57 protein-coding genes (2 of these 57 cut by a window edge) are annotated in these 57,671 nt (G+C 44.9%); 29 read left to right on the top strand and 28 right to left on the bottom strand.

Annotation, left to right across the window (positions count from 1 at the left end; all coding sequences use genetic code 11):
• From AC1DFM_RS14470 to pyrH, 7 genes are all read left to right on the top strand, one after another.
• On the top strand, positions 1 to 1,161 hold the final stretch of the coding sequence (locus AC1DFM_RS14470; protein WP_477077441.1) for a SusC/RagA family TonB-linked outer membrane protein. It extends 1,911 nt beyond the left edge of the window; only the last 1,161 of its 3,072 coding nucleotides appear in the window; its start codon lies off the left edge, out of view; it ends in the stop codon at positions 1,159 to 1,161.
• A 17-nt stretch (positions 1,162 to 1,178) separates the two neighbouring features.
• The gene (locus AC1DFM_RS14465; RefSeq protein WP_477077440.1) at positions 1,179 to 2,555 is read left to right on the top strand and encodes a RagB/SusD family nutrient uptake outer membrane protein; all 1,377 of its coding nucleotides are present in this window, start codon (positions 1,179 to 1,181) and stop codon (positions 2,553 to 2,555) included.
• Positions 2,556 to 2,816: 261 nt separating this feature from the next.
• The gene (rplM, locus tag AC1DFM_RS14460; protein WP_291925722.1) at positions 2,817 to 3,260 is read left to right on the top strand and encodes a 50S ribosomal protein L13; all 444 of its coding nucleotides are present in this window, start codon (positions 2,817 to 2,819) and stop codon (positions 3,258 to 3,260) included.
• Between the two features lie 14 nt (positions 3,261 to 3,274).
• On the top strand, positions 3,275 to 3,664 hold the full coding sequence (gene rpsI / locus AC1DFM_RS14455; protein ID WP_477077439.1) for a 30S ribosomal protein S9: 390 nt from the start codon (positions 3,275 to 3,277) through the stop codon (positions 3,662 to 3,664).
• Positions 3,665 to 3,756: 92 nt separating this feature from the next.
• Complete coding sequence (gene rpsB, locus AC1DFM_RS14450; protein WP_477077438.1) at positions 3,757 to 4,770, top strand: 30S ribosomal protein S2; 1,014 nt, start codon at positions 3,757 to 3,759, stop codon at positions 4,768 to 4,770.
• 139 nt (positions 4,771 to 4,909) lie between these two features.
• Positions 4,910 to 5,734 carry a translation elongation factor Ts gene (tsf, locus tag AC1DFM_RS14445; protein ID WP_477077437.1) on the top strand — a complete coding sequence of 275 codons (825 nt, stop codon included), beginning with the start codon at positions 4,910 to 4,912 and terminating at the stop codon, positions 5,732 to 5,734.
• A gap of 201 nt (positions 5,735 to 5,935) precedes the next feature.
• Positions 5,936 to 6,649 (top strand): UMP kinase, encoded by a 714-nt coding sequence (gene pyrH / locus AC1DFM_RS14440; RefSeq protein WP_089890113.1) that lies wholly within the window; start codon positions 5,936 to 5,938, stop codon positions 6,647 to 6,649.
• 110 nt (positions 6,650 to 6,759) lie between these two features.
• On the opposite strand, the gene AC1DFM_RS14435 is transcribed toward pyrH, so the two are convergent.
• The gene (locus AC1DFM_RS14435; RefSeq protein ID WP_477077436.1) at positions 6,760 to 7,878 is read right to left on the bottom strand and encodes a DUF3298 and DUF4163 domain-containing protein; all 1,119 of its coding nucleotides are present in this window, start codon (positions 7,876 to 7,878) and stop codon (positions 6,760 to 6,762) included.
• 86 nt (positions 7,879 to 7,964) lie between these two features.
• Between AC1DFM_RS14435 and pdxH the strand changes: the two genes are divergently transcribed.
• Complete coding sequence (gene pdxH, locus AC1DFM_RS14430; protein WP_477077435.1) at positions 7,965 to 8,612, top strand: pyridoxamine 5'-phosphate oxidase; 648 nt, start codon at positions 7,965 to 7,967, stop codon at positions 8,610 to 8,612.
• A 125-nt stretch (positions 8,613 to 8,737) separates the two neighbouring features.
• On the opposite strand, the gene AC1DFM_RS14425 is transcribed toward pdxH, so the two are convergent.
• From AC1DFM_RS14425 to AC1DFM_RS14400, 6 genes are all read right to left on the bottom strand, one after another.
• Entirely contained in the window at positions 8,738 to 8,857 is a 120-nt protein-coding gene (locus AC1DFM_RS14425) for a 30S ribosomal protein THX (RefSeq protein WP_477077434.1), read from the bottom strand.
• 153 nt (positions 8,858 to 9,010) lie between these two features.
• On the bottom strand, positions 9,011 to 9,280 hold the full coding sequence (locus AC1DFM_RS14420; RefSeq protein ID WP_029465307.1) for an HU family DNA-binding protein: 270 nt from the start codon (positions 9,278 to 9,280) through the stop codon (positions 9,011 to 9,013).
• A gap of 316 nt (positions 9,281 to 9,596) precedes the next feature.
• Entirely contained in the window at positions 9,597 to 9,899 is a 303-nt protein-coding gene (locus AC1DFM_RS14415) for a DUF4286 family protein (RefSeq protein ID WP_477077433.1), read from the bottom strand.
• Positions 9,900 to 9,911: 12 nt separating this feature from the next.
• Entirely contained in the window at positions 9,912 to 10,676 is a 765-nt protein-coding gene (locus AC1DFM_RS14410; protein ID WP_477077432.1) for an exodeoxyribonuclease III, read from the bottom strand.
• 155 nt (positions 10,677 to 10,831) lie between these two features.
• Positions 10,832 to 13,597, bottom strand: coding sequence for a methionine synthase (gene metH / locus AC1DFM_RS14405; protein WP_477077431.1), 2,766 nt, complete (start codon positions 13,595 to 13,597; stop codon positions 10,832 to 10,834).
• Positions 13,598 to 13,641: 44 nt separating this feature from the next.
• Entirely contained in the window at positions 13,642 to 14,658 is a 1,017-nt protein-coding gene (locus AC1DFM_RS14400; protein ID WP_477077430.1) for a homocysteine S-methyltransferase family protein, read from the bottom strand.
• A 423-nt stretch (positions 14,659 to 15,081) separates the two neighbouring features.
• Here AC1DFM_RS14400 and AC1DFM_RS14395 point away from each other — a divergent pair, with 423 nt between their 5' ends.
• Positions 15,082 to 15,300: a hypothetical protein gene (locus tag AC1DFM_RS14395; protein WP_291925688.1), complete on the top strand. Its 219-nt coding sequence runs from the start codon at positions 15,082 to 15,084 to the stop codon at positions 15,298 to 15,300.
• A gap of 138 nt (positions 15,301 to 15,438) precedes the next feature.
• Here AC1DFM_RS14395 and recR read toward each other — a convergent pair whose 3' ends face one another.
• Together recR and AC1DFM_RS14385 are read right to left on the bottom strand one after the other, a co-directional pair.
• Positions 15,439 to 16,059 carry a recombination mediator RecR gene (gene recR, locus AC1DFM_RS14390; protein WP_477077429.1) on the bottom strand — a complete coding sequence of 207 codons (621 nt, stop codon included), beginning with the start codon at positions 16,057 to 16,059 and terminating at the stop codon, positions 15,439 to 15,441.
• Positions 16,060 to 16,117: 58 nt separating this feature from the next.
• Positions 16,118 to 17,575 carry an Ig-like domain-containing protein gene (locus AC1DFM_RS14385; protein WP_477077428.1) on the bottom strand — a complete coding sequence of 486 codons (1,458 nt, stop codon included), beginning with the start codon at positions 17,573 to 17,575 and terminating at the stop codon, positions 16,118 to 16,120.
• A gap of 140 nt (positions 17,576 to 17,715) precedes the next feature.
• On the opposite strand from AC1DFM_RS14385, the gene AC1DFM_RS14380 reads away from it, so the two are divergent.
• Positions 17,716 to 18,195 (top strand): SRPBCC family protein, encoded by a 480-nt coding sequence (locus AC1DFM_RS14380; RefSeq protein WP_477077427.1) that lies wholly within the window; start codon positions 17,716 to 17,718, stop codon positions 18,193 to 18,195.
• Here the strand turns inward: AC1DFM_RS14380 and AC1DFM_RS14375 are convergent.
• Genes AC1DFM_RS14375 through AC1DFM_RS14365 form a run of 3 tightly spaced genes read right to left on the bottom strand, consistent with a single transcriptional unit; the run spans position 18,179 to position 21,053 of the window.
• On the bottom strand, positions 18,179 to 18,721 hold the full coding sequence (locus AC1DFM_RS14375) for a hypothetical protein (protein WP_477077426.1): 543 nt from the start codon (positions 18,719 to 18,721) through the stop codon (positions 18,179 to 18,181). The genes AC1DFM_RS14380 and AC1DFM_RS14375 overlap by 17 nt on opposite strands.
• 26 nt (positions 18,722 to 18,747) lie before the next feature.
• Positions 18,748 to 19,755 (bottom strand): lipid A-modifier LpxR family protein, encoded by a 1,008-nt coding sequence (locus AC1DFM_RS14370; protein ID WP_477077425.1) that lies wholly within the window; start codon positions 19,753 to 19,755, stop codon positions 18,748 to 18,750.
• Between the two features lie 26 nt (positions 19,756 to 19,781).
• A complete protein-coding gene (locus AC1DFM_RS14365; RefSeq protein WP_477077424.1) occupies positions 19,782 to 21,053 on the bottom strand; it encodes an acetyl-CoA hydrolase/transferase family protein in 1,272 nt (423 codons plus the stop codon).
• A 141-nt stretch (positions 21,054 to 21,194) separates the two neighbouring features.
• Here AC1DFM_RS14365 and AC1DFM_RS14360 point away from each other — a divergent pair, with 141 nt between their 5' ends.
• The 7 genes from AC1DFM_RS14360 to AC1DFM_RS14330 all read left to right on the top strand — a co-directional run bounded on the left by AC1DFM_RS14360 (position 21,195) and on the right by AC1DFM_RS14330 (position 25,479).
• Positions 21,195 to 21,713: a GNAT family N-acetyltransferase gene (locus AC1DFM_RS14360; protein ID WP_477077423.1), complete on the top strand. Its 519-nt coding sequence runs from the start codon at positions 21,195 to 21,197 to the stop codon at positions 21,711 to 21,713.
• Positions 21,714 to 21,818: 105 nt separating this feature from the next.
• Positions 21,819 to 22,319 (top strand): RNA polymerase sigma factor, encoded by a 501-nt coding sequence (locus tag AC1DFM_RS14355; protein ID WP_477077422.1) that lies wholly within the window; start codon positions 21,819 to 21,821, stop codon positions 22,317 to 22,319.
• Complete coding sequence (locus AC1DFM_RS14350; RefSeq protein WP_477077421.1) at positions 22,310 to 22,780, top strand: hypothetical protein; 471 nt, start codon at positions 22,310 to 22,312, stop codon at positions 22,778 to 22,780. Before AC1DFM_RS14355 ends, AC1DFM_RS14350 begins: the two co-directional genes overlap by 10 nt.
• Positions 22,781 to 22,912: 132 nt before the next feature.
• Complete coding sequence (locus AC1DFM_RS14345; RefSeq protein ID WP_477077420.1) at positions 22,913 to 23,401, top strand: hypothetical protein; 489 nt, start codon at positions 22,913 to 22,915, stop codon at positions 23,399 to 23,401.
• 127 nt (positions 23,402 to 23,528) lie between these two features.
• Complete coding sequence (locus AC1DFM_RS14340; RefSeq protein WP_477077419.1) at positions 23,529 to 24,020, top strand: hypothetical protein; 492 nt, start codon at positions 23,529 to 23,531, stop codon at positions 24,018 to 24,020.
• A 167-nt stretch (positions 24,021 to 24,187) separates the two neighbouring features.
• Positions 24,188 to 24,940, top strand: coding sequence for a metal-dependent hydrolase (locus tag AC1DFM_RS14335; protein WP_477077418.1), 753 nt, complete (start codon positions 24,188 to 24,190; stop codon positions 24,938 to 24,940).
• Between the two features lie 32 nt (positions 24,941 to 24,972).
• The gene (locus tag AC1DFM_RS14330; protein ID WP_477077417.1) at positions 24,973 to 25,479 is read left to right on the top strand and encodes a GNAT family N-acetyltransferase; all 507 of its coding nucleotides are present in this window, start codon (positions 24,973 to 24,975) and stop codon (positions 25,477 to 25,479) included.
• 16 nt (positions 25,480 to 25,495) lie between these two features.
• Here AC1DFM_RS14330 and AC1DFM_RS14325 read toward each other — a convergent pair whose 3' ends face one another.
• From AC1DFM_RS14325 to ispG, 6 genes are all read right to left on the bottom strand, one after another.
• Positions 25,496 to 26,389 (bottom strand): LysR substrate-binding domain-containing protein, encoded by an 894-nt coding sequence (locus AC1DFM_RS14325; protein ID WP_477077416.1) that lies wholly within the window; start codon positions 26,387 to 26,389, stop codon positions 25,496 to 25,498.
• A gap of 22 nt (positions 26,390 to 26,411) precedes the next feature.
• Complete coding sequence (locus AC1DFM_RS14320; protein ID WP_477077415.1) at positions 26,412 to 27,329, bottom strand: molybdate ABC transporter substrate-binding protein; 918 nt, start codon at positions 27,327 to 27,329, stop codon at positions 26,412 to 26,414.
• A gap of 11 nt (positions 27,330 to 27,340) precedes the next feature.
• Entirely contained in the window at positions 27,341 to 27,760 is a 420-nt protein-coding gene (locus AC1DFM_RS14315; protein ID WP_477077414.1) for a DsrE family protein, read from the bottom strand.
• 21 nt (positions 27,761 to 27,781) lie between these two features.
• Complete coding sequence (locus AC1DFM_RS14310; RefSeq protein WP_477077413.1) at positions 27,782 to 28,687, bottom strand: c-type cytochrome; 906 nt, start codon at positions 28,685 to 28,687, stop codon at positions 27,782 to 27,784.
• A gap of 371 nt (positions 28,688 to 29,058) precedes the next feature.
• Positions 29,059 to 29,427, bottom strand: coding sequence for a hypothetical protein (locus AC1DFM_RS14305; protein WP_477077412.1), 369 nt, complete (start codon positions 29,425 to 29,427; stop codon positions 29,059 to 29,061).
• A gap of 81 nt (positions 29,428 to 29,508) precedes the next feature.
• Entirely contained in the window at positions 29,509 to 31,473 is a 1,965-nt protein-coding gene (gene ispG, locus AC1DFM_RS14300) for a (E)-4-hydroxy-3-methylbut-2-enyl-diphosphate synthase (protein ID WP_477077411.1), read from the bottom strand.
• A gap of 164 nt (positions 31,474 to 31,637) precedes the next feature.
• On the opposite strand from ispG, the gene AC1DFM_RS14295 reads away from it, so the two are divergent.
• The 4 genes from AC1DFM_RS14295 to AC1DFM_RS14280 all read left to right on the top strand — a co-directional run bounded on the left by AC1DFM_RS14295 (position 31,638) and on the right by AC1DFM_RS14280 (position 38,497).
• Positions 31,638 to 32,501, top strand: a complete 864-nt coding sequence (locus AC1DFM_RS14295) for a helix-turn-helix domain-containing protein (protein ID WP_477077410.1) — start codon at positions 31,638 to 31,640, stop codon at positions 32,499 to 32,501.
• A gap of 112 nt (positions 32,502 to 32,613) precedes the next feature.
• Positions 32,614 to 34,029: a TolC family protein gene (locus AC1DFM_RS14290; protein ID WP_477077409.1), complete on the top strand. Its 1,416-nt coding sequence runs from the start codon at positions 32,614 to 32,616 to the stop codon at positions 34,027 to 34,029.
• A 52-nt stretch (positions 34,030 to 34,081) separates the two neighbouring features.
• A complete protein-coding gene (locus AC1DFM_RS14285; protein WP_477077408.1) occupies positions 34,082 to 37,324 on the top strand; it encodes an efflux RND transporter permease subunit in 3,243 nt (1,080 codons plus the stop codon).
• A 48-nt stretch (positions 37,325 to 37,372) separates the two neighbouring features.
• The gene (locus tag AC1DFM_RS14280) at positions 37,373 to 38,497 is read left to right on the top strand and encodes an efflux RND transporter periplasmic adaptor subunit (protein ID WP_477077407.1); all 1,125 of its coding nucleotides are present in this window, start codon (positions 37,373 to 37,375) and stop codon (positions 38,495 to 38,497) included.
• 290 nt (positions 38,498 to 38,787) lie between these two features.
• Here the strand turns inward: AC1DFM_RS14280 and def are convergent, their stop codons facing one another.
• On the bottom strand, positions 38,788 to 39,309 hold the full coding sequence (gene def, locus AC1DFM_RS14275) for a peptide deformylase (RefSeq protein WP_477077406.1): 522 nt from the start codon (positions 39,307 to 39,309) through the stop codon (positions 38,788 to 38,790).
• Positions 39,310 to 39,408: 99 nt separating this feature from the next.
• On the opposite strand from def, the gene AC1DFM_RS14270 reads away from it, so the two are divergent.
• On the top strand, positions 39,409 to 40,203 hold the full coding sequence (locus AC1DFM_RS14270) for a helix-turn-helix domain-containing protein (protein ID WP_477077405.1): 795 nt from the start codon (positions 39,409 to 39,411) through the stop codon (positions 40,201 to 40,203).
• Between the two features lie 60 nt (positions 40,204 to 40,263).
• Here the strand turns inward: AC1DFM_RS14270 and AC1DFM_RS14265 are convergent, their stop codons facing one another.
• The 4 genes from AC1DFM_RS14265 to kbl all read right to left on the bottom strand — a co-directional run bounded on the left by AC1DFM_RS14265 (position 40,264) and on the right by kbl (position 44,509).
• On the bottom strand, positions 40,264 to 41,058 hold the full coding sequence (locus tag AC1DFM_RS14265) for a tetratricopeptide repeat protein (RefSeq protein WP_477077404.1): 795 nt from the start codon (positions 41,056 to 41,058) through the stop codon (positions 40,264 to 40,266).
• An 11-nt stretch (positions 41,059 to 41,069) separates the two neighbouring features.
• Positions 41,070 to 42,089: a VWA domain-containing protein gene (locus AC1DFM_RS14260; RefSeq protein ID WP_477077403.1), complete on the bottom strand. Its 1,020-nt coding sequence runs from the start codon at positions 42,087 to 42,089 to the stop codon at positions 41,070 to 41,072.
• Between the two features lie 283 nt (positions 42,090 to 42,372).
• Positions 42,373 to 43,176 carry a class D beta-lactamase gene (blaOXA, locus tag AC1DFM_RS14255; RefSeq protein WP_477077402.1) on the bottom strand — a complete coding sequence of 268 codons (804 nt, stop codon included), beginning with the start codon at positions 43,174 to 43,176 and terminating at the stop codon, positions 42,373 to 42,375.
• A 145-nt stretch (positions 43,177 to 43,321) separates the two neighbouring features.
• Positions 43,322 to 44,509, bottom strand: a complete 1,188-nt coding sequence (gene kbl / locus AC1DFM_RS14250) for a glycine C-acetyltransferase (RefSeq protein WP_477077401.1) — start codon at positions 44,507 to 44,509, stop codon at positions 43,322 to 43,324.
• A 381-nt stretch (positions 44,510 to 44,890) separates the two neighbouring features.
• Between kbl and AC1DFM_RS14245 the strand changes: the two genes are divergently transcribed.
• The 6 genes from AC1DFM_RS14245 to AC1DFM_RS14220 all read left to right on the top strand — a co-directional run bounded on the left by AC1DFM_RS14245 (position 44,891) and on the right by AC1DFM_RS14220 (position 51,593).
• Entirely contained in the window at positions 44,891 to 45,376 is a 486-nt protein-coding gene (locus AC1DFM_RS14245; RefSeq protein ID WP_477077400.1) for an RNA polymerase sigma factor, read from the top strand.
• Positions 45,377 to 45,417: 41 nt separating this feature from the next.
• Positions 45,418 to 46,479 (top strand): anti-sigma factor family protein, encoded by a 1,062-nt coding sequence (locus AC1DFM_RS14240; RefSeq protein WP_477077399.1) that lies wholly within the window; start codon positions 45,418 to 45,420, stop codon positions 46,477 to 46,479.
• Between the two features lie 19 nt (positions 46,480 to 46,498).
• Positions 46,499 to 47,446, top strand: a complete 948-nt coding sequence (locus AC1DFM_RS14235) for an outer membrane beta-barrel protein (protein ID WP_477077398.1) — start codon at positions 46,499 to 46,501, stop codon at positions 47,444 to 47,446.
• Positions 47,447 to 47,474: 28 nt separating this feature from the next.
• Positions 47,475 to 47,801, top strand: coding sequence for a hypothetical protein (locus AC1DFM_RS14230; protein WP_477077397.1), 327 nt, complete (start codon positions 47,475 to 47,477; stop codon positions 47,799 to 47,801).
• A gap of 154 nt (positions 47,802 to 47,955) precedes the next feature.
• Complete coding sequence (locus AC1DFM_RS14225) at positions 47,956 to 50,895, top strand: M16 family metallopeptidase (protein WP_477077396.1); 2,940 nt, start codon at positions 47,956 to 47,958, stop codon at positions 50,893 to 50,895.
• 131 nt (positions 50,896 to 51,026) lie between these two features.
• The gene (locus AC1DFM_RS14220) at positions 51,027 to 51,593 is read left to right on the top strand and encodes a L,D-transpeptidase family protein (RefSeq protein ID WP_477077395.1); all 567 of its coding nucleotides are present in this window, start codon (positions 51,027 to 51,029) and stop codon (positions 51,591 to 51,593) included.
• Between the two features lie 175 nt (positions 51,594 to 51,768).
• On the opposite strand, the gene AC1DFM_RS14215 is transcribed toward AC1DFM_RS14220, so the two are convergent.
• From AC1DFM_RS14215 to AC1DFM_RS14200, 4 genes are all read right to left on the bottom strand, one after another.
• Entirely contained in the window at positions 51,769 to 52,710 is a 942-nt protein-coding gene (locus AC1DFM_RS14215; protein ID WP_477077394.1) for an alpha/beta hydrolase, read from the bottom strand.
• Positions 52,711 to 52,785: 75 nt separating this feature from the next.
• Positions 52,786 to 54,699, bottom strand: coding sequence for an acetate--CoA ligase (acs, locus tag AC1DFM_RS14210; protein WP_477077393.1), 1,914 nt, complete (start codon positions 54,697 to 54,699; stop codon positions 52,786 to 52,788).
• 112 nt (positions 54,700 to 54,811) lie between these two features.
• Positions 54,812 to 55,957, bottom strand: a complete 1,146-nt coding sequence (locus tag AC1DFM_RS14205) for a tetratricopeptide repeat protein (RefSeq protein WP_477077392.1) — start codon at positions 55,955 to 55,957, stop codon at positions 54,812 to 54,814.
• Between the two features lie 194 nt (positions 55,958 to 56,151).
• Positions 56,152 to 56,424 carry a hypothetical protein gene (locus AC1DFM_RS14200; RefSeq protein WP_477077391.1) on the bottom strand — a complete coding sequence of 91 codons (273 nt, stop codon included), beginning with the start codon at positions 56,422 to 56,424 and terminating at the stop codon, positions 56,152 to 56,154.
• A 503-nt stretch (positions 56,425 to 56,927) separates the two neighbouring features.
• Here AC1DFM_RS14200 and AC1DFM_RS14195 point away from each other — a divergent pair.
• Positions 56,928 to 57,533: a helix-turn-helix domain-containing protein gene (locus tag AC1DFM_RS14195; RefSeq protein WP_477077390.1), complete on the top strand. Its 606-nt coding sequence runs from the start codon at positions 56,928 to 56,930 to the stop codon at positions 57,531 to 57,533.
• 115 nt (positions 57,534 to 57,648) lie between these two features.
• Here AC1DFM_RS14195 and AC1DFM_RS14190 read toward each other — a convergent pair whose 3' ends face one another.
• Positions 57,649 to 57,671: the 3' end of a 5' nucleotidase, NT5C type gene (locus tag AC1DFM_RS14190; RefSeq protein WP_477077389.1), read on the bottom strand. It continues 514 nt past the right edge of the window; only the last 23 of its 537 coding nucleotides appear in the window; the start codon falls outside the window, past its right edge; the stop codon is at positions 57,649 to 57,651.

The raw sequence follows: 57,671 nt of genomic DNA, 5'->3' as shown, positions 1-57,671 counted from the left end.
GTTGCATCTCAGGAAGATTTTCTTAAAGGCAATAAAACATTGAACTTCCTGAAGCTTCGTGTGAGCTATGGTACAACAGGTAATGCTGAGATTGACGAAAATAGATTCTTAACATTACTGCAACCAACTTCTTATCCTCAGTTGCCCGGATATCGTCCATACCAAATGGGTAACCCGGATCTGAAATGGGAGAAGACAAAGCAATTCGATGTTGGGCTGGAATTCGGTTTGTTTGATAACCGTTTGAGTGGAGAAGTGGATTACTACAATAAGCAAACATCTGATTTGTTGTTGAAGGCCAACCTTCCATATAGCACTGGTTATGACTTCCAATACCTGAATATTGGTAATATGGAAAATAAGGGTGTGGAAATACTGCTGAATAGTATCAATATCAACAGCCGTAATTTCAAATGGAATACCTCACTGAATGTGTCGTATAATAAAAACCGTGTAAAGGATATCAGAGGACAAATCATTGAGTCAGATAATAAAGAACAAAGAGCCGTAGAAGGACAGCCTATTGGTGTGTTCTATATGCCAAAATTTGCAGGAGTAGACCCTAAAACGGGAGATGCTTTATATCTTGATGCTGACGGCAAAACTACTTCAGACTTCTCTAAGGCACAAAGAATGGTGGTTGGTAAATCTAATCCGGATTGGACAGGTGGTTTAACAAATACAATCACCGCTTACGGATTTGACCTGAGTGCATTTTTCTCATTTGTACAAGGCAACAGTATCTTTAACCGCGCAGGTGTTTACCAGGATAACGGATTTGCAGGTGGCTTTGATAACCAATTATCAGATGTTTTACACAGATGGCAGAAACCTGGTGATATTACTAATGTTCCACGCTTATCTTATTATTATTCTGATGGTGGTTCAGGAGTTGCTAACAGCCGTTGGATATATGATGGATCATACATTCGCCTGAAATCATTGACACTTGGTTACACATTGCCAAAGAAAGTTGTCAATACACTGAAAATCTCAAGTTTACGTGTATACGTGGCCGGTTATAATCTGTGGACAAAAACCAAATACTTTGGTGATCCTGAAATTAACTCCGATGTGCTGGGCAATATTGCTGGTGGTATTGACTATTACACTATACCACAAGCCAAACAGGTTACAGTGGGATTAAATGTTAAGTTTTAATTTTAAATAGGTAAATGATGAAATCATATAAAAGATATATAGCTCCCGTTTTGTTGGTGGTTTCTATTGCAGGATTTTCCGCCTGTAATAAAAAGCTGGACGTGGTGCCAGGGTCTTACATTACTCCGGATCAGGTAAAGAATGAAAGCGATGTAATTGCAGAGCTCTTAGGTGCTTATGCTAATTTACAGCATTATGATGCGTATGGTGAAAGAGCGATTTTAATACCTGATTTGTTGGCCAATGAAGGAGAGTTATCCTTTGTCGGAACCTTTCTTCCTTATCGGCAAGTGGAAGCAAAAACTCAGCTGAAAACCAATGCCATTGCCGACGGTATTTGGCAGCGTGGTTACAAAATCATTAACACCGTAAATATTGTTATTGGAAATATAAAGCTTGTTTCTGCGGATAATAAGCCAATGATAGAAGGAGAAGCCAGGTTTATACGTGCGTTAATGTACTTCCATATGTGTAATTTATATGGGAGGCCGTATTCTGCAGGAAGCGTTACTGCCAATCCTGCGGTGCCGTTGATTCTTGATCCTATTGTAGCTCAGGCAGATCTTGAAAAGGGAAATCAGCCAAGAGCAACTGTAGATGCCATTCACAAACAGGTATTGGCAGATTTGAAATTTGCGGTTGAGCATCTTCCGGAAGGAAATACCAATGGGAGGGCTGATAAATTTTCTGCATATGCAATTCTTTCAAGAGTGTACATGTCAGAAGGTTTGTATAAAGAAGCTGCAGTCGCAGCAGATTCTGTTATCGAATTAGGATCATTTGTACTGGCATCTTCTTATGATAAAGCCTTCAATAATGGGTTGAACTCATCTGAGGACATTTTTGCTATTCAACAAACCAACCAGAGCAATGCAGGAACGTCCGACAATGGATTACAGACATTCTATGCTCCCCGGGCAAAAGGGGGCAGAGGAGATATCCTTGTTGATTCAAGCAAGTTTTCTTTTGAACCCCAGGATGATCGTAAAGGGTTTCTTTATGCGGGCCGTGGAATTACCGGAGTAAGCGGATTGTATACAACAAAATGGAAAGAGCGGTACAAGGTTTATACAGTAGCACGTTTATCAGAGATGTATCTGACGAGAGCAGAATCCAATCTGCGTGCGGGTACCAGCGTAGGCGCTACTCCATTGGAGGATGTGAATAAGATAAGAGTAAGAGCCAATGCTACTCCGTTGGCAACTGTTACTGCAGATATCGTAGTTCAGGAGCGTGTAAGAGAGCTTGCTTTCGAAGGGGATAAACTGTGGACATATAAGCGCCTGAAGAAGAATGTTGGCACCCTGACTTATACGGATGATAAGCTGGTACTTCCCATTCCTCAGCGTGAAACTGATGCGAATAGCAAGCTCACCCAGAATCCGGGATACTAATATTTCATAATATAATGAGTCTTTTGCGGGCTTCCCATTACCGGGAAGCCCGCTTTCATTCATGAAATATTAATAATATCAACAGCTTTTCGTTTTCTGTTAATAACTTTTATACAAATTTTTTATTGAAAATCAATCAATTACAAAGGTGCTGTGTAAAAAAGTGTCCAAATTGTATGGTTATTAAGATTGTGCAATGTACCTTTGCACTCCTCATAATGGGGAATTGTTTACAAGACGTAATTTTTATCGTATACAACAATGAATACATTAAGTTTTAGAACTAAATCGGCTAACGACGCTTACGTAAAGCGTGACTGGCATATAGTAGATGCTACCAACCTGACACTGGGTAGAGTAGCAGCTAAAATGGCGGCAATCTTAAGAGGTAAAAACAAGCCTTATTATACGCCTCACACTGATTGTGGTGATTATATCATCGTAATCAACGCTGAAAAAATTGCTTTAACCGGCAATAAAATGGCGGAGAAAGAATACATGCACTACACTGGTTTCCCAGGTGGTCAGAGAATCGAATTAGCAAAGGACCTGGTTCGTCGCCGTCCTGAAGTACTGATCGAAAAGGCTGTTAAAGGCATGCTGCCTAAAAACCGTCTGGGCCGTGCGATGTACAAAAAATTATTTGTATATGCTGGTGCTGAACATCCGCATGCAGCGCAGAAACCACAACCTTTAACTTTCTAATTTTTCTCTGATACATGGAAAAGCAAAAAAATACAATAGGTCGTCGTAAGGAAGCTGTTGCCCGTGTTTATATCAACAAGGGTACCGGTAACATTACAGTTAACGACAAAGATTATAAAAACTACTTTTCTTTGATCTACCTGCAGAATCAGGTAGAGCTGCCTTTMAAAACTATCGATGCACTCGATAAATTTGATGTGAAAATCAATGCACAAGGTGGTGGTATCAAAGGTCAGGCAGAAGCTATTAAGCTGGGTATTGCCCGTGCACTGTGCGAAGTGAACATTGAGTTCCGTCCCGCACTGAAAGCAGCAGGCCTCCTGAAACGTGATCCACGTGGAGTTGAACGTAAGAAACCAGGTAAAGCGAAAGCAAGAAGAAGCTTCCAGTTCTCTAAACGCTAATATTTTTGAGCTATTGGCTGTTAGCTACTGGCTAATTCGCCAGCCGCTAAAAGCTAAACATTATTTGATCCTTTTAATTGAGCAATATAAACATGGAAAATAATACCTCATTGCAGCAGCAGTTACTGGAGGCAGGTGTTCACTTCGGTCACCTGAAGAAAAAGTGGAATCCCAAGATGCTGCCTTATATTTTCGCAGAAAAGAAAGGTATTCATATCATTGATCTGAACAAGACCGTAGAAGGATTACAGGAAGCAGCAGCTGCCCTGAAATCTATCGCTAAAAGCKGTAAAAAGATCATGTTCGTTGCTACTAAAAAGCAAGCGAAAGAAATCGTAGCAGATGCTGCGCGTAACATCAACATGCCTTTCGTTACTGAAAGATGGTTAGGTGGTATGCTCACCAACTTCTCTACAATCCGTAAGAGTGTTAAGAAAATGCAGAGCATTGAAAAAATGCTGCAGGACGGTACATTCGACAACATCACTAAGAAAGAACGTCTGACTTTAAGCCGCGATAAAGAGAAAATGGAGAAAGTGCTGGGTGGTATCGCGCAACTGGCACGTGTACCAGCTGCACTGTTCATGGTAGATATCAGCCACGAACACATCGCTCTGGCAGAAGCTAAACGTCTGGGCATCTCTACTTTCGGTATGGTAGATACTAACTCTGACCCTACTAAAGTTGACTTCGCAATCCCTGCGAACGATGACGCTACTAAATCAATCGCTATTATTACCAGCTATATCTGCGCAGCAATCGCTGAAGGTCTGTCTGAAAGAGCTACAGAGAAATCTGAAGAAGTAGAGGAAGAAGAAGAAGCAGACGATAAGGCACGCAAATTCGACGTTGAAGGCGGTGAAGATCGCGAAAGAGGTCGTAAAACTGGCGCTCAAGGTGGTGGCAGTGGACGTGGTCAGGGCGGTCAAGGTGGCGGCGCTAATCGCGGTGGTCAAGGCGGCGGTCGTGGTCCAGGTGGCCAGGGCGGCGGTGCTAACCGTGGTGGTGGAGCTAACCGTGGTGGCGGTGCACCAGGTGGTGGACAACGTCGTCCGTCTGGCGCTGGCAACAACAACGGTCCTAGAAAACCAGGTGGCGGAAGATAATTATTACGCTTTAAGCTATTAGCCTTTAGCTTTTAGTAAATGCACCAGCAATTGTTTTTGCCTGCATTTATTAAGACCTAAAGGCTAATAGGTAAAGGCTGATCATAAATTTTTACAACAATTAAACTATTTATAGCTCATGGCAACAATTACAGCAGCTGATGTAAATAAACTGCGTCAGCAAACTGGTGCTGGTATGATGGATTGCAGAAAGGCACTGGTAGAAAGTGATGGTGATTTTGAACAAGCAGTAGACTACCTGCGTAAGAAAGGTCAGAAAGTGGCCGCTTTACGTTCCGATCGTGAAACCAAAGAAGGCGTTATCATCGCTAAAACATCAGCTGATGGTAAATCCGGTGTTATCGTAGGTCTGGGTTGTGAAACTGACTTCGTTGCTAAAAACGAAGATTTCGTAAAATTTGCTCAGTCTATCGTTGATCTGGCGCTGGCTAACGGTATCAAAACCGTAGAAGACCTGAACGCAGCTTCTCTGGATGGCGCTACCATTGCTGATAAAGTAAACGATCAGGTAGCTAAAATCGGTGAAAAAATCACCCTGAATAAATTTGAATTCGTTGAAGCTGGTGCAGTAACTTCTTACATCCATGGTAACTACCGTATGGGCGTTCTGGTTGCTTTCTCTAAACCTGTTTCTGAAGAAGTAGGTAAAGACATCGCTATGCAAATCGCAGCAATGAGCCCTATCGCAGTTGATGCGGATGGCGTTCCTGCTGAATTAATTGCACGCGAAAAAGAAATCGCTGTTGAACAAGTGAAAGCAGAAGGTAAACCTGCTGAAATGGCGGAAAAAATTGCTGCCGGTAAAGTAAATAAATTCTTCAAAGAAAGCACCCTGCTGCAACAGGCTTTCGTTAAGGACAACAACAAGTCCGTAGCGGATTACCTGAAGTCTGTAGATGCTGACCTGAAAGTGGTTAGCTTTAAGCGAATCGCTTTAGGTTAATATCATCATATTGAAAAAAAGGAGAGAATTTCGTTTCTCTCCTTTTTTTTGTGCATAACTAATCATACACTTCAATCCATCAGAAAATAAGAAGTCACCAAGGCATTTTTTCCTTCATTTCCTCCTTTCTGCATTTAAGTTGTATATTAGAATACCGTAAACCGGATTAGGAATCACAATCTCACAATATTTTATAGCGTCATGTTGCCAAAGTATAAGCGTATTTTGCTCAAATTGAGCGGTGAAGCCCTCATGGGGGATGCAAATTATGGTATTGATCCGAAGGTGATAACACAATACGCCTATGATATTAAGGCGGTTACCGACCTAGGGGTACAGGTAGCCATCGTCATAGGTGGAGGAAATATCTACCGCGGTATGAATGAAGCCGAAACAGGCATCGAAAGAGCACAAGGCGATTATATGGGAATGCTCGCCACTGTTATCAACGGCATGGCCCTGCAAAGTGGACTGGAAAAAGTAGGCCTCTACACCCGCCTCCAGTCTGCCATCAAAATGGAACAAATTGCTGAACCTTATATCCGCCGCCGCGCTATCCGCCACGTGGAAAAAGGTCGTGTCGTAATATTCGGCGGAGGTACCGGCAACCCGTACTTTACTACGGATACTGCCGCTTCCCTGCGCGCTATCGAAATTCAGGCAGATGTTATCCTGAAAGGAACCCGGGTAGATGGTATCTACACAGCCGATCCTGAAAAAGATAAAACTGCTACCCGCTACGAAACCATTACTTTCTCAGAAGTATACCAGAAATCCCTCAACGTGATGGATATGACAGCATTTACCCTTTGCCAGGAAAATAAGCTGCCTATTATCGTGTTTGATATGAATCGTCAGGGTAACCTCCTGAACGTGATCATGGGTAAAAATGTAGGTACTTTGGTGAAAGGATAATTTTAGCTGTTAGCCTTTAGCTATTAGCTTTTAGCAAAAATGCAGCGAAGAACATATCATATGTTCTTCGCTGCATTTTTGCTAAAAGCTAATAGCTAAAGGCTGATGGCTCACTTCAGCACTCCCTTCAGCGCACTCATKGGAATAAACAACGTTACCTGCCCTAAAGCATAAGGTCCTATCTCGTAAGGCACATAACTGAATGCTACGCCCTTGTTAGTAACAATCATATTATTATTGGGTGGGATACTTTTTACCAACAGGTTCTGATCCAACGCTTCTTCTTCACTCATATGAAACCTGTCTTTGAAAGCCTTATCCAGCAATGCACTTACGGTTTCTTTATAACCAGGTTTGAAAATATCATCTGGCGTAAGCACTTTGCGCTTAGATRAATCCAATGTTTTATAGGTAGCCCCCCAGTTGCCATGCGCCCCGCCAGTAAAGTCGTACGCATACTTCTCCACTACCAGTAACGGCCAGGTATTATATACTACTTTCATATCGTTGTCAGTAGTCCAGTTCCACGACAAGGCAGTGGAAGCGTCGCTGAATTCACTGCTGTCGGCATCTTTGGCGGATACGCGGTAGCTGAGAATGAAAGAGTCGATACCCCTTTTTAAGTACTGCTGCGGCGTTTTGAAATAATTGCTACCTGTGATCTGCTGAACAATGAAGTGGGCAATGGTAGAATCTACCGTTGAATCGGGCCATATCATACTGTTGGAAACAGTGCCTATCGGCGATTTCGGGAAGGTGGGTATTAGTTTTGCCGAGTCAATCAGGTAAAATACCTGCAACGGTACGGCTTTCTGCAGGTCAGTATGAAACTCAAAATGATAAGACGTGCCATTGCCATGCCATACGCCCTTAAATTTCCCGTCGTCAGAAAGATAACCGCTGAACAACCGGTCTTCCGAGCTGTTATTGGTTTCTTCGTAGATGTTTACCAGGTTGGAATCCAGGGTACCCCATAACGAAACAGGGCGACCGGTGCTATCATCGCTATAGTAGCCGCGAAACAGATTGGGAGCGGTTTTTAGCAATTGCATGGTAATTTCTTTATCGCCTAATTTTCCTTTGAGTTGTGTATAAAACAGGGGAGTAGACACCAGTGGTACAATGGTGTTGGCGGTATTACCGGCGGCAGCGCTGTCTTTCTCGCTGCGCGTATGGCACGACAGTAAAACTATCGCCAGCAGTAATACCAATAATGAAGCTCTTTTCATAGTATGATTTATATCAGATCCATCAAAATTACTATTATCCTTCCATACCTTTGAGGACCCATTTGAACCAATAAAATTAACAGACCATGTTGAACCAGAAAATAGCTGATTTACGGAAAGATTATAAGCTGGCTTCCCTGGATGAAAGTGACATTGCACCTTATCCCCTGGCGCAGTTTGGGAAATGGTGGCAAGAGGCAATTGATAGTGAAATAGACGAAAGCAATGCCATGACCCTGGCTACCAGTACGCCGGACGGACGTCCTTCTGCACGCATTGTACTGCTGAAAAGCTTCGATGAAGAGGGTTTCTTATTTTTCACCAACTATGAAAGCCGCAAGGGACAGGAGTTGGCGCAAAACCCACATGTTACCTTGTTGTTCTTCTGGCGGGAGCTGGAAAGACAGGTACGCATAGAAGGCACCGTTAGTAAGGCGCCGGTAGGCATCAGTAATGAATATTATAACAGTCGTCCTTTGGGTAGCAGGATAGGAGCCATCGCTTCGCCTCAAAGCAAGGTGATTCCCGGCCGATCTTTCCTGAATGAACAGGTAGATCAGGTAGCCGCAAAATATGAACATACGGCGCCTCAAAGACCCGATTACTGGGGAGGATATATCGTAAAGCCTCAGGCAATAGAATTCTGGCAGGGTAGAAGCAGTCGCTTGCACGACCGCATTTTGTATTCGCTGGCACCGGATGGTAGCTGGACAACGGCACGGCTGGCACCGTGAGTGCAGGATGCTAAAAGCCTAAAGCAAAAAGCTAGTAAAGCGAATGATAGCAGCGATATTGAATTATTCAATGGCTCTTATCATTCGCTTTACTAGCTTTTTGCTTTAGGCTTTTAGCTGTAAGCTTATGCTTTAGGCGCTGCTGGTTTAGCGGCGGTATTTTTCCTTGTTTTAGCAGATCTTACTTTACCGAAGGATCCACTGAAGATCTTGCCTTTTTTGGTTTTGATATCTCCTCTACCCATAACGAATAATTTGAAGTTTGTTGTTTATTAAATATGATGTTATCAGGCTGCAAATTACTGTAATTCGATGAAATTGTATAGTGCCGGCCGTTTGATATAAAAAAAAAGCAAGAAACATAATTGTTCCTTGCTTGAATAAGTTGTGCTAACTGATTAGAGCTTGTCGGATAAAGCTTTACCAGCTTTGAACTTAGCAACTTTCTTAGCTTTGATCTTGATGATCTGACCGGTTTGTGGGTTTCTACCGTTACGTGCAGCACGTTTAGAAACGGAGAAAGTACCGAAACCAACCAAAGTTACTTTGCCACCTTTTTTCAGGGTATCAGCAACAGCTTTGGTGAAAGAATCCAGAGCTTCGTTAGCTTGGGTTTTKGTAATAGCTGCATCTTTAGCAAGCTTGTCGATTAATTCGGCTTTGTTCATAGTTAGTAAGATTTAACTAGTGAAAAAATGTTTGATGTGAGCAAATATAGCGCGTTTTATCAGATTACCAAATTTTTTACAACTTTTTTATAGAAAATTTTATCGGCTGAAAAACGCTACTGGTAACGGTTACAGCTGATTAGTGGCAACCATGCTAAAGTAACGACCTTTAGCAGAATTGCGTAAAACACTGTGCTGTAGCATGTTTGCCGGTTTTTTTACCATTAATAGGGCCTAAAACCAAGTATTGTACCAAAGTCTGGAGGCCTTGAAAATAGTGGATTTCCTGTGGATAAGTTTAGTCAAGATCCCTTACTTAAATCACCTCCATAATGGTATTAAAGGCAATAAAACGATCCCCGAAAATGCTATGTGCACGCTCCCGAAGGCCTTGTTGGTACCGCTCTGAGAAGGTATTGTACTGTTCCAGGCTATCCGCAAAATACTGTACTACATAAGTAGGCCCTTCACTATCATCCTGCTCTAATAACCGGCTCATACGGTAGTCGCTGAATAACCCCGTATCCATAACAGCCGGAATCTGTGATTCCTTCATCCACTGAAGCCATTGGAATGTCGCATCTGTGGCCACTTTGGTGGTTACATTGTATATGATCATATTACTTTTTGCTTATACAGTCAGCTCTACAAATACCGGACAATGATCCGAATGCTTCACCTGCTGGTAAATAGTAGCGTGCTTTAACTGCTCCTTCAGTGGAGTAGTGACGTTGATATAGTCTATACGCCAGCCCTTGTTATTGTTCCTGGCATTGGCCCGGAAGCTCCACCAGCTATATTGATGAGGGTCTGTATTAAAATGACGGAAACTGTCTACGAAGCCGCTCTCAAAGAAACGGTCCATCCAGGCCCGTTCTTCAGGCAAAAAGCCGGTAGAGTTTTTATTGCTTACCGGATCATGGATATCTATCGGCTTATGACAAATGTTGTAATCCCCACATACCACCAGCTTTGGGCGGGTTTTCCTCAATTCAGCCAGGTAAGCGAAAAATTCATCCAGCCACTGGTATTTATAAGTTTGCCTGATATCCCCACTGGTGCCGGAAGGGAAGTAGGTATTGATCAGGGTAATATCGCCGAAATCCAGGCGGATGAAGCGCCCTTCTGTATCGCTTTGCTCATGCCCGTTACCATATTGTACAAAGTCAGGTTTGATACGGGTCAGCACGGCTACACCACTGTAGCCTTTCTTCTGGGCAGGATACCAGTAATGTTCATACCCCAGCTTTTCAAACTGTTGGAAGTCGATGTTTTCCTGGTGAGCTTTAATTTCCTGGAGGCAGATAACATCTGCAGGATCGGACTGTAACCATTCGGTGAACCCTTTGGTCATGGCGGACCTCAGGCCGTTTACATTATAAGATATGATACGCATATGTAGCTTTTGGCGGTTGGCCATTAGCTTTTAGTAAGATGGAACAAATTTGTCTTCACCTCACTAAAAACCAATGGCCATTCTATCTGAAATATCAAGGGTTAACTGTTTAACCATCCGTTTCGTTCTAACGGCTTATGGCTAAAAGCTAACTGCTAAAGATCGTATTCAAGGTTGGGGCGAAGCCACTGTTCTACTTCTTCTATAGTCCAGCCTTTACGGGTGGCATATTCCGCTACCTGGTCTTTCTCTATTTTACCCAATCCAAAATATTTACTTTCAGGATTTGCAAAATACCAGCCACTCACGCTGGATGCAGGATACATCGCTAGGGATTCAGTGAGCGTTATACCGGTGTTTTCGGTAGCGTTCAACAAATCAAACAATTTATATTTTTCGGTATGGTCAGGGCAGGCGGGATAACCCGGCGCCGGACGGATACCAGCATATTCTTCTTTAATCAATTGATCATTGCTGAGATGCTCTTCTGTGGCGTACCCCCAGAATTCTTTACGCACACGCTCGTGCATCAATTCCGCGAAAGCCTCCGCCAGTCTGTCGGCYAGGGCTTTCAGCATAATGCTGTTATAGTCGTCGTGTTCCGCTTTGAATTTATCCAGCCACTTTTCAATACCAACACCTGTAGTCACTGCAAACCCGCCAATATAGTCGGTTTTGCCATTTTCAACAGGAGCAATGAAATCGGCCAGTGAGAAATTAGGTTGTCCCGGCGCCTTTTTCACCTGCTGACGCAGGAACTCCAGCTGTGCCGGAGCTATGTCGGCTTGCTCAGGCGTTACCTTTACGGAGTCTGCCGCTACGCGGTTTGCCGGATAAAGGCCTATCACCGCATTGGCGCCCAGCCATTTCTCGTCGATTATTTTCTTCAGTAATTCCTGTGCATCGTTGAACAGACGGGTGGCTTCTACACCTACAATCTCATCGCTGAGAATTTGCGGGAACTTGCCGTGCAACTCCCAGGCAATGAAAAACGGTTGCCAGTCTATATATGCTGCAATTTCTTTCAGATCGTAGTTCTCAAATTTCATTACCCCGGTCTTTTTAGGTTTTACCGGCGTAAAGCTATTCCAGTCGATCGGGGCTTTGTTTTGCTGCGCCTGCGCGATGGAAAGGAACTGTTTGGTCTGTTTTTTATTCTTGAATGCCTCGTTCAGCTTATGATATTCTTGCTGGATACCAGCCAGGAAATCAGGCTTCAGGGCCTTATTCAGGAGGCTGCCGGTAACGGTTACGCTACGGGAAGCATCCAGTACGTGTACTACCCCATGGCCATATTCCTGGGCTATTTTAACCGCCGTATGGGTGCGACTGGTAGTAGCGCCGCCAATGATCAGGGGAATATCAAATTCCTGCCTTTTCAGTTCACGGGCCACGTGTACCATTTCGTCGAGGCTAGGGGTAATCAAACCACTTAACCCGATGATATCAACTTTCTCCTGACGCGCGGTCTGCAAAATCTTCTCTGCAGGTACCATTACGCCGAGGTCAATAATTTCATAGCCATTACAAGCCAGTACTACGCCTACGATGTTTTTACCGATATCGTGTACATCTCCTTTTACGGTGGCCAGCAAAATTTTCCCGGCGGCTTTGATCTCTCCTCCGAATTTTTCCTGCATACGCAGTTTTTCTTCTTCAATATAAGGAGTCAGAATTGCCACCGATTTTTTCATCACACGGGCACTCTTTACCACCTGGGGTAAGAACATTTTACCACTGCCAAACAGGTCACCTACGATGTTCATACCAGCCATCAGCGGGCCTTCAATCACATCCAGCGGACGTGGATATTTGACACGGGCTTCTTCCGTATCTCCATCAATATAATCGGTGATACCGTTTACGAGGGCATGACTTAACCGCTCTTCCACTGTTCCCAGTCTCCAGGTTTCATCTTTCTCTACAACTTTACCCTTGGCCTTAACGGTTTCCGCAAATTGTATGAGCCTTTCGGTGGCATCATCCCGTCTATTTAATATGGCATCCTCACAAAGTTCCCGCAGCTGTGGTTCAATGTCGTCATAGATCTGAAGCATACCGGCATTCACAATACCCATATCCATACCCGCTCTGATGGTGTGGAACAGGAATACGGAGTGCATGGCTTCACGCACCGTTTCGTTACCCCGGAAAGAGAACGATACGTTACTCACCCCACCGCTCACTTTAGCCAATGGCATCAGTTCCTTAATACGACGGGTGGCGTTAATGAATTCTACTGCATAGTTATTGTGTTCTTCAATACCAGTGGCAATAGCAAATATATTGGGGTCGAAGATGATGTCTTGCGGTGCAAAACCTACTACTTCGGTTAATATTTTATAAGCGCGGTGGCTGAAGCTGACACGTTTTTCTTCGGTGTCTGCCTGTCCGTGTTCATCGAAGGCCATTACCACTACGGCAGCGCCGTAGCTTTTGCAAATATGTGCTTGCTCAATAAATTTGGCTTCTCCTTCTTTTAAGCTGATGGAGTTGACAATACATTTACCTTGTACGCATTTCAAACCGGCTTCAATCACAGAAAACTTACTGGAGTCAATCATCACCGGGATACGGGAGATGTCTGGTTCTGCCGCAAGGAGGTTCAGGAAGGTAGACATTGCCACTTCGCCATCCAGGAGGGCATCGTCCATGTTCACGTCCAGGATCTGGGCGCCGCTTTCTACCTGTTGACGGGCAACAGATAGCGCTTCTTCATAATGGCCTTCCCTGATCAGGCGGGCAAATTTCTTTGATCCGGTAACGTTGGTACGTTCCCCAACGTTAATGAAATTGGTTTCTGGTCTTACTACCAGTGGTTCCAGTCCGCTCAGGCGCATGAAGGGTTGAATGACCCTGCGTTCTTCGCTTACAATTGATTCACTGACAATATCTGTATTATGTATAATAGTTTCGCTCATTGTTGCTGTTACTGGGTGTTAAATAGAAAACCTGCTGTGATAGATTAAGCCAGTGAGTCGGCTAATACTGGTTTCAGCCGTGGTTTGATATGTTTCACATGTTCTGCAATATGGCGTATATGGTCTGGTGTGGTACCACAGCAACCGCCTACTACGTTCACAAAGCCGGAGCTKGCAAAGTCTTCTATGATACATGCGGTGTCTTCTGGTTCCTCATCGTATTCACCAAAGGCATTGGGCAAGCCGGCGTTAGGGTAGCAGCTTACGTAGCAGCTGGCAATGTTGGACAATTCTTCCACATAAGGACGCATCTGTTGTCCGCCCAGGGCGCAGTTCAAGCCAATAGAAAACGGATTGGCGTGCATTACCGAAATATAAAACGCTTCCAGGGTTTGACCGCTAAGGGTTCTGCCGGAAGCATCGGTGATGGTACCGGAAATCATGACAGGAATTTCTGGTTTGCCGGATTCACGGAAGTATTTCTTGATCGCATAAATAGCGGCTTTGCAGTTCAGCGTATCAAAGATGGTTTCTATCAGGAGTATATCCACGCCACCATCGGAGAGGCCACGCACCTGTTCTTCATAGGCTGCGGCTACTTCATCGAAGTATACGGAGCGGAAGCCGGGATTGTTTACATCCGGTGATAACGACAATGTTTTATTCATGGGACCAATTGCACCAGCCACGAAGCGTGGTTTATCTGGTGTTAGGGCATTGTAGGCGGCTGTTGCTTTTTTGGCAATAGTAGCAGCAGCTACATTCAGCTCATAGGCCAGTTCCTGCATATCATAGTCGGCCATGGCAATAGAGGTGCTGCTGAATGTATTGGTTTCAATAATATCAGCACCAGCTTCCAGGTATTCCCGGTGGATGGCTTCAATGATCTGTGGCTGGGTGAGGTTCAGGAGGTCGTTATTGCCTTTAAGATCGCTGGGATAGTTGGCAAAGCGGGTGCCTCTGTAGTCAGATTCCTGGAGTTGATAGCGTTGTATCATGGTGCCCATTGCACCATCAATGATGAGTATACGCTCGTTGGCGCAGTCTTGCAAAGATTTCATAATTGTCAAGGCGTTTATTAGTTGCTGTTGAGAAATGAAAACAGGGTCGAACAATAAACAAATCCACCCTGAAAAATCCACACAAATATAACCTTTTCCCAACTAATATTTTGTTTTGTGAATTTGCGTTTCCTAAGATGTGACCGGAGTTTTAGCCGCCTTTTGCTTCCATCTATATCAAACGTTGTGAATATAGATTTTGTTTATATTCGAAAAATTAATTTGGCAGTAGTCTATAAAGTCTACTATATTTGTAGGGTAATAGAAAGACACCATGCAACAAAATGATAGAAATATAGTGATTTACCCGGCCATGGCCACCCACCAGTCCTCCGCCCACACTCCCTATAATTGCTGTTGCAATTAACAGATTCATCATTAGGTCTACTTTAACATTTTATTACAACAAAATTAGTGTCAGTCATGACGATATCAGAACATATCCATACCCTGCATAAACACCTGGCCAGCCTGGGTTTACAGCCAGTGCCGCAGTCAACAGACGACCGGCAACCGGAAGTGTTTAAGGTATGCTTCTTAAATAAATATGAAATGCAGCGGTGGAAAGAGCTGCAGGCTACAAAAGAATCAGAAACCAATCATACCATATTTCAGAACGATTCCTTAAAGGACGCGGTCTGACAAACTTTTCATAACGTGGAATTACAGGTTAAACGAAGACGGGTGCTATTGAGCACCCGTATTTTTTTTATAACATCGTGAATGTGTTTGGAAAATAGTAGCCGTATCGCGATTCCCTTCTCCCGAAAAACTAATTACTTACTTATTCTGTACATAGCTTTCCAGCGGCAACCGGTTGCTGATAGAACGTGCCAGTGTCATCTCATCGGCATATTCTAACTCGCCCCCAAAGGCAATACCACGGGCAATAGTGGTGATTTTTACCGGAAATTCTTTTAATTTTTTAGAGAGATAATAAATGGTAGTATCCCCTTCAATAGTAGGACTTACCGCCATAATCACTTCTTCTACTCCCTGAAACCGCACTCTTTCCACCAGGGAATGTACATTCAACTGATCCGGACCAATGCCATCAATAGGAGAGATGATACCCCCCAACACATGATATAACCCATTGAATTGCTGGGTGTTTTCAATGGCCATCACATCCCGGATGCTTTCTACCACACATACTACCTGCTTTTGCCGGGAATGGCTGCTGCAAATACTACATATTTCTGCATCAGATACATTATGACACACATCGCAAAACCGGATCTGCTGCCGCATACGGGCAATCACATCTCCAAACTGTTCCACCTGGGCCGTTTCCTGCTTCAGCAGATGCAATACCAGGCGGAGAGCGGTTTTCTTACCAATCCCCGGCAGTTTTGCAAATTCATTTACCGCGTTTTCTATCAGAGCAGACGAAAATATCATAGTGCAAAGTTAGGAATATTGCAGCGGCGGGAGCTCATCTGCTCCCGCCGCATTTTTTTTAAATACTTATTTTCTTAGGTAGGGTCCAGTTGGCTTTGAGATTGATTTTTTCAATAACAATCACCCGCTCCGGCTGCTTCCGGGGATGGGTATAGTATTTACCCCGATCCCATTTGCCGTTGCCATTGGCATCCAGCAATAGCCTTACCTCATACTCACCCGGCGTAATGAAGCGCTGGCTCCATTTCCCATTCACTACAGTCCCGGAATATTTAACCGTTTTGTCCTGTACCAGCTGCACTACATAGTGCATGGTGCTATCGTTGATGGCGGATTTGGTACTATCACTGATATTCAGCTCCGTCAGCGCAAAAATGGAATAGTCAGATACTTTCTTGCTCCTGAACCGGAGGGTATCAGCCCGGGCCAAATGTTGCCCGGCGGTATCTGTTGGGCCATCATTGGGAATAATCAGCCGGTACGGTGTTCCTTCTTTCCAGGTATATCCAATGGTCCATTGGGTTTTAGTGGAATCCATGGTATTGGTAAAGGTCACCGGATTGTACGCGCTGTCTTCTCCCAAAATCACCCGATTACTGTCCAGATTTCTGAGTGGCAGCGAAAACGTGATCTTTAATGGTTTAGGCAATTCCTGCAAACCACCCTCGAGAGAAGCGGTAGCCGTTAATTTAGGCAACTTCTTCTTTTTCTTCTCGTCCTCTTCCTGCTGAAGGTCGGTAGAGTCAATTGGCTCTGGTGGCGGTTTTATGGTGCTGTCTGTTTCCATGAACAGCAGCATGTTTACATCCGATATATTGTTCTCTTTCAATACCAGCGGCTCTTCCACAAAGGCAATCTGTTCTGTAGGTTGGTTATATTGGAGGTCGCGGTCTTCTTCTTTCAGTGCAAAGATTTTATAGGCGCCCGGCGCAATGTTTTTAAAGCGGAAAGATCCATCTGCCCTGGTTTTGGCGTAGTATACCGGTTTCTCCTTGGAAACAATGGAGTCCGTGAGGTCGCGGTACAACATCACCGCAACGTTACTATCTACCTTACCATTCTCGGCATCTATCAGGTGACCGGTTACCTGTAAGCTATCCAGGTAATCGCCGGTAGACACCACATATTGAAAGTCCTGTACAATATTCCGTTCATTAATATCCCGGATGGCATCCGCAAAGTTGAAGGTATACGTGGTATTGGCTACCAGGGTATCCTTGATTTCCAGCGTAACGGTATGCAGCTTGGCAGTTACAATAGGCGGCCGTTTCAAGGTGGGTGACACAATCAGCTTGTCGTTCACATTGTCTAGTTCCACATATTCATCAAATATGAAGTATACCTTTTTACTATGAAAGTGAAGGGTGGAGTCGCGGGGCGTTACCTGCAGCAATACCGGAGGTAAACTATCCCTTGGCCCGCCACTGGGCGGTACAATGTTGGCGCATCGCGTAAATGAAATAGAAACGATAATAAACATCAGCCAGAAAACCCAGCTCCGGAAGAATTGATTCATATGACGAAGATAAAGCAGAAAGCAGAAAGCAAAAAGCAGAAAGCTACCAAAGCGAAGATAGGAGCATTTCCGTTATTTATAATTTATCCGCTTGTATCTTCGCTTTGGTAGCTTTCTGCTTTTTGCTTTAACCTTTTTCCATGGCCAGTATTTATTCATTGCGGCATACACAGATCATCCCCGCTTCCCCGGAGGACGTGTGGAATTATTTTTCATCTCCCGCTAACCTGTCTCATATTACGCCGGCTAACATGCGCTTTCGGGAAACCTCCGCTCCGCATACCGGCCAGGTGTATCCCGGACAGGTGATTACTTATACAGTGGCGCCCATAGCGGGTATCCCGCTGGAGTGGATGACAGAAATTACCCATGTAGCCTATCTTGATTATTTTGTAGATGAACAACGGGTAGGGCCCTACCGCCTGTGGCATCATGAACATCATTTTCAACCAGTACCCGGTGGCGTACAAATGACAGATATCGTGCATTACAAACTTCCTTTCGGCTGGCTGGGAAAGCTTGCTCACTGGCTGTTTGTAAAAAAACAGCTGGATGATCTGTTTGCCTACAGGCACCAGGTAATTGAAAAAATCTTTGGGCAGCCTACTGTTGCTCCGTAATAGTGCTGGTTAAATGATCTCCCGTAAATAACTTAAAAGTGCTTTTACCTGTTTTCGGAACTGCGCCAAGCCACAAAGGCATAATAGAAGAGGAGCCCTTATCCGGGTTGCTCACCGCTACAAAGTGCAGGGACGCGTTGTTGTTGGTATTGTCCGAAGTGGCGGCAGCCAACTGTATTTGAGTACCATAATAGGTAGGCGGCATAGTTGCAGCTACTACTACCTGGGTGCCGAAGTCGGGTCGGTCAATGGTATTATTCATGGTTTTAGCCACCCCAAATAAGCTATCAAAAGATGCCTGATTATCGATAACCCAGAACGTAAGACTATCCTTTACTGCAATGGTGTTTTTCACAAAGTAACCAGACAACGGTTTCACCTCCAGCTGACTTTCTGCCGAAGCCTGTACATCCAACGTGGTATCGTTGTCATTGTCCGTAGAGTCGGTGTCTGTTTTTTTTCCGTTGTTCACACAGGAAACAACCGCCAGGGTGCAAATAGAAAGTACAAATAATTTGATGTGCATGGGAGTATTTTTTTGGGTAAATAACGCTATTTGTCAATAATAGTTTTGCGGGAGATAGGAATCAACAGGGTGATGTTACCCACCGAATGTTTGCCAGTGCCGCTCATCCACTCTGTACGTGTTTTCTGCGTATAGAGAAGACTCATTCGATTAATTACAATACCGATACCATAATCCATGCCAATGGACCAGCGCCGCATATGCGTTTGCTGGCCACCTTGCAGCTGCTCAAAGTTAGTGTCTGTCGACTTAAATATGCCGCCTTGCAGCAATGCATTATAGGCAGTGAAGGTAAATTGCGGTCGTGCCATCAGATATAGCTGAAACCTTCTGGCAGAGGCGACAGCCAGGTCTCGATTACCGAAGTAAGGATTAAAAAGACCATAACGGATATAAGATAAGGCGCTGAAAGCGGTAGCCATAGTGCCTATTTTTCCGTCAACGCTACCTAATATTTCCAGGCTTTTTATGGGATTCCACAGCATGGCTTCATAGGTGAAATTGTAGTTAAGCAGCGGCGCATTGGGTACCTGGTATTCCCAGCCCCGGGGTGGTTGATACCCAATTAAATGATGGAAGAAGGTCTGTGATTCTTTGGCCAGTGCCCAGGGGCCCAACACGCCAAATACCAGTTCTGAACGAAAGCTGTATTTCTTTTCCGGGCTATACGAGGTAAGGCCATGTGTGGCAAACAGTGCACCGGCATAGTAAAAGTCGGACGGAATGAAGCTGCTGTCGGCAATCTGGTTAGGCGTGATCATCACCTGCATCAAATCCCATTCAAACACATTGATGGCATTAGCACCGGCTGTGGGAAGTATCCATTTATCCAGGAAAACCGATGGCTTTTTTTTCATGTAGAGATAACCTACCTGAGAGCCATTACTATAACCACGATCAGTACCCCGTCCCCACACATTGAAGAAGTCATCATCTTCGTATATCCTTAATTGTTTGGTAGCATCCTGGGTAATTTGCCCGGATGCTACGACTGTAGCGGCACAAAGGAGTATAAAGAGTAATAATTTCTTCATGCAGCAACTATTTAAGCATGCCGGAATCAGAAGACTTTGAATATTTCAAAAGCATCTTTTTCTAATTGTTCGCGGTGATCCGGGTGCGCAATGTTGATCAGGGCCTGTGCACGCTGCTTAAGGTTTTTCCCCAGCAGATGGGCAATACCATATTCTGTAACCACATAATGCACATGCGCCCTGGTAGTAACCACGCTGGCGCCGGGTTGCAGCCTGGATACAATACGGGAAATCCCTTTGCCGGTAGCAGATGGTATGGCTATAATCGGCTTCCCATCCTGCGAAAGCGCAGCTCCCCGCATAAAGTCCATTTGCCCGCCTACACCGCTGTATTGTCTGAATCCAATGGAGTCTGCACATACCTGCCCGAAGATATCTATTTCGATCGCACTGTTGATAGCAGTCACTTTGGGGTTTTTCCGGATGGTGGTGGGGTTATTCACATATTCCACATCCATTAGCCGCATGATCAGGTTGGTATCCATAAAATCGTATAGCCGTTGGCTGCCGATAGCAAAGCTGGAAATGAGCAATCCGGGGTGTACGGCTTTGTATTTGCCCGTAATAACGCCCCGTTCCACCAGGTCGATGATGCCGTCGGAAAACATTTCCGTGTGGATGCCCAGGTCTTTATGATTAGACAAGCACTGTAATACCGCGTTAGGAATACCACCGATACCCATTTGCAGCGTGGCGCGGTCATCTATCAACGACGCCACATGGCGGCCTATGGATAATTCAATATGGCAGGGCGGATTAATTTGCTGGGCATAAATGGGGTAGTTCACCTCCACGGCAGCGGTGATACGGGAAATATGAATAACGCCGTCGCCCAATACTCTTGGCATTCGTGGATTTACTTCTGCAATAATAATCTTGGCTACATCTACGGCCGCTTTACTGATATCACAGGATACGCCCAATGTGCAGTAGCCGTTTTTATCCGGAGGAGATACAGAAATCAGTGCTACATCGATGGGCTGTTCGCTGGTGCGGAAATAGCGGGGTATTTCACTGAGAAACATAGGGACGTAGTTGGCTCTTCCTTCATTCACCGCATTCCGGATATTTTTGCCAACAAAGAAAGCGTCTATCTGGAAAGCGTGGGCATGTTCTGGCTCGGCGTAGGGAGCCTCCCATTCGGTATGAATGCTGACAACGCGTACCTGTTTTAGTTCATGGCTGCGGGCGCTCATGGCGCGTACCAACTCTTTCGGTGTAGCGGCGGCGGTATGTATGAATACGGTTTGGCCGGACTGGATTAATGATACGGCTGCTTCTATTGATGTGTAAGACATGTTGGTATTTTTCTCAAAATTATCGTGCAGTAGAAAAACTAACTATGAGCAAAGTCATGTTGTAAATTTATCTTCGTTATCTGCCTATTGTCAACAAACAATGGTTAGAAATTGTTGGACCTCAAAAGTAAAATAACGGTGATGTATACACTGAATTACAGGCTGGCGGAGGCCGCAGATTTAGCGGCTATCCGGGAAGTATCTTTACTGAGTTACGGACAGTTTGAAACCATGCTGGCGCCGGAGCATTGGGAAAAAATGAAGCAGAACTTAAGCAATTTACCCGCATTTGAAGCGTTGATGAATACAGCCACTACATTTGTATGTGATGCCGGTGAGGAATTGGCGGGTGTGATATTCCTGGTGCATTCCGGTGAAGAAAGGCCCCCATATCCGGCTGATTGGGCGCATATCCGCCTATTGGGTGTACATCCTGCTTACAGGGGGAAAGGAATAGCACGGCAGTTAACCCAAATGTGTATTGACCAGGCCACCACCAACGGGGAGAAGATCCTGGGGCTGCATACAAGTACCATTATGCCGGATGCCCGGCATTTGTACAGCTCTCTGGGGTTTTCCATTGTTCGTGAGCTGGAAACCAGGCTGGGACAGCAATACTGGCTGTACCGGCTGGATTTGCCAAAAAGTTGTCCATTTTAGTTTTATATGTTGATAAATTCATATTAGCTGTTATGACGTATACATGTTTTTATTTGTTATTTTAGCATTCTTAAAACCTGGTACACAACTTCTTTGCGGCGTGATTTGGCACATATAAGTGAACAAGTGCTCATTGAGCGTTTAGTGATAGGGGATCCTGCGGCAAAAGAATTGTTGTACGACCGCTACGCGGGAGCGCTTTATGCAATAGTATTGCAGTTAGTACCAGTAAAAGAAAGAGCGGATGATGTAATGGTAAGAGTATTTACCTGGGTTTTTCAAAACATTGGAACATTCCATACATCCGGCTACAAAACCTTATTTGCATGGCTAATGCGTAAAACCAGAGAATTAGCCATTAAAGAAGCACTCCCGGAAACCGCATTAACCGGGACAGGGCTCATGAAATTAGAAGAGGGCGTATTACAACGTTTTTCCTTAATGCTGCCGGTCGACCAACAACAAGTATTCCGGCTTAGTTATTTTAAAGGATTATCAATCACAACGATAGCACGTTTGCTGGCATTGCCGGAAACGCAAATAAATGACATCCTGGGAGATGCAATGAAATCTTTCAGACAATTCCTAAAAGATCCGTGGAACTAAAATTCTACATAGAAAGTGGTATTATCGAGTCCTTCGTACTCGGCCTTGCTTCTGAAGCAGAAGTAGAAGAGCTGCAGCACATGAGACGACTGTATCCGGAATTGGATACCGAAGTGGAATTTGTGGAACGTCGTCTCGAAAGAGCCGCGTTCGACGAGCCAGCTATGCCTCCCGTGGAAATACGCGACCGCGTATTGCAAAAAATCCGCTGGGAACAAGGACATGCCTATGCGGACGCCGCTTCCAACTATACCTTTATTAACATTCAACCGAAAGACGGTGACCATATCACGGTTCACCGCTGGTGGAAGATATTCTTTATTATCTTCTTCATCATGTCTAAAATATTCCTCTTCCTGGCCATTTTTTATTATCTCAAATACCGTATGTCGCAGGAACAGCACAGCTTTAATCTCCATCAACCAGTTAAACAGGAACAAACATCCCCCTATCAGGTGTAATTTTTCCAGCTGAAATGCGTTATTGAAAAATATTTTCTCAATTTGAATCCGTGCATTCCTCATTTGACGTATCTATTGATATGGCATTTATTACTTATATTTTGTATCTGCCGGTTTTTGTAAAGGAATATTTTGAACATCAGTGATTATATCGAAAGTGGCATCATCGAGCGTTACCTGCTCGGCCTCACTTCACCTGAACAGGAAGAAGAATTATTCCGCTTACGGGAAATTTACCCACTGCTGGAAGTGGAAGTAACTGCCGCTGAATTACGGTTCGAAAGTAAACTCCTCGAGGAGGCAGTAATGCCGCCATTGTTGCTAAGAGATAATGTATTACAACGCATTAAAGAAGATAAAGGGAAGCAACACCGGAACTGGGGTAACTATAATGAGCGTACGAATCCGGGTCCTACCTATATACGCCTGGAACCCTTCTGGAATAGAAACATCACGGTGAGCATATGGTGGCGCTGTGCTTTTATTGCCGTGGTGGTATTAACGATGGCCCTGGCAGCCAGCACCTGGTATTTCTTCCGTCGCACCGAACAACTGGAAAATGTACTCATGAAGCTGACTATCCCCCAGGCAGCTCAAACACTTGCCCCCGTTACTCATTAAATACTATTTTCATTTGGTACGTTTCTTGTAAATGCTGAACTTGCCGCAGTATTCTTGCTGTTATAAAACCTTATTTGATAACCGCGTGTTGAATACTATGGCATTTAAACACACAAACTAATTTCCCATGAGAAAATTTTCATTAGCAGCATTATTGATGGCGATTGTAGCCGTTTTTGCAACTTCCTGCTCCCCGAAACAAGGTGTTACAACAGACGTTAATAAAGCCGCCGTAAAAGGTAACTGGGTTTTAACCGATATTAAATACGAAGGCATTCCCGATAACGCTAAAGTAACCGTATTCGATGAAGCCAGTGCAAAATGCTTCATTGGCAGCCAGTGGATATTCCCGGATAACTGGGCAGGTGCTTCCTACACCATTTCTTCAACAGAAAATGGTTGCAACGCAGTAACCCAGAATATTGCATGGACCCTCACTAAAGCTAATGGTGTGACCCAACTGGGCTTCAAAAAATTGTACAGCGGCGATAAAGCTAAAAATGTAACTACAGGCTACAGAGTAGATGTAGTAGGCGCCGGTAGCACCATGACCTGGAGAGCTAACATAAACTTCGAAAATAAGAACGCAGCAATTATCTATACTTTGCAGCGTAAATAATAAGCAGAAAGCATAAAGCCGAAAGCAAAAAGCTATTGAAGCGATTGACAAGAGCAAGTATTTAAGTTACTTATCCGCTCTTATCAATCGCTTCAATAGCTTTTTGCTTTCGGCTTTATGCTTTCTGCTCCAATAAAATAGTATATTTAGATAGTTAATCATATACTATGAGCGCGCATTCCCATTCCCAGATTCAGTTCCTGGCGCACGCCAGTTTTCAGATCACTACACCGGAAGGACATGTTATCCTGTTGGACCCCTGGTATACCAATAATCCATTTCTTCCGGCCGATTTGCAAGTGCCGGAGAAAATAGACCTGATATTGCTTACACATGGACATAGTGACCACCTGGATAGTAAGATGGTGGATATTATACGCACCAGGTCCCCTAAAGTGATTGCCAACCCAATTGTGCGGTTTTACCTGCAGGAGCAGGGCGTACCGGATCATGTATTTGAAAGAATGAATGCTGGTGGCACCATTGGTATCCTGGATGCAAAAATAACCATGACCAATGCATTCCACTTTGCACATATCAATTTGCCAGATGGGAAAATTGGATATCCACATGCCACCAATGGTTTTATTATATGGACCAGCGATGACGTGTCCGTATACTATTCCGGCGATACCTCCGTATTTGCGGATATGGAGCTGATCGGAGAAATTTACGAACCAGACATCGCTATTCTGCCTATTGGTGACCGCTTTACCATGGGGCCACTGGAAGCAGCTTTTGCGATTCGCTTGTTGAAAGTAAAACATGTAATTCCCTGTCATTATGGGACGATGACTACGCTCACCGGCACCCCGGAAAAATTAGCAGCGCTGACAGAAGACGTCAGCAAGCTGGATATCCACGTGTTGAAACCAGGAGAGATATTAGATACCGGCATCATTAAATCACGATATCGGTAGCAAAGATTATAGATGACGTCAAATTCCGATTTATGTTACCCCTTAGTACTGCACGCTTGTTGATGTATCCTTGCCGTTTGCCCTTGCTAACGGAAATATATTTACGCCATCCGCATGTCCCGGAAGCACTGCAAGCCGGCATTCCGGATGAATGGCCACAACAGGAGCTGAAAGAACAGTTGCCTCACTTCATTGAGTTGTTGCAACATGACCCCAAATCATTTCCCTGGATGTTATGGGTTATTGTATCCAAAGAAGAAAAGACCGTAATAGGACATACCGGCTTTAAAGGCCGCCCGGATAAAAACGGGGTGATAGAAATCGGTTATGCTATGCTGCCTGCTTACCGTAGTAGGGGGTATATGCGCGAAGCCACTACCGCATTGGTAGAGTGGGCTTTTCAACAACCACATGTTAAAAAATTGATTGCAGAATGTGATGTCACTAATACGGCTTCTATGAAAGTTTTACAGCACCTGGGGATGAAGGAAACCGCTTCGGCCGGTGAAATGTTACATTGGCAATTGCTAAACAATTAGCGTAGTGGCCTGGCCGTTACTCGGTCATGTTTTGCTTCGCAAAACGGATAAAGAGCTGGCAAAGCTTGTCCTGTAGCCCCTGTAAATAGGTAAAATGCAGCTTCCGCACCAGTTTAAAATTCTTTATCGGTATAATGGTAAACTCTCCCAGCTCCAATTCGCGCTGTACTGCCTGCAAAGAAATAAAAGCAGCACAGGGCGAATGGTGCAGGTATGATTTGATACTTTCCGTACTACCCATATACATGGCGATGTTCAGGTCAGTGATCTTTAATTTGAGTCGTTTCAGTTCTTCTGTAATCACCTCCAGCGTACCGGAACCATGTTCCCGCATCAGCAGCGGGATGGTTTTCAGATCAGCGGCCGATAAGGGTTCGCCATTGCCGTAGCGGTGTTTTACATTGCCTACCAGTACAATTTCATCTTTTGCAAACTCCACATATTTCAGCAATGGATTTTTAGAACTGCCTTCTATGATACCCAGTTGAATGCTTTTCTCAAACAGGGCCTGTTCTATTTGCTCGGTATTACCGTTGGTAAGCGACGTTTTTACATCGGGATACCGTTGGTTAAATTTAGCCAGCAAAGGTGGAATCAGGTATTGCGCAATGGTAGTACTGGCGCCTATGGGCAATAGCCCACCCTGCATATGTTTCAGCTGATTAACGTCGTATTCCAGGTTGCGGTAATCGGTGAAAATAATTTCTGCATGGTGCATTACCAGTGTACCGGCGCGGGTTAGTTTTATTTTGTTGCCGATTCTTTCAAACATCGCCATTCCCAGTTGCTGCTCTAATTCATGTATATGCTTGGTAACAGCAGGTTGCGAAATATATAATTCCTCTGCAGCTTTGGTGAAGCTAAGGCGTTTGGCGACGGTATGAAATACCTTGAGTCTGAAATCGAACATGCAATAAAAATACAAAATAACCTTACATCTCTGGTGGCGTAAAGCCGAAGTGTTTATAAATACCTTGTCCCTGCGGCCCCAGCAGGAAGTTCATGAAATCCTTTGCAGCTTCCTGGTGGGTGGCGCTTTTTAGTATACCCGCCCAATAAGATGCCTGTATGTTTTCGGCGGCCGGTACCTGGATCAGCTCCACGGGATGCCCGATCATTTGCTGATAATAGGCTTCTGTAAACCATACAGGACCAGCATCAGACTGTTGGTAGAGGATGCGTAAAGGTGTTTCCCGATGATGTATTTTAGTGAGATAGGTACCTCCTTTGGTCACCTTTTCTTTCATAATAACCTGCTGCAATGCCGTACCTCCCGCCTTTACATAGGCCTCTTCTATCCGCTTGCCGATGCCTTCCCAGGCGGGATTGGGCATGCTTACCCGTACATCCTTGCGGGCCAGGTCACTGAGGCGGTTTACTTTTTTAGGATTGCCTTTGTGTACCATAATGGCCAGGGTATTACCCGCATAGTTTTTTACTACAGAGAAGCTATCCTTCAGTTGGTCTATGCGACTTTTGCCCGCTGTATAGATGTCTGGTTGTACAGCTATCCGAAGGTTACCGAGTACCAATGAACCGGTAAGGATTTGCTGCGCCAGAATGCCCGGTGGCAGCGTTTCCGCAAATACCCGCTGATACTGCGGATACGCTTTCTTAAAATCATGGATCAGGGAGTCGATAACCATAAACTGGTTACCGGCGAAGAAGATGACCAGTTGCGGATCAATAATGTCGCCGTACAAATCAGGTACGTTGTCAATGCCTGGCACCGTAAACGATACACCTGCTGCTGGTGGCGTATTCCAGGGAGGATCAAAACGATGGTCCTGGGCATGCAGCGCCCCCGCCAATAGTAGGGTGACCATCAGCACAATTGCAAAGTATTTCATGATGTTTTCGTTTATGGGTGTACGTAAGACCAGCCTTCGGCCTGTTTGATAATTAATTCGCCGTTACCGCTGGGGGTATATTGAATGAAGGGAAACAATTCTTCTTTGCTGATATTTCTTTCCCGCATGGTGTTTTCACATTCTACCAGCAATACGCCTTTGGCTTGTAATTCCTGTAGTAAGGACTCATAAGGATGATCCTTTTTATACGCAGTAACACCGCTGCCGTGAGCTACCAGTTCAATGGTTACTTTGCCTTGCAGGCGGGGATCTTCCAGCGCATTTTTAATGTTACGCAGGGTGTTGCGGATTGTTTTATCATCATCGCTGTTGAGCTGATAAATGGCCTTGTATTTCGTTTTGCGCTGACTCATGGCGTATTGTGTACCAAGGAGACTAAAGAGGCAGAGCAGGAGGATTACTTTCTTCATGATTCTTCTATTGTTTAGCGATTAATGTTGTTTGGATTTAAAGGGGCCGTATTTATGCTGTTGTTCTGATAAGCCATCGGCATAAGGTCCAAACGGGAAGTCGATTGGTTTTTGACCGATGTTGTGCCAGTCGCCGGACTGATCTTTATGCGGCCTTGGCTGTGAATTAATAAAGGCGGCTACATCCCAAGCTTGTGCGTCTGTTAACAGTGGGTTGTTATAGTCTACGCCAAAGGGCATATTGTATTTCACATAGCCGGCAAAGTTAGAAAGGCGGTACAGGCCTGCACCATCATTGTAGCTATGGGGCCCCCATAGCGGTGGATATGTGTAGGTGATATCATCTGCTGCTTTTATGCCTTCGCCGTTGCCTCCATGGCAGGTTTGACATTGCTGCTGATATACCAGGGCGCCTTTTGTGGGGTCTGCTGCACGGGCCAGGTAATCAGGCCTGCGGATGCCGTTGCCATCGGGCGTGGTATGCGGTGGTACTTCGCTACCCAGCCACTCAATATAGGCCTTTATTGCCAGCATCTCTTTGCTGTTGGTGTCTGGTGCAACGCCATTCAGGCTACGCTCAAAACAGTCGCTGATACGTTTGTTGAGTGTTTCTGTGCTGTTGGACCTGGCCCTGAACTTAGGGTAGGAGGTAGCAGTGCTGCTGTAGTTGTTGCCAAAGGGCTTTGTGCCTGCCTGCAGGTGGCAATTCTGGCAATTCATGCCATTCGTCATGGGTTGTACGCTGCCTTTAGGCCCCAGGTACCGCGCGGTTTCACTGATCAGTGACCGTCCATAAAGGATGGCGTTGCCCTTTTCCCCTGTGGGAATAGTGGTGATAGCCGGTGGACTCCACATGGCAGTTGTTGCGGCTACCGCAGTTGGCGCACTTGATTTGTCGGATGATGTCAGGTGGCGTGTGCAAAGCATAAACGTTTCGATACCGACCAGCATCACTAACATAAGCAAACAAGCAAAAGATCCGGATAGGATCCGCTTATAACGTTGAATCTTGTTGGGTTCCATTTAAATTACAGGTTGGTGGATTACGACACAAATGTAGCCCGCCACCAGAGCGAAGTCAAATAACTAATAACTATTAGTGATAACTACAAGTTATTGACAACTGGTTAATAAAAGCGTAGAGATAAAAGTAGAAAAAAATGCTTTTAAATGGGAATGTTCGTGTTATCAGCGGTAAAATAAGGGTATAAACAGGTGGGGTATCTGCATAAAAGAGGAGGTATCATATGATACCTCCTCTTTCGAATGAGTTATTTAGTGCAGTTAAGATAGGCTTATTATGCTTTCTTATGTTTGCCTGCGTTTTTGTTATTGGCTTTGTAGCGCATGTCAGGAGTGCCATCTTTCTTGGTAGGTCCTGCTGCTGGTGCGGCTGCGGAAGTTTTGTTTTCTTTAAAACGTTTGTCCGGAGTACCGTCTTTCTTTGTTTTAGAAGCGGCAGTAGCTGGAGCTGCTTCCGCTTTCTTTTCTGCTACAGCGGCTTTCTTTTCAGCGTTAGCTTTTTTGGCTTCTGCTTTCTTTTCAGCAGCAGCTGTTTTCTTCTCTGTTTTAGCCTTTACATCTTTGGTTGCAGTGGCAGGTGTTTGCGCCGTTGCTACGGTTAAACCCATAAACATGGCCAACAATCCGGTGAGGAGCTTTTTCATATCAAATATGTTTTATGAAAATTTAAGCATTTTTTCTCATTGATGTATCCGCTAGCAGGCTTTTTAAGCAATATTTAATAATTAATTTTTCTCTACCCACATGCCATTTTCGCGGATCAGATTAATCAGTTCATTCACGGCAACATCACTGTTAAGGCCACGTTTCACGATTTCCTTACCTCTGTAAAGGGTGATTTTTCCTACGCCACTGCCTACATAACCGAAGTCGGCGTCAGCCATTTCCCCCGGTCCATTTACGATACAGCCCATGATGGCGATTTTCACGCCTTTCAGGTGATGGGTTACTGCCCGGATGCGCGCAGTTGTTTCCTGTAAATCAAACAGGGTACGGCCACAGGACGGACAGGAAATATATTCTGTTTTGGAAATACGGGTACGGGTAGCCTGTAAGATGCCGAAAGCGACGTTGTTTAATGTAAGCGTGGCAGGAGCTCCCACGGTATTGCGTAACCATAAGCCATCCCCGAAACCATCTAAGAGCAAGGCCCCGGCTTCAGTAGCATGATGGATCAGGTGTTCATCTGCCGAAGGCTGATTACTGATACTATGGATAATGACAGGAACATGGATATTATTTTCCAGCAACGTGATGAACAGGCGCCTGATAGCAGCCATGGCATTACTACCAGTGGCGGTGGCTATTAACACGGTGTTGGCAGCGATATCCGGTTGGGCCAGGTCACTTAACAAAGCAGTATGTGACTCGACATCCTGCTCCTGGTAGTTACAGTTGTATTGTACAAAATTGATAGGCGCTCTTTTGCCGGTGGCGCATGCCTCAAGATATTCCTTTGGCGTGAAATAAGGCACCAGCAGCTGTTTGTTATCAAGGCTATTCCAATACGTCGCATCTACCACCACCCGCAGGGTACCCGGTAATCCAAAAGCAGGCACCTGTTTTCCGGTGTAGATATAATCTGCTGCGGCATCTCCGATGTTCCACTTATCAGTGGGTTCGTCATATTGGTAACCGATAGCCGTCAGGTCGGCCGGTTGCAAGGCCGTTGTATGACTGTAATCTGCCACTACCACCGGTACATGCTTTTCTCCGATGTTCTCCACCGGCGCGGTTTCCCGACGCTGATAAGAGAAAGGGGAGTAGGGAACAGTGGATATCACCGGAATCTTCGTATAGTCGACACGGTTAGTATAGCGCTTCACAATATCTTTACATACCGGGAGTTCAAATTCAGGATCTTCTGTGAGTGATACACGAATAGTATCACCTACACCATCTTCCAGCAAAGTACCAATACCGATAGCCGATTTAATACGGCCATCTTCGCCATCGCCGGCTTCTGTTACGCCCAGGTGCAGCGGGTAGCAGTGGCCCAGTTCCTGCTGCATGGTTTGCACCAGCAAGCGGTAAGCTTGTACCATCACCTGTGGGTTACTGGCTTTCATGCTCAGCACAATATTGCGGTAGTCCAGGTGTTCGGCAATACGCAAAAACTCCATGGCGCTTTCCACCATGCCCATGGGAGTATCACCATAGCGGCTCATGATACGATCGCTCAGGGAGCCATGGTTGGTACCAATGCGCATAGCAGTACCATATTCCTTACAGATTTTTACCAATGGGGAAAAGCGTTCGCGGATGCGGTCAATTTCTTCCTGGTATTCGCTGTCGGTATAATCTATTTGTTCAAATTTCTTTTTATCTACATAGTTCCCCGGGTTCACACGTACCTTTTCAACGATGCGCGCTGCTATTTCGGCTGCATTCGGGGTAAAATGGATATCTGCTACCAATGGAACCTGGTAGCCTTGCTTGCGTAGCTCGTTTTTGATCACCAGCAGGTTATCCGCTTCTTTCTTGCTGGGCGCGGTAATACGTACCAGTTCTGCTCCTGCTTCAATACAACGGATGGTCTGCGCCACTGTGGCGGCAGTATCCATGGTATCGGTGGTGGTCATGGTTTGAATGCGGATCGGGTTAAAATTTCCGATAATAAGATTTCCCACCTTTACTTCCAGTGTGGCCAATCGCTTGTATTCTGTCAGAGAGTCGCAATAAAGTTGCATACGTTTTTTTTGTTTTCCTGCGGAAGCAAAGTTAGTAAACATGCCAGCAAATATGCCATATATGGCATGTCATATGCCAGAAAATTTTGCTACAGCTTAAAGCTACATTAAATTCCACGAACGGCAGGTACAGGGAGGGATAAAAACGTAAATTTGAGGTCCTTATGTTACTGAATAAGAGCGTCGATATACCGTATCAGCACCTGCCATTCAAAGGGCAGTTTAATGTAGCTCCATTGGGTGCGTTCCGCAATGAACTTACCGATCAGCCGCACCGGCACGATCATTTCCAGATTCTCTGGTTTATCAAAGGAAAAGGCAGGCACATGGTGGATTTCGTGTGGTATGATGTGGAAGATAATATGATTTTCCTGCTCAGACCCGGACAGGTACACCAGCTGGACTGCGAGCGGGAAGGCCATTTCCTCACATTCACCGAGCAGTTTTATTTCACTAACAAGCACGATAAGGAAACGCTCTACGACTTTACCACGCTTTTCGATAACTGGCACGGCTACAGCCCCATCAGAATCAGCGACAGCACCACCACTTCATTACATGGACTGGTAGAGCTGATGAGCAGGGAAAAAAGCTGCGCCCCACATTGCAGCCGGGGTATCGTAAAACACTACCTCAATGCTTTCATGTTGCTGGCGGAACGGGAAAAGAAACGCAATGCCACCGAAACCATGATGCCGTTCACCCACGATGCCCGCGTAGTACAGCTTCGGCGCCTGCTGGAGCAACATTATCACTGCGAACATCAGGTAAGTTTTTACGCCAACGCCTTCGCGCTCACTCCTAAAAGATTGAACGAAATTACCAAGGGGTCCATCGGTCGTACCGTGACGGAATTATTACACGACCGGATTGTGCTCGAGTCCAAACGCAACCTGGCATTTAGTCACAAAAGTGTCAAGGAAATCTGCTACGAGCTTGGATTTGAGGACCCTGCCTACTTTAGCCGTTTTTTCAAAAATAATACGGGTGTCTCTCCACAAGACTTCCGCGACATGATGTTCAAATAGTACAAGTCAATAGCTGATTTGTCCTAACACCAGCCCCTCACCCCGGTTTATATTTGCATACTTATTTGCCAACCCTTATCAACGGCAATTTTTAGACGCTATAGATTATTATATGAACATCTGGAAACCGCTTTGCCTGCTGGTAATGGCCGCAGGCTGCAGTTCAGCGGCTTTGATGGGACAAACCCGCCCGCTCACCTTGCAGGAAGCATTACAAACAGGACTGAAGAATTATCAATCCATTAAGGCAAAAGAAAACTATGCTAAAGCAGCAACAGAAAATATCAGTGCAGTAAAGCGAGAGTACTTGCCCGACTTAAATCTTTCTGCACAAAATACTTATGGTACTGTAAATGGAGAAAATGGCCCTCAGTGGGGTTACAAAGGATGGAGTTCCGCCGCCGCCGGTCCGGCGCTGCCCACACAAAACTGGAACGCCGCCTTCGGTGGACTATACCTCGCCAACATCAGCTGGGATGTGGTCACTTTTGGAAGGCAACACGCTAAAGTATTAGCTGCCAAACAACAGTTGAATACCAACCGCGCCGACCTGGAACAGGAAACTTTTGAACAACAGGTACGCATCGCCGGCGCTTATCTTAATCTGCTGGCAGCCCAACGTTTGAGAGGTTCCATGGAATCCAATCTGAAACGTGCGCAGGACCTGCAACACATCATTGTCACCAGGGCACTGAATGGCCTCACCGCCGGCGTAGATAGCTCCATTGCCAACGCAGAAGTATCTAAGGCTAAATTAACGCTGGTAGATGCACTGAATTATGAAAACGCACAAAGCAACAAGCTGGCGGAAATGATGGATGTGCCGGCGCAGGACTTCCTGCTCGATACCACCTTCGTCACCAAAATACCGAATCAATTGTTGGAAACCATATCCGCAAAGGATTCTGTGTCGCTGAAAGAACAACCACTGCTGAAATTATTCGGTTCCCGCGTAACACTCAGCGAAGCGAACCAGCAACTACTCAGCAAAAATGCGATGCCCCGTTTGTCTTTTATGGGTGTGCTGCAAACCCGCGGATCTGGCTTCGATTACGACTACAACGCCGCCAACCTTAGTCATTACAGCCAGGGATATTGGACGGGCGTAAAACCACAGGTAGGCAACTATCTCGTAGGATTGAATCTTTCCTGGACAGTAACTGACCTTTGGCGCACGCATTCACAGGTGGCACGTCAACACTACACTACAGAAGGATTGAAGAATGAATACAATCAAACGTATAGCCGTCTGCAACATCAGCTGCAACTATCTGAACAGCAAATAGATAATGCAGTGAAGAAATACCGGGAAGCGCCCGTTGGCCTGAAAGCAGCCAGCGATGCCTTTCTCCAGAAAAGTACCCTGTACGAAAACGGATTATCCAATATCGCTGACCTGGCACAAGCCCTGTACAACATTAACCGGGCGGAAACAGACAGAGATATTGCCTACAATGGCGTATGGCAGGCGATACTTTATAAGTCCGCTACCGTAGGGGATTTACAGCTGTTCCTGGGCCAATTATAGATAGCTGTTAGCTAACTGCTAATCAAAACTTTCATTTTCTGAACGAACTTATATGAATCTGATTAGAACCGCATTACAAAAACCAATAGCCATCATCGTAGTAGTGATGGGCCTCTTGTTTTTTGGTATCAAAGCTACGCGGGATATTAAAATAGATATCTTTCCAGACCTCAATCTGCCGGCCATATACGTATCTCAACCCTATGGAGGTATGTCCCCTCAGCAGATGGAAGGTTTTATTGCTACTAACTATCAGGCGCTGTTCCTCTACGTAACAGGCGTAAAGGATATTGAAGCCAAGAATATTCAGGGCCTCACCATGATCAAGATCTCTTTTTATGAAGGGACCAACATGGCGCAGGCAGCGGCGGAAGTGACAGCCATGGCCAATCGCGCATTTTCCGCGATGCCGGCCGGTACGCAACCGCCTTTTATCATTCGCTTTGACGCCAGTACATTGCCTATTGGGCAGCTGGCGTTGAGCAGCCCTATACGTGGCAACAACGAACTACAGGATTTAGCAATGACCGTAGTACGCCCTTCCTTCAGCCGCGTGGCCGGTTTAACATCACCGGCTCCTTTCGGCGGAAACTCCCGTACCATCGTGATCCATGTGGACCCGGAACAAATGCGCAGCCATAACCTCACCGCAGATCAGGTGGTGGCCGCCATCAAAGATAATAACCAGATTTCCCCCGCGGGTAACGTGCGTATTGGTGATATCACCTATCTCACCCCCGCAAACACGGTAATACGAACGGTAAAAGAATTCGAAAACATTCCACTGGTAATAGGTGATGGCCCAACCGTGTTTGTAAAAGACGTGGCCAAAGTGGAAGATGCTGCAGACATCACCAGCAGCTACGCGGTGATCAACGGGAAACGTTCTGTTTACCTGCCCATCATCAAAACAGCCGATGCATCTACGTGGACCGTGGTGAACAACCTGAAAGCAGCACTTCCCAACATCCAGAAGTTATTGCCGGAAGATGTGAAAGTGGAATTTGTATTTGACCAGAGCGTGTATGTAATCAATGCCGTGAAAAGTTTGATTAGTGAAGGGGTGATAGGCGCCGTGCTCACCGCATTGATGGTGTTGCTGTTCCTTGGCGACAGGCGCAGTGCCTACATCGTGATTATCACCATTCCAGTGTCTATTATCATCGGTGTGATGCTACTGAAGCTCTTCGGACAAACCATTAATATCATGACGCTGAGCGGACTGGCGCTGGCCATTGGTATCCTGGTAGATGAGTCTACGGTAACCATAGAAAATATTCACCAGCACCTGGAAATGGGCAAACCCAAAGCCCAGGCGGTATGGCATGCCTGCCAGGAAATAGCATTTCCTAAATTGCTGATCCTGTTATGTATCCTCGCAGTATTTGCGCCGTCGTTTACAATGGCCGGTGTGCCTCGTGCCATGTTCATGCCTTTGTCGCTGGCAATTGGGTTCTCCATGATTGCATCTTACCTGTTATCTCAAACACTGGTGCCTATTCTCGCCAACTGGATGCTGAAAGCAGATAAGTTTCAACACCACACCCGCCCACATGTTCACTGCGATGATGTGCACAAAACAGCCGACTATATAGAAACTGAAATTGCTGACGAAAAGAAACATACAAAAACCATTTCCGGATTCGACCGGTTTAAACTCCGGTTTATCGGATGGTTGGAAACATTATTAAAAAGACGGAAACTGGTAATAGGCGCCTATTTCCTGGGCGTTCTCGCCATCGTAGCCTTTAGCATTAGTATTATAGGCCGTGATATTTTACCTAAACTGAATAACGGGCAATTCCAATTACGCCTGAAAGAACCTACCGGTACCAGATTGGAACGGACGGAAACCATGCTTATTAAGTCAACGGAGATTTTGAAGGAGATGGTCGGTGCTAAAAACATCGACATCACCTCCTCCTTTGTAGGTACGCATCCGTCGTCTTATTCTACCAATCCCATTTACCTGTTTATGGCTACGCCTAATGAAGCCGTACTGCAGGTAAATCTCAAAGAAGATTACAAAGTAAATATGGACGAGTTCAAGGAGAAATTGCGCAAGCGTATCCATGAACAAATGCCTGAAGTGAAGATGAGTTTCGAGCCTATTGACCTCACTGATAAAGTGATGAGCCAGGGCGCCGCTACGCCGATTGAAATTGCGGTAATGGGTAAAAATCTGAAAGAAAGCATACCATTTGCCAATAAGGTAATGGCAGAGATGAAGAAGATTCCTTATCTGCGGGATGTACAGATTAATCAACCGATGAACTACCCTGCTATCCGTGTTAACATAGATAGGGAAAGGGCCGGACAGCTGGGTGTAAGCGTCACAGACATCGCTAAGTCATTAACGGCATCTACTTCTTCCAGCCGTTTTACAGAGAAAAATAACTGGCTGGATGAGCGCAATGCCACTTCTTATTTCGTGCAGATTGCCATACCGGAAAACGAAATGAGTAGCCTGAATGATATGGCGGCCATTCCGGTGAGTAAAGGAAAAGCCCGTCCATCACTGGGAGATGTGGCCACCTTATCTGTGGATACGGTGGTAGGTGAATATGACCGTATTGGTGCGGTAAGAATTGTTTCTATTGGCGCAAATATTTATAAGAAAGATTTGGGTAATGCGTCTGCCGCAGTAGCAGCGGCTATTAAGCGGGCAGGAGAGCCACCACGTGGTGTCACCGTCGAAAAGCGTGGGTTGATGAACCTGTTGGGCGAAACGCTGGATAGCTTACAATCCGGATTGGCGGTAGCGATTGTAGTAATTCTGTTATTACTGGCGGCTAACTTCCAATCGTTTAAAGTGGCGCTGGTGGTAATATCCACTATTCCTGCGGTGTTGGCCGGTTCGCTGGTCATGTTGCTGATTACCGGATCTACACTGAATCTGCAATCATATATGGGGATTATCATGTCAGTGGGCGTATCGGTGGCGAATGCCATCCTGCTGATTACGAATGCAGAAAAGTTGCGACTGGAAAATCATGATGCTACCAGATCTGCGTTGGAAGGTACTTCCATCAGGTTACGTCCTATTCTCATGACTACCATCGCAATGGTGGCCGGTATGATACCGATGGCCTCCGGCCTGGGTGAAGCGGGCGACCAAACAGCGCCACTGGGTCGTGCGGTAATCGGAGGACTGATTGCCAGTACGTTTGCCTCCCTGTTTATTCTGCCATTGATCTTCTCCTGGGTACAACAGAAAACCAGCGTGAAATCGGTGTCACTGGACCCGGAAGACGAAACCAGCCAGTTTTATGTACCAGGCGCAGCACGTGTTTAACCAATTTTCAGGTGTATAACTATAATGACTAAACGACATATCAATATCATGAATATAAATAAATACAGCCGGTCGTATCGGGTTATCGCGACAGCTGCGTTGTTACCAATAGGATTGTTTTTTGCTTCCTGCCACACGTCCCGGGCAGATGATGAAAGCACATCAGAAAGCCAAAGTGTACAGGTGAAAATTCTTCACCTGAAGAAAAGCTCGCTGGATGGATCGCTCCGCCTGCCTGGAGAAATAAAGCCTTTCCAGTTTGCGGATCTGTATGCCAAAGTAAATAGCTATGTGAAAAGTGTGAACGTAGATCTGGGTAGCCAGGTAGTGGCCGGTCAGGTGCTGGCTACACTGGAGGCGCCCGAAATGAATACGCAATTGCTGGAAGCGCAATCGCGCCTTCATACCAAAGAAGCCATGTTCCGTGCCAGTCGCGCTACTTATGATCGCTTGCTCAAAACAAGTAAAGTACCGGGTACCATTTCCCCGAACGACCTGGACATGGCTTTTGAAAAAATGAGTGCAGATAGTGCTGAATTATTATCTGCCCGGTCATCTTACCATGAAGTACAACAAATGCTGGGCTACCTGGTGATCCGCGCACCTTTCAGTGGGGTAATCAGCCAGCGTAATGTGCATCCGGGTACTTATGTAGGCCCGGCAGGTAAAGGATCTGATAAGCCTTTATTCAGACTGGAAGAACAACAGAAACTTCGTTTATCCATTGCCGTACCGGAAGTATATACCGACGAAGCTGCCCATGCGGGCGATGTTCGCTTTACCGTGAAATCCCTGCCTGGTGATACGTTTACAGCTAAAGTAAATCGTGTGGCCGGTAGCCTGGATGTAAAGCTGCGCTCTGAAATACTGGAAATGGATGTGGCTAACAAAAACGCCAAATTGCTGCCGGGCATGTATGCAGAAGTACATATGCCAATTCCGGGTAAAAAAGATGTGTATATAGTTCCTAAGTCAGCGATCATCTCTAACTCAGAAAAAGTATTTGTGATCAAATCCGTTAATAACAAAGCCTTATGGGTACCGGTAAAGATGGGTAACGAAGCCAACGGTCAGGTGGAAATTTTCGGTGATTTGTCGGACAATGATCAGCTGGTACAGAATGGAAGCGATGAAATCAAAGAAGGGACTGCTTTACAGGCAGTCACAAAATAATGTGTGTTTAAAAGAGGGGAATAGTTTGCGGAAGAAGAATCAACTGGCAGAGGAATCAATAAAAGGTTAAATGAATCGAGTGATGAAGAATCAATTAATCGGCCTGTACACAGTAGTGAAAGCAACGAGCAGTAGCTAACAAATTATTCCCAATGATGAGCATTACAGCGCTTCCGTAAGAGGGGGCGCTGTTGCTTTAAAACACGAAAGAGAATTGTTGCCATCGTGTAACAGTTGTAGGTTTAGGTAAAGCGGCCGGAATACTCTTATTCCGGTTTTTTTATGCCCACTCATAACACCCGCAACGGATAGTTGGTACGCACTTTCCCCTTCGCAATGGCTTGTAGCTTGTGTTTCAATAAGGCCTTGCGTAATGGCGGCAGATAGTCGAGGTATAGCTTCCCATTCAGATGATCATACTCGTGTTGTATGGCCCTGGCTGTTTCGCCGTGGAAAATATCCTGATGTGCCGTAAAGTTTTCGTCCAGGTATTGCAGCGTGATAGTAGCCGGACGGAATACTTCTTCCCAAATACCAGGTATACTTAAACAGCCCTCTGTATCTGATAAGCAGTGGTCACTATAAGTCAATATGGTTGGATTAATAAAAGTGCCCTTACAATCCGGTGTGGCAATCAGGAAAATCCGATAGGGGTAATTGACTTGTGGTGCCGCCAAACCGGCTCCTTTAGCGCGTTCCAGCGTATCCCACATGTTTTTAATCAGCGCTTGTACGCCGGCAGTAGCAGGAGAGATGTCCTCGCAGGTTTTCCTTAGAATAGCTGCTCCGTAAGCGATGATAGGTAGTACCATTTTTTTCTCTGCAAATAATAAAAGAACGCCCGAAGCGGATAGTAAATTTTAGACACTTGTAAAAAGACACCAATAATTTAGTGGTAACTTTATTGAGTTATGCCGGTAGATATTCTTGCACATATTATTGGGCGTCAGCCGTCCGCCATGGTGAGTACCCTGCAACCCGCTGCGGCATTACTGCATGTGGTAGAATACTATTGCTGGTATACACACGGGCATAATGGCAAAGCCTGGGCAGCGCTGGATGGGCAACCGGCGCTGGTATTTTTATTGAATGAAGGCGCCATCACCTTTACAGGTAAATACGAAAAGGTAATCAGCCATGGCTGCTTTTGTAATGGTACCCTTGAAAATACTTATCTGGGGGAGATGGATACCGATACACAGTTGCTGGTAATCAAGTTTAAGGCAGATGGCTACGGATACTTGAAAACGCTGCTGCAACCAACGCCAGGAGTTACTATTATGGAACTGCCTGCCGTTATGCTGGAGCTGTTGTTCATCCTGCGTAAGGCCAGCTCCCGGCAACAACAGGCGGGGATATTGAATACTTTCCTGGAACAACGGCTACCAGATGATATCACGGGAAATTTCCTCTTGCAAAGTGCCGCCAACATTATTCAACAAAAAAAGGGACAAATTACAGTGGCAGACATCTGTGCTTTACTCAAAGTAAATTACAAGTGGCTGGAACGGAATTTTCGTATACACACGGGCGTTACCCCCAAACAATACATCAGTAACATCCGTTTCTTACATACCTGGATGGATGTACAGCAGGCGGCGCAACCGCTGACCAATATTGCACTTGACAACGGCTACTACGATCAGAATCACTTTATCAAAGCATATAAGAGGTATACGGGTAGCGTACCATCTGCCGTAAGATAAAACATCCAAAAGCAAGAGATCTTACTTTTGGATGTAGATGTATAATGAGGGATGAAATGCTTACCAGTCTTTCTCTGCAGATACCGGTTGTCCTTTCACTTTCTTCGCTTTATCCTGTAATTTCTTTTCTTCCTGAGATAGTGCCTGCAGTAAACGTTCTGCCTCCTGTTTGCTCATTTTGCTGGGCTGAGGTTGTGGCTTCTCCTGGTCTTCTTTGTCTTTATCCTTATCTTTTTGATCTTTGTTCTGATCTTTATTCTGGTCTTTATTTTTGTCTTTGTCCTTGTCCTGCTGGTCTTTGTTTTGATCTTTGTTTTTATCCTTATCCTTGTCTTTGTTCTTATCGTTTTTATTCTTGTCTTTGTTTTTATCCTTGTTGTCTTTGTTATCTTTCTTATCGTTGTTTTGCTGTTTTTTCAGCATGGCCTGTGCGTAAGCGAGGTTGTAGCGGGCATCTTCATCGGAAGGATTTATCTTCAGTGCCTGTTTGTAGGATTTAATACTTTCTTCCCACTTTTTATCTTCCATGTAAGTATTACCGATGTTGTAATCTGCGTTGGACTTTATGCCTGATTTATCATCCAGTTTGAGGGTGTTGGCATATTGTTTACGGGCGTCGTCATAGCGCTTTTGCTGATACAGGGAGTTGCCGAGGTTGTAGTTACCGATGGCCGACTGTGCATTTTGCTMCAGTGCTTTTTTATAATTGGCTTCCGCATCGGCGAACTGGTTGTTTTTGTACAGTTCATTTCCTTTGCGGATATACTTGTTGGTGCCGTTTTGTGCAAAAAGGTAGTTGCTGGTGAGCAAGGCTACCATGGTAATAAAACAATATTTTATAAAAATAATTTTCATGCGCTGTTGTGTTAAGCTGCTGGTGTTGCCTTCGGACGTTTGAAACGTACTTCAGGAATGAAAAATTCGATCAGCAGCAATGCCAGGCATATGCCCAGGAAATATTGGAAATAACTGTTGTAATCAGTGAATACGTTTTCTCCGAACTCTTTCTGCTCCATGCTATCAATTTTGTTCACGAGGGTATTCACTACATCATCGGTATTGTTATCGAGGTGTTGATAAATCCCTCTGCCTGCGGCAGCAATGGATTTCAGCTCGTTTTCATTCAGTTTGGAAATAACGGTGTTGCCTTCTCTGTCTTTTTTATAACCGCCGGTTTCGGGGTCAGGCAGGGGAGAACCGGACACGGAACCGATGCCAATGGTATTGGTAACGGCGCCATTATCGAATGCCGCTTTGGTATGTTGTATCGCTGTTTCATCATGATCTTCTCCATCGGAGATAATGATCAGGGCTTTATGTTTACGTTCTTTTTTATTGAAAGCATCGTCGGATACCTGGATCGCCTGACCGATAGCGGTACCCTGTGAAGGGATCATATCGGGAGATACCGTACTGAGATACATTTTAGCAGCGGAATAGTCTACCGTAAGCGGCATTTGCAGGTAGGCGTTGCCGGCAAATACTACAAGACCTACACGGTCATTGTCCAGCTTGTCCATTAATTTGCTGATCAGCTGGCGTGCGCGGGTAAGACGATCAGGTTGTACGTCGGTGGCCAGCATACTTTTGCTGACATCCAGCGCTATCACAACGTCTACTCCTTTGCGGGTAATTTTTTCCATGCGGCTTCCCTTTTGCAGGTTGGCCAAGCCCACTACACCAAAAAAGAAGGCCAGGAAAATGAGCAGGAACTTTAATATAAACAGTTTGCGGGAATAGCCGGTAAAGAGTTTTTCCACCAGCGCCTGATCTCCAATACGGCGTATAGAACGGCGTTTCCACCAGGATACACCCAGGAAAGCCACCTGTAATACCAACAGGAGCACCAGTGCCCATAAATATTCACTATGCTGAAATCGTAACATATTCGACTTTAAGATATCCGTTACCGGTAGTAAACCAGGTAAGATATCAAAAATAATTTTTTTGTTACGTATTGCAAGCCGAAGGGACGGGGTTTTATCGTTTTTTTAACGTTGAAGTAGACGGAACACGGATGTTGTCTTTCTCCCGATTGTGCTGATTGAACTGATTTTTGGTATAAAAAATTTGGGAAGATGTAAGTGAACTTATCCACTTATATCTTCCCAATCTCTTCTAAATCAGTTTATCAGGAGAAAAACAAAACTCCACGATGGTCAATAACTGCTACATTTCTCCTTTGAAATATCCTGCATCTGTCAGGATATTGCGGAGTATTTCCATGCGTACTTTGGGAATATCCACGGTAGGATCTTCTGTTTCCATATTCAGCACAAAGAAGCAGGGATGGCGGTTTTCTTCTATCCAGCCTACTATCCAGCCTATTTTCTTTGCGTCGTTAGTACCTAATCCCGTTTTGTAAGACAGCTCATACTTCGGTGTTTTTTCCATGAGCATCACGTCACGAACGCTTTTCATGGTAGTTTTAGCAAAAGGGAGCTGGTCGAAATACAGTTTCTTCACAAAGCCCAGTTCTTCATCTGGCGATATCTGCAGGGAGTTATCGAGCCAGAAAGTATCTAAACGGCTGATTTTCATATTACCATACTTGATGGAGTCGAGCCAGAGCTGCATGGTAGGTTGGCCAATACGGCGGGCCACTTCCTGGAAATAAGGAACGGCAGATGCTCTGAAAGCCTCACCCATGGTCAGGTTTTTATTCCATGCAGGGATTTCACGGGTAACGCCATCCCATGGAATCACCATACCGGTATCTGTGATAGCGCCAGTGTGCAGGCCCACCAATGCATTGAATATTTTAAAGGTAGATGCGGGCAGAAAACGCTTTTTAGCTCTTTCCAGGTTATATACTTTGAATTCCCCCTGGCTGTTATTAAATAGCATAAAAGTGCCTTCTACTTTGTATTGGGCAAAATATTTTTCCCAGCTCTTTTCTTCTTTTACATTATTCGGCGCGCAGGCAGCAAGGGACAAACCTATCACTAATAATATCCAGCCAAATCGTTTCATCAGCATAAAGATTAAATTGTAAGATGCAAAAGTAGCTAAAAGCCGAAAGCAAAAAACTATTGTAACAAATGAACATCGCGGGTATTAATGCGCTTTGATCATTTGTTACAATAGTTTTTTGCTTTCCGCTTTTAGCTTTCGGCTACTAGGAAATAACGCCCAGTTCTTTACCCACCTTCGTAAAGGCCGTGATAGCCCTGTCGAGGTGTGCTTGTTCGTGGCCGGCACTCAATTGTACGCGGATACGGGCCTGACCTTTAGGAACTACCGGGAAGAAGAATCCGATTACATAAATGCCTTCCTGCAGTAATTTATCTGCAAATTGGGCTGCCAGTACGGCGTCGTACAGCATTACGGGTACAATAGGGTGATCACCGGGTTTAATATCGAAACCAGCTTCCGTCATTTTAGTACGGAAGTATTGGGTATTGTATTCCAGTTTGTCGCGCAGGGCGGTTGTTTCGCTCAGCATGTCCAGTACCGCAATAGAGGCGCCTACTATGCTCGGAGCCACGGAGTTGGAAAACAGGTAAGGACGGCTACGCTGACGCAGGATGTCAATTACCTCTTTAGGACCACTGGTAAAACCGCCGGAAGCACCGCCCAGGGCTTTACCCAGGGTGCCGGTAATAATGTCTACCCGGCCCATTACGCCACGGTACTCATGTGTACCGCGACCTGTTTTACCCAGGAAGCCGGAAGAGTGGCTTTCATCCGACATTACAATGGCGTTGTATTTATCCGCCAGGTCGCAGATTTTGTCCAGTTGGGCAATGGTACCATCCATACTGAAGGAACCATCTGTTACAATGATACGGCTGCGGCAGTCCTTCGCTTCCTGGAGCTTCGCTTCCAGATCGGCCATATTATTATGCTCGTAGCGGAAACGCTGTGCTTTACAAAGACGAACCCCATCAATGATAGAAGCGTGGTTCAACGCGTCGGAAATAATGGCGTCCTGCTCATTGAATAATGGCTCAAATACGCCACCATTCGCATCAAAAGCGGCTACATATAAGATAGTATCTTCTGTACCCAGGAATTTGGAGATCTTTTCTTCCAGCTCACGATGAATATCCTGTGTTCCACAAATAAAGCGAACACTGCTCATACCATATCCATGCGTATCAATAGCATCTTTGGCAGCTTTCACTACCGCAGGATGTGAAGAAAGTCCGAGGTAGTTATTAGCACAAAAATTCAGTACGGTATTGCCACCAACCTGTATTTCAGCTCCCTGCTCAGATGTAATAATGCGCTCCCTCTTATACAAGCCGGCTTTGTTGATCTCGCCTAATTCTTCCTGCAAGCGGGTGATAAACGGTTTATTCATAAAAATTGTAATATTTAGATTACATGCACCAAAGTTATAGGCAATAAATGTATCACGATTATTTATCGCCGAAATGAGTAACGACCGGATATGCAAAAAGTTTGACCCAGGTGTAACATTTAGCCGTTGTGCTCCGTCATAGTACTATCATGATTATAAATGCCATGAAATGAAAAGCTGGCTAATCAATCTTAAAAGAAAAATACTAAAAGAGTATACTGAATAAAGGATTGATCATCAGTTTGAAAGGAACTGTTACTGCAACTGTGGGTATGATTTGTACTGACTTTAGAGATGGTGTGGGTAACAAGAATGGAGTTTGTCAATGATGGGTATTAAAGTATTTGTCGGAACTTAGCACTAAAATCCCGCACCACCGGAATGACGGAAAAGGAGTACAATAAATGCGTGGATCTGTATTCGGACAATTTATTCCGCTTTATCGTTAAAAATCTGGAACATGCGGAAGACGCCAGAGACGTAGTACAGAATTCATTCGAAATATTGTGGAAACACTGCCAGGATGTGCCTTTTGAAAAGGCAAAGTCATACCTGTTCACAGTGGGCTACCACAATATGATCGACCATGTACGTAAGGTAAAGCGGATCACCCTGGTGGAACAGTTCAAAGAAGAAGAAAGAGTATCAGAACATAAAATACATAACGCCAAAGAAGTCATTGAAAAAGCATTATCGAAACTGAGTGAAGTACAACGTTCTCTGATAATGCTAAAGGATTACGAAGGGTATTCCTACGAAGAAATAGGAGAAATGATGAACCTGAATCCCTCACAGGTAAAGGTTTATCTCCATCGGGCCAGGATACATCTGAAAAATTATCTGGTCAAAATGGAAAATGTTATATAGTTTTTTTATACTTTTTAAGACGTTAATAATAAATTAGATTTTTGTCAATAGAGATTAACATATCAAACTACGAATCCTACCTTCTCAGCTACATCGATGGTGAGCTGAATGAGGTAGAACAGGCCGCTCTTGAGCTTTTCCTGCAAAAACATCCCCAGTTCAAACAGGAACTGGAGCTGCTGGAAGGAGTAAAAGTGGTGCCGGATGAAACCATCGTATTTGATAATAAAGCATCCTTATATAAAACTGCGTCTACCGATACCGTTGATTATGAGGAACTAATGCTGGGGTATATTGATGGGGAACTGACTGTGGAAGAAGCAGGAACACTACAGGTATATCTTGCTAAACACCCTGCCGCCCAACAAGACTTGTTACTCCTGCAGGCCACTAAATTAACACCGGATACCAAACTGGTATTTAAAGACAAGGCCTCCTTATATAGAACAACCGCGCGCAAAACTGCGCCAATATACCGCCGTATCGGATGGGGCGCTGCTGCAGCCGCAGTAGTAGCCGGCCTGATCATCTGGCTGTTGCCTGCTGGTCATCATACCCAACCACCTCCGGCGATGGCAGTGAATACCCCCACTACCGTAACAGGCCCTTCCGTAAATAACACGCCGCTGCCCGCTGCACCTCAGGTTGCAACCGCTCCGGTAGCAGCGCCTGATGCGGTGAACAAGCCTAAGGAAACAGTACAACCCGCAAAAAGTAATAAAAAGGCTATTGCCCGTGAAAAGGAACCAGCTGTAGTAACAGTACCAAACAATGACCTGGCTACTACCAATACCCCAAAGCCAGAGATACCAGTGATGTCACAATTACCACCACAGCGTAATTCAGTGGATGAACTGGTAGAAAAACACCTGCAACAGGCAGAAAATGCCCACATCGCGGTAGTAAAACCGGAAGCCACTAAAGAACCTTTGCTGGCCTCCAATACAAAAATGAATGATAACGCAGGTCAAATAGCTGCTACCGCCACCGCAACCCCAGGTGTACAAGGGGAACTGATTATGTCAGTAAGTGGTTCCGACAGCAAAATTCTTGATAAAGTAACCAATGTAGCGAAGCTTTTTTCCCGTAGGCGGAATAAATAATAAATTATGGTCACAGCATATGAAGCATAAAATTTTACTCATCTTGTTATTGGTATTGTGTGGCGGGTGGGCTCATGCGCAAAAGGTAAATACACAAAGTACTTCAACCCCTCCTCCTGATACCATACAGATCAAGGGGCTGATCATCATAAAAGGAAAGAACGATAAAGGCCGCACCAGCTATAAGTTTTATAGCGATACCGCCTATGCCCGCCAGAAGCTCAAAAAGAATCTGCAAACAAAATGGTTTGTATTCGACCTCGGATTCAATAACTATATTGACCGGAGCGATTATAGCGGTGCCAGCTTCATCAGCTATTACCCTAATAGTACACAATACTTCAATGGCGCCATGGCACAACCCGTGACAAGGCAATATGATTACTCGGCCAGCGGACTGGCTACTTTTGCCCCAAGAGAGGCAAGCGAGCCATTAACACCCTCCGAATTCAAGTTAATCACCGGAAAATCAATCAATTTTAATATTTGGATCTTCGAGCAAAGACTTAATATAACAAAACACAAGCTTAACTTGTTATATGCTTTAGGATTAGAGATGAATAACTATAGGTATGCCCGCAGCATTACATATCTGCCCGGCTATCCTACACAAATAATCAGAGATTCCGTAGAGTTTTCAAAAAATAAGCTATTTGCTGAATACATCTCCGTACCAGTAATGCTTAATTTTAATTCTAACCCCGCCCGCCCGAATCGTGCATTCCAGGCGAGTATTGGTGTCTCCGGTGGTTATCTGCTCAAATCCAGAACAAAACAAGTAAGTGCCGAAAGAGGTAAGGTGAGAAAAACTGACGACTTTAATCTGAATAAATGGCGTTTTGGGTTAACGAGTGAATTAGGCTACGGTCCTGTGAAGTTGTATGCAAATTTCGCCCTGACGGCATTACATGATTATGGGTTACAACAATATCCATTTTCAATCGGTATCCGGTTGAATGGATTCTAAGTTTATTAGCCAGTCCAAAATTGTGTTTATGCGTTCTTTTGTTGCTCTGATGACATGTATTGGTTGTATTGCATGGATACATTCCTGTGAAAAACGTTTATTAGGCGTTCGGATCGAGAAAAATAATATCCCCCGGTATGATCTGCCACAACAGTTGCCAGTGGCTATCTTACCTCAAAACATTCCACCTCATTATATCTCCGGGATAGGAAGTAATACCATCGCAACCACCGCCTATGTATCACATAGCCGGACCAAAAGGCCTAAAAAACAAGCCAGTAGAAARGCGGAATCATCGCTGCTGAACCTGGCCTGGGCAAAAAATCCCCATACAATTTATAATACTTACCCCTGATCCATTCTTTGATCTAGTTAAGATGATGGCCGGTTGAACAATCGGTTGTTATTCCTCTGCATCTACCGCTCATACAATTATCTGTCTTTTTCGCGGTATTTATTTTTCACTTCCGGTATATTTGGAGACTAATTTTCAAAAAACCAACTATTGTATGAGTCTTAAAAGAGTCGTATTACTTTGCTTGTTTGCCTGCTCGTTGAAAACAGCAGGAGCACAAGGGAAATACCAATGGAAGGAAGCTACCTCAGGGGGCTATACCTACCGCTATATTTCCAATGATCCCATGAAGGCGCGTTTTTACACACTCAAAAACGGTCTGACAGTTATACTGAGTGTTAACAAAAAAGATCCACGCATCCAGACGCTGATCGGCACCCGCGCTGGTAGTGATAACGACCCTAAAGACCACACCGGTCTGGCTCACTATCTGGAACACCTCCTCTTTAAAGGTACCCAGCAATATGGTTCCCTCGACTGGGCAAAGGAAAAGCCACTGCTGGACCAGATCTCCGATTTGTATGACAAATACAACAAAACTACTGACCCGGCTGCCCGTAAAGCCGTTTATCATGTAATCGACAGCGTTTCCGGTGTTGCAGCTAAATATGCCATCGCCAACGAATACGATAAAATGATGTCAGGTATGGGTGCACAAGGTACCAACGCCCACACCTGGGTAGAGGAAACTGTGTACGAAGAAGATATCCCTTCCAACGCCATTGATAAATACCTCACCGTTCAGGCAGAACGCTTCCGCGATCCTGTTTTCCGTTTGTTCCATACAGAGCTGGAGGCAGTATACGAAGAAAAGAACCGTGGACTGGATAATGATGGTCGCAAAGTGTATGAAACAATGCTCGCTGCCCTGTTTCCTACACACAACTATGGCCAGCAGTCTACCATCGGTACAGTTGAACACCTGAAAAATCCGAACCTGAAAGCCATCCGCCAATTCTATAATGAATACTATGTGCCAAACAACATGGCCGTAATTATGGCGGGCGACTTCGATCCGGATTATGTGGTGAAAACTATTGATGAGAAATTCAGCTATATGAAAGCTAAGCCGGTAAAGGAATACAAGCCTGCTCCGGAAGCTCCTATCAAGGCACCTATCGTAAAAGAAGTGTTTGGTCCGGATGCTGAAAGCGTGGATATCGTTTTCAGAATGCCTGGTGCTCTCGACACCAAATCCAATGTGGTAATGGGCGTACTGGCTTCAATCCTGGAAAATGGTAAAGCTGGTCTGCTGGATCTGAATATCAACAAACAACAGAAAGTCCTCAACGCCAGTGCCGGTGTAATGGGACTGAAAGACTATTCCATTTTCTCTATGAGTGGTAAAGCCAAACAAGGCCAAACCCTGGAAGAAGTGAAAGCCTTGCTGCTGGGCCAACTCGATATCCTGAAAAAAGGAAACTTCGATGAATCCCTCGTAAAAGCGATTGTTAATAACTCCAAATTGGACGAATTACAAGGCCTGGAAAACAATAACGCCCGCGCTAAATCCCTGATGGATGGCTTTATTAAAAGTAAAGGCCAGAATTGGGCGTATGATGTGGCTTATGTAGATGATATGGGCACTGTTACCAAAAAACAACTCGTAGACTACGCCAATAAATACCTCAATGATAACTATGTTATTGTTTACAAACGCAAAGGGGAAGACAAAAACATCGAGAAAGTAGAAAAACCTGCTATCACGCCGGTAGAAGTAAACAGAGAAGCACAATCTGCGTTCCTGCAGAAAATTGCTGAAATGCCAGCTACTCCAGTGAAGCCACAGTGGCTGGATTACGAGAAAGATATCCAGAAAACATCTTTGGGTAATACAGACATGATGTACGTACAGAATAAAGACAATGGTCTTTTCCGTTTGTACTACCGCTTTGATATGGGTAGCTGGAGCAATAAAAAACTCCCGCTGGCAGCGCAATACCTGCAGTTCCTGAGCACAGATAAATATACATCTGAGCAAATCAGTAAAGAATTCTACAACATCGCTTGTAACTTCAGCGTAGCTACCAGCACAGAAAATACAACTGTTGCCATCACTGGTTTGCAGGAAAACTTCGATAAGGCCGTGGCTTTATTTGAGCATATCATTGCTAATTGCCAACCTAACGAAGAAGCCCTGGCTGCCCTCAAAGGCCGTATCCAGAAAGCGCGTGCAGATAGCAAACTGAATAAGGGCGCTATTATGAAAGGTGTGATGAACTACGCGATGTATGGCGCTAAAAATCCGTTCAACAACCAGTTAAGTCAGGCTGACCTGAATGGTATCTCCGCTAAAGAACTGACAGACATCCTGCATGAGCTGCCAACTTATAAACATACCGTTATCTATTGGGGCCCGCAAACATTGACTGCTGCGGCCGCTGATGTGAAAAAATTACACACTTTACCTGCTACATTGAAAGATGCACCAGCTGCTATAAAGTTTGTAAAAACTAACCAGGACAAAAACCAGGTGCTGTTTGCTGACTACGACATGGTACAAACAGAAGTGAACTGGCTGAGAAACGGAGGTGTTTATGATCCTGCTCAAACAGGGCTGGTAGGCTTATTCAACAGCTACTTTGGTGGCGGCATGGGTTCTGTAGTATTCCAGACCATCCGTGAATCTAAAGCACTGGCTTATTCTACTTACGCTTTCTATGCGCCGCCTGATAAACAGGGAGAGCGCTACTCCGCATACGCTTATGTTGGAAGTCAGGCCGATAAAATGAATGACGCCATCACCGGTATGAACGAATTGCTGAATGATATTCCTCGTGCCGACAAACTCCTGGAAACAGCGAAAGAAGGCATGAAACAGGATATCGAAACAGAACGCATCACCAATGACGGTATCATTTTCAGCTACCTCGCTGCTCAGAAGCTGGGTCTGAACACGGATATCCGCAAGCAGGTGTATGAGTCTATCGACAAAATGACCTTCGATGACATAAAGAAGTTCCATGAACAGAACCTCGCTCACAAGCCATATACTTACTGCATTGTAGCTTCTGAAAAGAAGGTGCCTGCAGAGGAGTTAAAGAAATATGGAGAGGTGAAGAAGCTGTCACTGGATGAAATTTTCGGTTACTAATCATCGTATCTGAAGTATGAAAAAAGGAAGGCACTGCGCATCTGGCGTGGTGCCTTCCTTTTTTAGAAGAGAAGGTTAAACAATAAACTGCGATTCATTCACGTTTCTTAATCTGCATATTTAATACTCCTATGAAGAAGTGCTGTCATTACTGGCTGGTGGCGATCCTGTTGCTACTGCCACTTAGTGGATTTGTGAATGAATCTGATTTATACAATGTACGGTTAAATGCAGGCAGCATTGATCCGGACAAAATTTTCCTGCTAATAGATAAAAGCGATTACCGCCTGTACGTATACGAGGACGTGACGTTGAGAAAAATTTACAAAGTGGTATTTGGGAACCGTGATCAGGCAGATAAACAAATAGAAGGGGATCGTAGAACACCGGAAGGCACTTTTCATATTTTAAGCAAAAGAGTAGATAAAAGCTGGAGCCGCTTTATGTTGTTGGACTATCCGAACGAAGCTTCCTGGCAGAAGTTCCATCAGCGGCAATCGGAGGGGCTTGTGTCTTCCGAGGCTACCATTGGCGGGGCTATTGGTATTCATGGTGTGGAGTATGGCTCTGGTATCCGGGATAATTATGTAGAAGGCAGAGTGAACTGGACCCTGGGATGTATTAGTATGAAAAACGCGGATGTAAATGAATTGTATGATGTGATCAAAGTGGGTACACCCGTAGTAATACGCCGGTAAGATTTTTGTATATAATTCAGCAGGTGACTCCCGGCGGCAGCCATGGGTCGTAATTTAGCAACAAGAAAAAGCAACGGCATCTAGTGGCGCAGTAATACTGCACCATGACTCAAATATACAATCGGCGGGTCAGATCCTGTGAAGAGCGCGCTCCACTCGTATGGTGCGCGCTTTTTTATTGGAGAAATGCGGTGACTTCCTTTGTCCACACAGCAGCATCTTTCCCACAGAACGACTGGTGGCCGGCATTGGGGAATATATGCAGCTTCTTTTGCCGGGTGCCTAAATTTGAAAATACGGCTTGTGTTTCTGCGGGCATTACGCGAATGTCTTGCTGTCCGTAGAAATAGAGGACAGGTACTTTTATTTGTGCAGCATAGCTTTCCGGCTTAAATCCGGCGCCCCAGAAGCCTTGCTCCAGTCCACCCCAAAAAGTGAGTAGCTGCGACAACGGTGTAGCCGGGAGGTGTACGGCGCGCATCCTGCTTTTTACAGCGTCTGTAAGCGTGGCAAAAGGACATTGGATAATTACCTTTTGAGGGCTTAGACCATACTCTGGTACGGCTTTTAAAATGGCCGCTGCTCCCATACTTACGCCCCATAAGATAATTGGCTGCGTACTTTTTTGATGTACGTAGTCCCACGCCAGTTTCACATCTTCAGCTTCTTTATATCCTACGCTACAGGTATGTCCTTCGCTATTACCATGTGCGCGGAAGTCGAGCAGGAAGGTGTTATAGCCTAATGCCCGGAAACGGTCCGCCTCCGGAAAAAGGGAGCCTTTATTGCCATTGTAGCCATGGAAAAGAATTACAGCGCCTTTGGGGTTATTTGCGGGAATCCACCAGCCTTCCAGTTGCAAGCCATTTTGGGTTCGCAGATGTACCGTTTCAAAAGGCACTGTGGGAGATTGGCTAGTCACAGATTTAGCGATGCGTACACCAAAAAAAATGATACCCAGCTTTTCCCCGGTGCTCATTTGCTCCGGTTGCTTGTTACGGCGGCCGTTGTCATCATAGAAGTGGGTGAATTTCCAGGCATGGAAAGCCGCAATGATATTGAGTAAGAGAAACAGGGAAAGACAGATCCAGCCTGTTCTTTTGAGGAAACGTTTCATGCCGGGTTGACATTTATAAAAGAAAGGGATGCAGTGAATCATTCCTGCATCCCTTTAAGAAAGATATAAAATACTTTAGAGTTTGCCTGCCTTGATTTCTTCTACTACAGAAGGATCGAGTAAAGTTGAAGTATCGCCCAGGTTGTCCAGGTCGTTTTCGGCGATTTTGCGCAGAATACGGCGCATAATTTTACCGGAGCGGGTTTTAGGCAAACCGCTTACAATCTGGATTTTATCTGGTTTAGCAATAGGTCCGATGATGCGGGCTACTGTTTGTGCGATATCTTTTTTAGTCAGTTCCGGATCATGTGTCAGGCGTTCCATGATCACATAAGCGTAGATACCCTGGCCTTTGATTTCGTGAGGATAGCCTACCACTGCGCTTTCTACTACGCCGGAGTGCATGTTGATGGCGTTTTCTACTTCGGCGGTACCAATACGGTGACCACTTACGTTGAGTACATCATCTACGCGGCCAGTAATTCTATAGTAACCATCTTCGTCCCGTAAACAGCCGTCGCCGGTGAAGTAGAGGTTTTCGTAAGTGGAGAAATAAGTTTTACGGAAGCGCTCATGATCGCCATAAGTGCTACGCAGCATACCAGGCCATGGGAATTTGATGCAAAGGTTACCGCTAACGCCGTTGCCTTTCAGTTCGTTCCCTTTTTCATCCACCAGGATAGGTTGTACTCCTGGCAGTGGCAGGGTGGCGTAACCTGGCTTTTCTTTGGTGATACCGGCAATAGGGGTGATCATGATACCACCGGTTTCTGTTTGCCACCAGGTATCTACAATCGGGCATTTGCCTTTACCGATATTGTCTTTAAACCAATGCCAGGCCTCTTCATTAATAGGTTCACCTACGCTACCTAGTTTCTTGAGAGAGCTAAGGTCTTTATGATTAACAGGACCGAGGCCATAACTCATCAGGCTGCGGATGGCGGTAGGAGCGGTATATAAGGTGTTTACTCTGAATTTATCTACAATTTCCCACAGTCTGCCTGCGTCAGGATAAGTAGGTACCCCTTCAAACATGAGGGTGGTGGCGCCTGCACTCAGCGGGCCATAGGCGATGTAGCTATGTCCGGTGATCCAGCCGATATCCGCGGTACAGAAGTATACTTCGCCGGGTTGATATTGGAAGGTATTCACGAAGGTGTAGTTGGCATATACCATATAGCCGGCGCAGGTATGTACCACGCCTTTAGGTTTGCCGGTAGAGCCGGAAGTATACAGAATGAAGAGAAGGTCTTCTGCATCCATTTCTTCAGCCGGGCAAGGCGGGTTGCCCATTGTTTCTACCTGTTTAATTTCATCTTCCCACCACAGGTCTCTGCCTTTCAGCATGCTTACCGGAGTGCGGGTACGGGTACAAACAATTACTTTTTTTACAGATGGGCAAGCCATCAGGGCATCGTCCATTACTGATTTTAATGGAATGTCTTTAGCGCCGCGATAAGCACCATCGCAGGTAATAACGAGGCTGCATTGTGCATCCTGTATCCTGTCTGCAATAGACTGTGCACTGAAACCGCCAAATACTACAGAGTGAACGGCGCCAATACGGGCACAGGCCAGTATAGCGATGGCCAGTTCCGGGATCATCCCCATGTATATACACACCCGATCACCTTTCTTTACACCATTATTCTTCAGCACATTGGCAAACTGACAAACCTTATTATAGAGGTCGCGATAAGTGATAATGCGATGATGTTCTTCCGGATCATTGGGCTCCCAGATAATAGCGGGTCTGTTGCCCAGGGTACCTAAATGACGATCCAGACAGTTTTCTGTGATGTTCAGTTTTGCACCGGTAAACCATTTGATTTCCGGATCTTTAAAATTCCAGTCCAATACCTTATCCCACTTGCGGCGCCAGTAAAAATGGTCTGCAACATTGGCCCAGAAGCCTTCCGGGTCAATTACACTCTGTTGATAAGCCTGCTGATAATCTTCAATACTCTTGATCTGGTATGGGTACGACATAGCACCGTAATTGTTTATTGGTTAAGTACAAGCATTTTCCTAACGGGGTTTAAATTTAAGAAAAACCAGATGTTTTAGTAGAAATAATCTAAAAAATCATGTTAAAAGCAGATTATTTTTCAACATATGATCGCAGGTATTTGTAAATCTCCGCATCCTGAGGGTCGCGTCGGTCGGCTGTTTTCATGAAGCGTTTATAGTGGATAACCGCTTGTGGTTTATTTTTTAATTGTACATCATAGATGCGGCCAATGCCGTATTGGCGCAGGGGTTTATGAAAAAGATAGTAGGCGGTATCCAGGTTGGAAACGGCTGCTTTGTACTGGTGTAGTCCCTCATAATTAGCTGATTTACCGCTGTAATAACTATCAAGGCTTTTGGAAGTAGCCAGGTCAATACAGGTATTTAATAATTCATTGCTGGCCTCATAATTTTTCAAGGCAGTATACGCCAGTGCTGCGTAGTACATAATGTTTTCCGACTGAGCTTTGTTGGCCAGCATGTATTCATAAACGTTAATACATTGCTGATATTTCTTTAGTGTATACCACGCAGCTGATACAATGCTGAAGGTATTGGGTGAAATAACTTTCATCTCCATCAATTGTGTGCCTAGCGTAGTGCAACGGGTATAATCTTTCAGGAACCAGGCGGATCTTACGGCAGTCATCACTACGGAAGACTGTGTAGAATCTCTTTGCAGAAAAGCCCGGAGAATGCTGTCTGCCAGTGCATACTGTTCTTTGCCTATCCATTCTTCTCCCAGGCGGGCCGTTACTTTAGGATCAGCAGGGTTGAGTAGGTAGGCCTTTTGCAACCATGTAAAGGCGCTATCCTGTAGCTGGGCTGCAAAGCCGGCAAAGCTGAGTTGCTTATATGCAGTGGCGTTGGTGGGTTGTAACCGGATAATTTCCAGATAATGTGGAATGGCGAGCTGCGGCGCTTCCATTTGCATGCAGATGATGGCCAGGTATTGATGGGCAGGCACATTATTGCTATCCAGCTGCAGCACTTTTTCATACTGTGTAACGGCATCCTTTGTTTTACCGGAGAGATAATAGGTGTAGCCGAGCAATGATAGCTGCGACACGTTGTTGTCTGCTACTCTGGGTTGTAAATAACTGATGGCGCTTTCGTATTGCTGGTTCTGCAGGTATTCCATTAGCTGGGTGCGATCAATGGTTTGCTGGCTGAATACGGGTTGGGTGGTGATGACCAGGAGCAATATATAAAGAAGGCGGGTTAGGCGATGATGCATAAAATGAGTTTTATAATCTTAAAACTAAGAATTTAGTTTTAAAAAGAAAAACTTAGTTATCAACTTTCATCATCAGCTATTTATTTAAAAAAAGTAAAGCCTTGTATACCAGGGGTAGGTTACAAGGCTTTACTATTGCAAGCATACTTAGGAAAACGTTTTTACAGAACAGGGGATGAAGGACTACGGTAGTATCAGGAGAGTTTTTTATATTTCTCGAGGTATTCGTCGCCCGCTGCATACACTTCTTCCATGATTTCAATAATTTTTTGCTTCTCGGCATTGCTTAGTGCAGGAATAATTTTCCCTTTCTCATTAGGATTGGGTTTGTCTTTTCCGCGCATTTTGCGATAGAACGTGGGGGTGCTCCAATTGCATTCTTCGCACACCCTTTCTCTGAAAATAATTGGGAGCGCAGAAAGTTTGGTGTGGATGTCCAGCAGAACATTGATTGGTTCTTTACTCATAGTAGGTAATATTTACTGTATGATTGGATATGGTTAACAACAGCATTTGTGTCAGAATGAGCATGTTTAAAATGTACGATTTTAGTGTAAGCAAATATATTTATAATCATGCAATTTATAATTATAAAATTTTACTTTCAAGAAAAAAAATAATAATTCACGTAATGTAGTGTGGTAAGGTGTTTGGTGACATTTTGTTTCTGTTATTTTAGATTGTTTGGCAGAGAATCGATGTGTATATTTTACACGATAAATGTCATGTATTTTAATAGAATTATCAATGTGGTTTTTGGGTGGTCAAAATGAGAAATATTTATCATTGTTTTTTGCGTATATCCTTCACGGTTAGATAGGCCGATGGTTAGCCAGCGCTGTTTACAGACTTATATTTTTTTCGTTAAATTGATATTTTTATTTACAAAATGAAATATTAATTGTTAAATTATACGATAATACGACAGGCATAACCCTGTATGTAGCATCATAATTTAAAATGAAAAGGGATGCAGTCGAGCCTGATACACATGGGACACCGGTTGAAACAGATTCTGAAGCAGAAGAAAATTAAAATAGTGGACTTCGCTGCTATGGCTGGTTTCACCAACCAGATTGCGCATTATCACCTGCGTAAAAGTGACATGAAAAGAGCCACCATGGAGCGTTTTTGTGCGCTTATTGGTATTACTTCCGATGAATTTATGAGATGGAGCGGGGCCATGCAAATTGCCAATGGAAAAAGTATCCACCATGGCGAACGCCTCCAGCATATCATCGCGGAAAAGGGACTCAACAAAAGTAAACTTGCCAACCGGCTGGACATGAGCCGGCGCACTATGTACAACCTCTTTGAAAAGGAAACCTTCTCTCCTGATGAAACGGACCGGGTGGCCAAAGGACTGGACATGAGTGTGGACGCTTTCCTGAATCCGGGCATACTCCAGGAGTCCAGGAATACCGATAGTGAAGAAATGATGTTGTTAAGAGAGAAGTACTATAAACAGCTGGAAGAGTATAATCAGTTGTTGAAAAGTCATGCCGCATTACGGGATGAACTGGTACAAACAAAAAAAGAGTTAACCGCCTGTCGCAAACAAAATCATTCGAAATAGGAAAAGTATACCGGTATGCCAGTAACGTTTAACCCAATTCTACTATTAGGCTTACCCGGAGCAAGCAGCCTGAAGCTGCAATAAGATGCAACAATTCCCCAGGTAAGCCGACGATTCACACCGCTTCCACATTATTCA

Source organism: Chitinophaga sp. 05T412, assembly GCF_056396465.1.
Note: the sequence above shows the minus strand (reverse complement) of the source record. Positions and strands in the feature narration are given on the sequence as shown.

Excerpts from the sequence above, each read along its gene's own strand:
- AC1DFM_RS14375 (WP_477077426.1), bottom strand. The coding sequence starts at position 18,721 with ATGCACATCAAATTATTTGTACTTTCTATTTGCACCCTGGCGGTTGTT.
- blaOXA (WP_477077402.1), bottom strand. The coding sequence starts at position 43,176 with ATGAAACGATTTGGCTGGATATTATTAGTGATAGGTTTGTCCCTTGCT.
- AC1DFM_RS14380 (WP_477077427.1), top strand. The coding sequence starts at position 17,716 with ATGGCCAGTATTTATTCATTGCGGCATACACAGATCATCCCCGCTTCC.
- AC1DFM_RS14310 (WP_477077413.1), bottom strand. The coding sequence starts at position 28,687 with ATGCTTTGCACACGCCACCTGACATCATCCGACAAATCAAGTGCGCCA.
- AC1DFM_RS14330 (WP_477077417.1), top strand. The coding sequence starts at position 24,973 with ATGTTACCCCTTAGTACTGCACGCTTGTTGATGTATCCTTGCCGTTTG.
- rplM (WP_291925722.1), top strand. The coding sequence starts at position 2,817 with ATGAATACATTAAGTTTTAGAACTAAATCGGCTAACGACGCTTACGTA.
- AC1DFM_RS14365 (WP_477077424.1), bottom strand. The coding sequence starts at position 21,053 with ATGTCTTACACATCAATAGAAGCAGCCGTATCATTAATCCAGTCCGGC.
- AC1DFM_RS14220 (WP_477077395.1), top strand. The coding sequence starts at position 51,027 with ATGAAGAAGTGCTGTCATTACTGGCTGGTGGCGATCCTGTTGCTACTG.
- AC1DFM_RS14285 (WP_477077408.1), top strand. The coding sequence starts at position 34,082 with ATGAATCTGATTAGAACCGCATTACAAAAACCAATAGCCATCATCGTA.
- AC1DFM_RS14295 (WP_477077410.1), top strand. The coding sequence starts at position 31,638 with ATGTTACTGAATAAGAGCGTCGATATACCGTATCAGCACCTGCCATTC.
- pyrH (WP_089890113.1), top strand. The coding sequence starts at position 5,936 with ATGTTGCCAAAGTATAAGCGTATTTTGCTCAAATTGAGCGGTGAAGCC.
- AC1DFM_RS14205 (WP_477077392.1), bottom strand. The coding sequence starts at position 55,957 with ATGCATCATCGCCTAACCCGCCTTCTTTATATATTGCTCCTGGTCATC.
- AC1DFM_RS14325 (WP_477077416.1), bottom strand. The coding sequence starts at position 26,389 with ATGTTCGATTTCAGACTCAAGGTATTTCATACCGTCGCCAAACGCCTT.
- recR (WP_477077429.1), bottom strand. The coding sequence starts at position 16,059 with ATGATATTTTCGTCTGCTCTGATAGAAAACGCGGTAAATGAATTTGCA.
- AC1DFM_RS14245 (WP_477077400.1), top strand. The coding sequence starts at position 44,891 with ATGACGGAAAAGGAGTACAATAAATGCGTGGATCTGTATTCGGACAAT.
- AC1DFM_RS14425 (WP_477077434.1), bottom strand. The coding sequence starts at position 8,857 with ATGGGTAGAGGAGATATCAAAACCAAAAAAGGCAAGATCTTCAGTGGA.
- AC1DFM_RS14200 (WP_477077391.1), bottom strand. The coding sequence starts at position 56,424 with ATGAGTAAAGAACCAATCAATGTTCTGCTGGACATCCACACCAAACTT.
- tsf (WP_477077437.1), top strand. The coding sequence starts at position 4,910 with ATGGCAACAATTACAGCAGCTGATGTAAATAAACTGCGTCAGCAAACT.
- AC1DFM_RS14415 (WP_477077433.1), bottom strand. The coding sequence starts at position 9,899 with ATGATCATATACAATGTAACCACCAAAGTGGCCACAGATGCGACATTC.
- AC1DFM_RS14290 (WP_477077409.1), top strand. The coding sequence starts at position 32,614 with ATGAACATCTGGAAACCGCTTTGCCTGCTGGTAATGGCCGCAGGCTGC.
- AC1DFM_RS14270 (WP_477077405.1), top strand. The coding sequence starts at position 39,409 with ATGCCGGTAGATATTCTTGCACATATTATTGGGCGTCAGCCGTCCGCC.
- AC1DFM_RS14395 (WP_291925688.1), top strand. The coding sequence starts at position 15,082 with ATGACGATATCAGAACATATCCATACCCTGCATAAACACCTGGCCAGC.
- AC1DFM_RS14225 (WP_477077396.1), top strand. The coding sequence starts at position 47,956 with ATGAGTCTTAAAAGAGTCGTATTACTTTGCTTGTTTGCCTGCTCGTTG.
- AC1DFM_RS14315 (WP_477077414.1), bottom strand. The coding sequence starts at position 27,760 with ATGAAGAAAGTAATCCTCCTGCTCTGCCTCTTTAGTCTCCTTGGTACA.
- AC1DFM_RS14280 (WP_477077407.1), top strand. The coding sequence starts at position 37,373 with ATGAATATAAATAAATACAGCCGGTCGTATCGGGTTATCGCGACAGCT.
- AC1DFM_RS14260 (WP_477077403.1), bottom strand. The coding sequence starts at position 42,089 with ATGTTACGATTTCAGCATAGTGAATATTTATGGGCACTGGTGCTCCTG.
- AC1DFM_RS14360 (WP_477077423.1), top strand. The coding sequence starts at position 21,195 with ATGTATACACTGAATTACAGGCTGGCGGAGGCCGCAGATTTAGCGGCT.
- pdxH (WP_477077435.1), top strand. The coding sequence starts at position 7,965 with ATGTTGAACCAGAAAATAGCTGATTTACGGAAAGATTATAAGCTGGCT.
- AC1DFM_RS14385 (WP_477077428.1), bottom strand. The coding sequence starts at position 17,575 with ATGAATCAATTCTTCCGGAGCTGGGTTTTCTGGCTGATGTTTATTATC.
- acs (WP_477077393.1), bottom strand. The coding sequence starts at position 54,699 with ATGTCGTACCCATACCAGATCAAGAGTATTGAAGATTATCAGCAGGCT.
- def (WP_477077406.1), bottom strand. The coding sequence starts at position 39,309 with ATGGTACTACCTATCATCGCTTACGGAGCAGCTATTCTAAGGAAAACC.
- AC1DFM_RS14320 (WP_477077415.1), bottom strand. The coding sequence starts at position 27,329 with ATGAAATACTTTGCAATTGTGCTGATGGTCACCCTACTATTGGCGGGG.
- AC1DFM_RS14410 (WP_477077432.1), bottom strand. The coding sequence starts at position 10,676 with ATGCGTATCATATCTTATAATGTAAACGGCCTGAGGTCCGCCATGACC.
- AC1DFM_RS14195 (WP_477077390.1), top strand. The coding sequence starts at position 56,928 with ATGCAGTCGAGCCTGATACACATGGGACACCGGTTGAAACAGATTCTG.
- AC1DFM_RS14465 (WP_477077440.1), top strand. The coding sequence starts at position 1,179 with ATGAAATCATATAAAAGATATATAGCTCCCGTTTTGTTGGTGGTTTCT.
- AC1DFM_RS14215 (WP_477077394.1), bottom strand. The coding sequence starts at position 52,710 with ATGAAACGTTTCCTCAAAAGAACAGGCTGGATCTGTCTTTCCCTGTTT.
- AC1DFM_RS14335 (WP_477077418.1), top strand. The coding sequence starts at position 24,188 with ATGAGCGCGCATTCCCATTCCCAGATTCAGTTCCTGGCGCACGCCAGT.
- AC1DFM_RS14235 (WP_477077398.1), top strand. The coding sequence starts at position 46,499 with ATGAAGCATAAAATTTTACTCATCTTGTTATTGGTATTGTGTGGCGGG.
- kbl (WP_477077401.1), bottom strand. The coding sequence starts at position 44,509 with ATGAATAAACCGTTTATCACCCGCTTGCAGGAAGAATTAGGCGAGATC.
- AC1DFM_RS14305 (WP_477077412.1), bottom strand. The coding sequence starts at position 29,427 with ATGAAAAAGCTCCTCACCGGATTGTTGGCCATGTTTATGGGTTTAACC.
- AC1DFM_RS14340 (WP_477077419.1), top strand. The coding sequence starts at position 23,529 with ATGAGAAAATTTTCATTAGCAGCATTATTGATGGCGATTGTAGCCGTT.
- AC1DFM_RS14370 (WP_477077425.1), bottom strand. The coding sequence starts at position 19,755 with ATGAAGAAATTATTACTCTTTATACTCCTTTGTGCCGCTACAGTCGTA.
- ispG (WP_477077411.1), bottom strand. The coding sequence starts at position 31,473 with ATGCAACTTTATTGCGACTCTCTGACAGAATACAAGCGATTGGCCACA.